A 56,765-nucleotide genomic window follows, 5' to 3' on the forward strand; every position below is an offset into this window, starting at 1 on the left:
GCATCATTTTGGCGTGGTCCAACAACAGGGCGGGTGTTTCCAAATCAAACGGCATGATGTGATCTTTCTGGGGATACAAAACGGGATCTAAAGGCCAGTGCGCAACTGATAGCCCGGCGTGAACAGCAATCTTACCTTGGTGACCGACGCGGGGCCATCCCACGTCAGACGGTCCATTGCAAACAAGGCACTGGCCTTGGCCACGTCCATCATGTCAGCATGCTCTGCCGATGCTTGCACCGCTGAAAACGCGATTTCCCCGTGGGTGTAGGGCGCGTGTTGCATCAGCCATTCATTTGCGCTGACCGTCTCGAAGGTTTCATCCGTCGCGGTGGGGACCTGGTCAATGTTGATCCAGCGGTCCTCGATCGCATAGGCGTGGTCATCGGCCAGATGCAGCGCGCAAACATGCAGCAGCTTCGCGTCTGCCGCAGTCTTCATGGCCGCACTGATATGGAGCGCGGGTTTCTCAATCCCGCGCGATATCAGGTGATAGCCATATTTTGCGCCGCTGTCCTCGACCTCGTGCCGCAGCACGGCGATGTCGAGCGTGGCCTTGGCCACCGGTTGCGCGGCCACCCGTGTGCCCGCCTTGCGCTTGCGGTCCAACAGCCCGCTTTCGGCCAGCGACCGCAAGGCGCGGTTCACGGTTGACCGGGCGCAGCCGAATTCGATGGCCAGGTCCGCCTCATTGGGGATCAGATCGCCGGGGGCCCATTCGCGGGCGTGGATGCGGCGCAGAACCTCGTCCTGCACGCTTTGCCAATTGCGAAAGGTGGGGGAGTTCACAGGGCGTCTCTCAATGCGTCAATCGTTTGTTTGTAGGCGGCGACAATGCGGCCCCTTTGTACGTGTTGCCCGTTCTGTACCATATGCCGCCCAGCCGACCAAACATCTGTCACCAGGCGGTCATCGCCCGCAAAGATCCACGCATCAAGGGCGGTGTCCCCCACCCTGCCCCACATGTGTTCCGAGGTGGTGTCGAGGGCCATGACATCGGCCCAGGCCCCCATCTCGATACGGCCAGTGGTCCGGCCCGAGGCCTGCGCGCCGCCTGCAACGATACTGTCGAACAAACGCCGCCCGGTTGATTTTTCCGGCGAGGCCAGTGCTGCGCGTGTGCCGTCTCGCAACCGTTGCGAATACTCCAACGTGCGCAGCTCTTCGCTAAGCGCGATGCGGATGTTGCTGTCGGACCCGATGGCAATCGCCCCGTCGTGATCCAGCCAACGCAGGGCGTCGAAAATACCGTCGCCCAGGCTGCTTTCCGTGATGGGGCACAGGCCTGCGACTGCACCGGACTGCGCAAGTGCGATGGTTTCCTGCGGTGTCATCTGCGTGCAGTGGATCAGGCACCAACGGTGATCCAACGCCATGTTGCCCAAGGCCCATGCCCGTCTCGCCCGCCGCGGCCACAACGCGTTCAGAGGTTTCCGCAAGGGCATCATAGGGCACGCCACCGGGCTGGTGATGCAGATAGTGGAACTCGACCGACGCGCCATAGCCTGCCTCTAGCATTTCCATCTGCACAAAGGCGGTGATGGCCTCAATGTGATCGGGTGTCAGACGGTCCAGAAACCGGAACATCAATTGGCGCCATGTCCAAAAGCAGTCGCTTGGATCGGGGCAGCGCCGTTCGGTCAGGCCCGCCATGGCGCGTTGAAACGCGTGGCTGTGCACATTCACAGGCGCAGGCAAGAGCATCGGCACTTCGGTTCCCGCAGCGGGCGCGTCTGCGTGCGCCTGTGTGATGCGCCCATCGGCACCAATGTGCACACGCACATCTGAGGCCCACCCCGAAGGCAGCAACGCTGTTCTGGCCCAAAGTGTTTGCATCAGGTCACTCCGCTTGACCTTACTTTATGTGCATACATAAAACTAAAAAGCACGTTATTTAGCAAGCGTGTCGCCCCATGCTTTTGACCAACACCCGCGTCGTCACCCTGCGCGATAGCCAAGATTACGGTTTGATCGAGGACGGTGCGATTGCGCTGGAGGGGGATCGGATCGCGTGGGTTGGTCCCATGGCGGACATTCCACAGGGCTACCGCGACCACCCGGCGCAGGATCTGGGCGGGCGGCTTGTGACACCTGCGTTGATTGATTGCCACACCCATGTGGTGTTTGGCGGCAACCGCGCGGCGGAATTCGAGCTGCGCCTGAACGGGGCCAGCTATGAGGAGGTCGCGCGGACGGGGGTGGGATCGTGTCCACCGTCAGTGCCACGCGCACCGCCTCTGACGCGGCGCTATAGGCAGACGCGCTGACCCGTGTGGATGCCATGATCGCCGAAGGTGTCACCCTGATCGAGGTGAAATCCGGCTATGGCCTCGACACCGAAACCGAGCTGAAAATGCTGCGCGTCGCGCGGCAGATTGCCAAGGCCCGGCCCATTGACGTGCGCACCAGTTTTCTGGGCGCCCATGCGGTGCCGCCTGAATACAAGGGCAGGCCTGATACCTATATTGACGAGGTTTGCATCCCGACCCTGCGCGCCGCCCATGCCGAAGGGTTGGTCGATGTTGTGGACGGGTTCTGCGAAGGCATCGCCTTTGATACCGCCCAGATCACACGGGTTTTCGATGTTGCCGTCGAATTGGGCCTGCCGGTCAAACTGCATGCCGAGCAGTTGTCGAACATCGGCGGCACACAACTGGCGGCAAAATACGGCGCGCTGAGTGCCGATCATGTGGAATACGCCACGGATGCCGATGCGCAGGCCTTGGCCCAATCGGGCACGGTCGCGGTTGTTTTGCCCGGCGCGTTCTACACCCTGCGCGAAACCCAAAGCCCGCCGTTCTCCGCGTTTCGCGCCCATGGCGTGCCCATGGCGTTGGCCACGGATTGCAACCCAGGCTCGTCGCCCATGGCCTCGCCCCTGTTGACGATGAACATGGCCCGCACCCTGTTTCGGATGACCCCGCTAGAGGCGCTGTTGGGTCTGACGGTGCACGCGGCTCAGGCGCTTGGAGCAGCGGACCGGGGGCGCATCGCGCCGGGCGCGCGCGCTGATCTGTGCGTCTGGAACATCGCCCATCCGGCGGAACTGGCTTACCGCATCGGGTTCAACCCGCTGCACACACGTATTTTCGGGGGATCCTTATGACCGTTACACTGACACCCGGTGCGGCCACCTTGGCACAGCTGCATGACATCTGGGCCAACAACCACGCCGTCACATTGGACCCAGCATTCCATGACGGGATCAAGGCCGCCCATGGGATGGTGGCCAAGGCGGCAGGCGATGCGGCGGTCTATGGCGTGAACACCGGGTTCGGCAAACTGGCCAGCGTCAAGATCGCGGCGGGAGACGTGGCCACATTGCAGCGCAACCTGATCCTGTCCCATTGCTGCGGCGTGGGAGAGGCGCTGGACGCGTCCACCACACGGCTGATGATGGTGCTGAAACTGCTGTCGCTGGGGCGCGGGGCGTCACACCCGTGATCCCCGCGCAAGGATCTGTCGGAGCCTCAGGTGATCTGGCCCCCTTGGCCCATATGGCCGCCGCCATGATCGGCGCGGGCGAGGCCGTGTTTGAAGGCACCCGCATGCCCGCCGACGCGGCCCTGCGCAAGGCGGGCATCACACCGATTGTGCTGGGCCCGAAAGAGGGGATGGCCCTGATCAACGGCACGCAATTTTCCACGGCCTGCGCGCTGGTGGGTCTGTGGGGTGCGTGGCGCAACGCGGCCACCAGTGTTCTGACCTGTGCGCTGTCTACGGATGCGATCATGGGCTCCACCGCGCCCCTGCAAGACGCGATCCACACCCTGCGCGGCCATGCCGGTCAAATCGCAGTGGCGCGGGCGCAAAGGGCCTTGATGGAAGGATCCGAGATCCGCGAAAGCCATGTGGACGGCGACACCCGCGTCCAAGACCCCTACTGCATCCGCTGTCAGCCGCAGGTGACCGGCGCCGCCATGGACCTGTTGCACTTTGCCGCCCGCACCCTTGAGATCGAGGCGAATGCTGTCACCGACAACCCCTTGGTACTGGTCGAGGATGATCTGATCGTGTCGGGCGGGAATTTCCATGCCGAACCGGTGGGCTTTGCCGCCGACCAGATCGCCGTGGCGATTTCCGAGATCGGGGCCATCGCGCAACGCCGCGTCGCCTTGATGGTGGACCCGACCCTGTCGTTCGACCTGCCCCCGTTCCTGACACCGGACCCGGGTTTGAACTCGGGCCTGATGATTGCAGAGGTCACAACGGCCGCACTGATGAGCGAGAACAAGCATCTGGCCAATACCTGCACCACCGACAGCACGCCGACCTCTGCCATCCAAGAGGACCACGTCTCCATGGCCGCCCACGCCGCGCGGCGTCTTTTGCGGATGAACAAGAACCTGAATGTGATCTTGGGGGTCGAGGCGATGTGCGGCGCGCAAGGGATCGAATTCCGCGCGCCCCTGCGCACCAGCGCTGCGTTGGAGCACGCCATGGCAACCCTGCGCGCGAACGTCCCGACCCTGGCAGAAGATCGCTATCTGACCCCGTGCATCGAGGCGGCCAGCAGTTTGGTGGCAAGCGGTGCCTTGGCTGCATCCGTGACCTTGCCCGCGTTTGTCAAAGGTCAGGCCGAGTGACCCCCGTTTCCGTATCCCAAGGTGACAGTCCCATTGTGCTGGGCCTGCCGCATACGGGGACGTTTGTGCCCGATGACGTGGCCGCAACGCTGAACGACACCGGGCGCGCCAACTTCCACCGCTACGTGATCGACGCCAACCGCGACCCCGAAGGCCGCAGCCTGTATCCCGGTCAGAACACCACTTTGGTGCCTTTGACCGATTTCGATGGGTTGGACATCTGGGACACACCGCCCACCGCCGCCGAGATCGAGGCGCGGCGTATGGCCTTTCACGCGCCCTACCATGCCGCTTTGCACGCGGAGCTGGAGCGTGTCCGCGCCCTGCACGGCGTTGCGATCCTTTACGACTGCCACTCGATCCGGTCGCGCATTCCGTTCCTGTTCGACGGCATCCTGCCCGATTTCAACACCGGCACGAACCTTGGCACCACCTGCGATCCGCGCGTCGAGGCCGCGACCACCGCGATCTGCGCAGCGTCCCCGTATACCGATACGGTCAACGGGCGGTTCAAGGGCGGCTGGACCACGCGCCATTATGGGCGACCCACGCTAGATATCCACGCCATCCAGATGGAGCTGGCCCCATCGACATATCTTCGCACCGAAACCGCGCCCTGGACCTATGACGAGACCAAAGCGGCAAAGCTGCGCCCGCACCTTAGGGACATCCTGACAACACTGGCCGCACTGGCCCCGACCCTTGGAGGCACACCATGACTGACCCCCGCCACAACCAACGCGACATCTTCCCCCCACGGGCACCGAGATCACCGCCAAAAGCTAGCTGACCGAAGCGCCCATGCGCATGCTGATGAACAACTTGCACCCCGACGTGGCCGAAAACCCCCATGAGCTGGTGGTATACGGCGGCATCGGGCGTGCGGCGCGCACATGGGATGATTTCGACGCGATTGTCGCCGCGCTCAAGGCGTTGGAGGACACGAAAACCCTGTTGGTGCAATCGGGCAAGCCCGTGGGCGTGTTCAAAACCCACAAGGACGCGCCGCGCGTGTTGATCGCCAATTCCAACCTCGTGCCCCATTGGGCGACGTGGGACCATTTCAACGAGTTGGATAAAAAGGGGCTGGCGATGTATGGCCAGATGACCGCCGGGTCGTGGATCTACATCGGCACCCAAGGCATCGTTCAAGGCACCTACGAGACCTTCATGGAGGCCGGGCGCCAGCACTACGACGGCAACCTCAAGGGCCGCTGGATCCTGACCGGTGGCCTTGGCGGCATGGGCGGCGCGCAACCCTTGGCCGCTGTGATGGCCGGGGCCTGCTGTCTGGCTGTGGAATGCGACGAGACCCGCGCCGACTTCCGCCTGCACACCCGCTACGTAGACGAAAAAACCCACGATCTGGACGAAGCCTTGGCGATGATCGACCGCTGGACCAAGGCCGGCGAGGCGAAGTCCGTGGCCCTGATCGGCAATGCTGCGGATGTTTTTCCCGAACTGGTCAAACGCGGTGTGAAACCTGACATGGTCACGGACCAGACCTCGGCCCATGATCCGATCCATGGCTATCTGCCCCAAGGTTGGACCGTGGCCGAATGGCGCGCCAAGCAGGAGAGCGACCCCAAAGCGGTCGAGGCTGCGGCCCGCGCCTCGATGAAGACCCAAGTCGCCGCCATGGTGGATTTTTGGAACCAAGGCGTGCCCACATTGGATTACGGCAACAACATCCGGCAAGTCGCACAGGAAGAAGGGCTGGAGAACGCCTTTGATTTCCCTGGCTTTGTGCCCGCCTACATCCGGCCACTGTTCTGCTGAGGCATCGGCCCCTTCCGGTGGTGCGCCCTGTCCGGTGACCCGGAGGATATCTACAAGACCGACGCCAAGGTGAAGGAGTTGATCGACGACCCGCACCTGCACAACTGGCTGGACATGGCGAAGGAACGGATTGAATTCCAGGGCCTGCCCGCGCGGATTTGCTGGGTCGGCCTTGGCTTGCGCGACAAGCTGGGGCTGGCCTTCAACGAAATGGTGCGCAACGGCGATGCAGGGTACGACGACGCGCTGGACTGCGCCCGCGAAAATGGCTTGAACTTGCCCGGTATTCTGGGCCGCCGAACAAAGGAGCACGCAGATGTTTTTGAAGAACGCATGGTATGTCGCGGCGTGGGATCATGAAATCACACGCGATCTGCAACAGATTATGGTGCTTGGCGAAAAGGTGTGCGTATTCCGGTCCCAGGCCGGGGATCTGGTCGCCCTGGAAGACGCCTGCCCGCACCGCAAACTGCCCCTGTCCAAGGGCCGGATCAAGGGCGATACGGTCCAGTGTGGTTATCACGGGCTGACGTTCAATTGCGCGGGCACCTGTGTCTGGGCCCCCGGTTCGGGCGGGATCCCGTCGAACGCCAAGGTCCATGCCTACCCCTTCCACGAAAAATACGGGTTGGTCTGGATCTGGATGGGCAACCCGGCCCTTGCCGACCCCGCCGACATTTTCGAGATCGAGAATTACGACAACCCCGATTGGGGCATCAACCGCGGTGCCGCGATGGAGCTTGATTGCAACTACCTGCTGATGTGCGACAACCTGCTGGACCCGACCCATGTGGCCTGGGTCCACCAAAGCAGCTTTGCGGCCGATGCCACCAAGGACACGCCCCTGCGGATCAAGAAAACCGATAGCGGTGTGATTGTGCACCGCTGGATGATGGATCACGAACCGGCCCCGTTCTACAAAAAGGTGGTGGAGTTCGAGGGCAACTGCGACCGCCTGCAACACTATGAGGTGCGCTATCCGTCCCACGCCTTGATCAAGGCGGTGTTCACCCCGGCAGGCACCGGCGGGCCCGATGGCCCCTTGCACGAAAACACCTTCATCATGGACAGCTACAACTTTATGACCCCCACCGACGAGGGCCGCACGCGGTATCATTGGTTCCAGCTGCGCAACATCCGCCCGGATGATGAAGCCCTGTCCAAGATGATGTCCGAAGATGTCCAACACGCCTTTGAAGAGGATCGCGCCGTCCTGAACGAAGTGCAAAAGGGCATGACCAACACGACATCTCCGCATATTGATCTGCCGATTGACGGGGGCCAACTGCGGTTCCGCCGTCAGCTTCAGGCGATGATAAATGAAGAACAACAAGTCGACCGCCAGATGGCCGAATAGGCCGCGCGCACAAAGGAAGATCCCATGACCCATCCCCTGTTGACCCAAGATCACATCGATGCCTACGCCCGCGACGGCGTCGTGCTGGTGAAAGGCCTGTTCAAGGATCAGGTCGAACAGCTGCGCGAAGGCGTGGCCCGCAACATGGCAGACCCCGGTCCCTACGCCGCCGAGAACCTGAAGGAAGGCGAAGGCGGACGGTTCTTTGACGACTATTGCAACTGGACCCGGATTCCCGAACTCGAGGCGGCAATCCATGCCTCCCCGGCGGCGGCCGTCGCGGCGGAGTTGATGGGGTCCAAGTCGGTTCAGATGTTCCATGACCACGTGCTGGTCAAGGAACCCGGCACCTCCAAACCGACGCCGTGGCACCAGGACGCCCCCTATTACTTCGTCGAGGGTCAGCAAACCGTCAGCTTCTGGTCACCCCTTGATCCAGTAAAGACAGCATCGCTGCGCTGTGTTGCGGGATCGCATTTGTGGGAAAAACCTGTGCTGCCGACGCGCTGGCTGGCAGAGACCAGCTTTTACCCCAATGACGATGATTACATGCCCGTTCCGGACCCGGACGCGATGGGCATGGACATCCGCGAATACGAGATGGAGCCGGGCGACGCAGTCGCGTTCAACTACAAGACCCTGCACGGCGCGCGCGGCAACGAGGCGGGCACCCGGCGCCGGGCGTTTTCCCTGCGGCTGCTTGGGGATGATGCACGGTATGTGGAACGCCCCGGCCCGACCTCGCCCCCTTCCCCGGTCACGGAATGACCGAGGGACAGCGCCTGCGCACGGATTGGTTCCCGATGCTGCTGGACGCGGGCTGACCCAGAAACACGAAGGGCGGCTGGAACACCCAAGCTGCCCTTTTTTCTGCTTTAGAGTTTGACCCAACCCTCTGGCGGTTCCTTGCCCGGGTGGATCGCCTTGCAATTGGGGCAGGTCCGATCCTCTTCGGAGGCGTAGAACTTGTTGTAGACGGGCGGCAGGTCCTCGACGATCGAGGTCAGCTGCATTTCGGCGCGGTGCACAAGGGTGCCGCACTCGAAACAATACCACTCCAACGCGTCCAGCTCTCCAATCTGGCGCTTGGGTTCGACCACCAGTCCGATTGACCCTTCTTCGGGACGTTGCGGAGAATGGCGCACGTGGGGCGGCAACAGGAAGATCTCGCACTCACGGATCGGCACGTCGTAGAATTCTTCCCCGTCATTAGATCTTCAGGACCATGTTGCCCTCAAGCTGGTAGAAAAACTCCTCCACCGGATCGTCGTGGTAATCGGTACGCTTGTTCGGACCGCGCACTACGGTCACCATCAGGTCCGCGTCTTCCCACACCTGTTGATTGCCGACGGGCGGTTTCAAAAGATGGCGATGCTCGTCAATCCAGTTTTTGAAATTGAACGCTTTCAGCTTTCCCAAGGGGGTCTCGCTTTCCTCAAATTCCCTGCGATCCCAGCCTACAGTTTCAGGCCGCAGCCTCCAAAGGCGCGGCGAACCTCTGCCTTTTCGGCCTCGGTCAAGTCCAGCATGGGCTTGCGCACGGGTCCGCCGACCTGACCCAACAATTCCTGCCAGTATTTGCCAAAGGCCGTAGGCTTATCTGCGGGCCTGGACGCCTTGATCGCTTCGCGCACGGGGTTCAGGCTGTCACGCACACGGCGGGCCTCTTCGAACTTGCCGTCAAAGGCCAGCTGGGTGTATTCGTGCATCCGCAGGTCGTTCTTGGTCTGCAACTGATAAGGCGGCGAGGAACACAGATACAGCCGCCGTCCCAACTCTTCGATGTTGTCCAGCCAATCATCCTCTTGTGAGGTCGAGACCTGGATCTTGTCGCCAATCATGTGGTGCAGTTTGACATACATCTCGCGCGGGACCGAGTATTTGATCGCCACGATGTTGGGCAACTCGGCGATGCGCGCTCATTCCTCGGGCTGCATCAGATAGCCACTGTCGGGATGGCTCCACATGGCAATGCCGATGTCCAGCTGATCACAGAAGGTCTTGTAGTACTGATACAGAACCTCGCCGCGATCATGCACAAAGCTAAGCACCGGCGCGTGCACCACGATGTAATCGGCCACGCTCATGGAAAAGAACTCGCCCTGTTTGCCCGCCACGAACAGGCCCTGAATTTTCAGATCATCAATCCAGTGGCGGATGTTGGCACGCAGGCCCGCCTCGTTCAGGGTCAGATCATCGTTGAACGGGTTCAAGGCCGCGGCCCAGATGCCGGTCATGTGCTCTTTGGCATAGGCTTTGGCATCATGTTTCGTATATTTCATGGGTCGGACCCCTGCGTTTAGACAGCTTTGCTTTCGACGCCCCCAAGGCCGCAACCCGCCTTGCTTGCCAAGATTTAAGGCGAAAATTCGATATCAAAAAAAGTATATCAGTAGGTCGTCAATTTCGATAATCTTGCGGCGAACACAAAGGAGAGCTTATGCAAATCGCGTTGATCGGAACAGGTGCCATCGCAAGTTATGTAGAGCGTGCGTTGAAAGACCGCCCGCACAATCTGTGCGCTGTATTGGTCCGCCCGGCACGCCTGTCCCAGAACCCCGACCTTTTCGTCAGCACCGTTGACGCCCTGCCCGACGAGGTGGATCTGGTGATTGATTGCGCGGGGCATACGGCGCTGGCGGGTTATGGCCCGGCCATTCTGGCGCGCGGCATGGATCTTCTGACCGTCTCTTTGGGGGCCTTGGCGGATCACGATACCTACACCGCGCTGGACACCGCCGCCCAAACCGGCGGGGCAAAGCTGCATCTGGCCAGTGGGGCAATCGGCGCGTTGGACTGCCTACAGGCGGCCCATGTCGGCCGATTGGATCGTGTGACTTACGTGGGGCGTAAGCCGCCCGGCGGCTGGCGCGGCTCTCCGGCGGAAGACAAGATCGACCTGGGCGCCCTGACGACAGGCGCGCAGACCCACTTTGAGGGGACCGCGCGCGAGGCCGCCCTCGCCTACCCAAAGAATGCCAATGTCGCCGCCGCTGTGGCTCTGGCCGGCGTGGGCTTTGATAAAACCACCGTACGCCTGATCGCCGATGCAGACGTCAGCGCAAATATCCACGAGATCGAGGCCGAGGGTGATTTCGGAACCTTCACCTTTCAGATCAGCGGACAATCCCTGCCCGACAGCCCGCGCAGCTCTGCGCTTGCCGCCATGAGCGTCATTGCCAAGTTGGACAGCCTCAGCCGCGCGATTTCCCTATGATCGCCAAACATTCCCGCATCGTGGAACGCGCGCTGACGCGCCTGAAACTGCGGCAGTTGCGGTTGCTGGTGGCTGTGGGCAGTCATGGCAACATCCAGAATGCTGCGCGCGAGTTGGGCATTTCCCAGCCCGCCGCCACCAAGATGATCCAGGACCTGGAGATCGATTTCGAGGTCACGCTGTTCACCCGCACCAATCGCGGCGTCGTGCCAACTGTGTTTGGCGAAACCCTGATCCGGCACGGCAAACTGATCTTTGCGCAGGTCTCGAACGCCGCACAGGAGTTGGATGACCTGAACGAAGGCAACAGTGGGCGCGTGGTCGTGGGCACGCTGCTGGCGGCCTCAGCCAGACTGCTGCCTGCTGCGATTGCGACTGTCCTGCGCGAAAGACCCAAGGTCGCAATCAAGATCATCGAAGGCACCAACGAGATTTTGATGCCCGCCTTGTTGTCGGGCGAGATTGATCTGGTCGTGGGCCGCCTGCCCTCGCACCGCCACCGCGATAAGTTGAAACAGGAAAAGCTGTTTGACGATCGCGTCACGGCAGTGGTCGGCAACGAACATCCATTGGCGCGGGTCAACGCGGTGGATTTTGAACAGATAAAGCCCTTTGGCTGGATTTTGCCCCCCGCTGAAACCACCATGCGGCGCCAGATCGACCAGTTCTTTATCGCGCAAGGGCAATATGCCCCGCCGTTCGCGATTGAATCCGTGTCCTATCTTGCCAACCGGGCGCTGTTGCAGGCGAATGACTGGGTCGGGCTGCTGCCCGCTGCGGTGGTTCAACAGGACGTGGACAATGGATACCTGACGGCGCTGGATTGGCACGTGCCCTTCGGGCAAAGCCCTGTCGGGCTGACGTTTCGCAGTGACAACAGCCTGTCGCCGGCGGGCCATGCCTTCAAGGACGCCCTGCACTTCGTCGCGCGGGATTGCGCGCTTTAGATATTCTGCAATCTTATATCTGTATCAAATCAATTCACTTGAATTGAACCCCACCATCTAATGTGTTGGGCACAAATCCAAGGCGTGCGAGATCATGTATCCTGAGTTAAAACTGTTCATTGCCGGCGAATGGCGCACGACACGCCGCGATATGGCCGTGATCAACCCAGCGACCGAACAAGAAATCGGACGGTTGCCTTGTGCGGATATCTCTGACCTTGACGACGCCTTGGCCGCTGCCGAGGAGGGGTTTCGCATTTGGCGCGCAACCTCGCCCCGCGAACGCGGCGACACCATACTGCGCGCGGCTGCATTGATGCGCGAACGCCAGGAAGAGATCGCCCAAGCGATCACGCTGGAACACGGAAAACCGCTGGCCCAGGCCCGCCTTGAGGTCATTCGCGGGGCCGAGTTTTTCGAGTGGGACGCGGGTGAGGCGATGCGCACCTATGGCCGGGTGATCCCCGCCGCAAAGGGGCACAAGTTCACCGTGCACCACCAACCCATCGGCGTCGTCGCGGCGTTCTCGCCGTGGAACTTCCCCATGAGCCAACCGGCCCGCAAGATCGCAGGCGCGCTGGCGTCGGGCTGTTCGATCATTCTGAAGGCCGCCGAGGAAACGCCAGCGGGTGCCGTCCACATCGCCCGCGCGTTCCAGGATGCGGGCCTGCCTGCGGGAGTGCTGAACCTCGTGTTCGGGGACCCGGCGGAAATCTCTGGCCATCTGATCCCCCAAGACCCCGTGCGCCTTGTGGCCTTCACCGGCTCCACCCCCGTGGGCCGTCACCTGACCACGCTGGCCTCCGAAAACATGACATCCGTGTTGATGGAACTGGGCGGACACGCCCCCGTCATTGTCTGCGAAGATACCGATGTGCAGGCCGCCGCCACCTCTGGCGCGATCCGCAAGATGCGCAACGCCGGGCAGGTCTGCACCTCTCCCACGCGGTTCTTTGTGCACGAAAGCATCTTTGAGGACTTCACCGACGCCTTCGTGGCCCGTGCCCGCAAAACCGTGGTGGGGGACGGTACGGAAGCTGGCACCGAAATGGGCCCGCTGGCCAACGACCGCCGCGTGCCCGCCCTGACCGCGTTGGTCGAAGATGCCCGCGCCAAGGGGGCCACCGTTGCCACAGGCGGCGCGCGCCACGGCGACACCGGGTATTTCTTTGAACCGACGGTGCTGGTCAACGTCCCGGACGATGCCCGCATCATGCAGGAAGAACCCTTTGGCCCCGTAGCGGTCATCAACCCGGTCACATCACTGGATGATGCCATCGCCCGCGCCAATTCGGTGCCCTACGGGCTGGCGGGCTATGCCTTTACCAATCGCGCGGACTACATTGACCGCTTGATTGATGAGGTCGAGGTGGGCAACCTGTCCATCAACACCCTCGAGGCGTCCATGCCCGAGACACCCTTTGGCGGGGTCAAATCCAGCGGCTATGGCCGCGAAGGCGGCTCCGAAGGGTTGGACAATTACATGACCGTCAAGAACGTCTGGCATTCGTCCAAAATCGTCTGACGCACCGCACAACACCGAACAACAGGACACATCCCATGATAGCCACCCCCATCACCCGCGAAGACACGATCAAGATGGACGCCGCCGACCCCATCGCCCACCTGCGCGACCGCTTCGCCCTGCCCGAGGGCGACATCTATCTGGACGGCAATTCGCTGGGCGCCCTGCCCCACGGCGTGATGGACCGGCTGGAGGTCGCGGTAAAGGAGGAATGGGGCAACGGGTTGATCCGCAGCTGGAACGACGCCGATTGGTATCCCGCCCCGCAGCGCGCAGGCACCGCCATCGCCCGTATTCTGGGTGCCGATGACGACGAGGTGATCGTGTGTGACTCCATCTCTGTCAACCTGTTCAAGCTGCTGGTGGGGGCATTGCGCATGCGGCCGGACCGCAAGATCATCGTGTCGGAGATCGGGAACTTCCCAACCGATGTCTACATCAACCAAGAGGTCGCCAACATCATGGGCTGCGAGCTGCGCTGCGTCATGCCCGAAGAGGTCGAGGCCGCCATCGCAGAGGCAGGCACTGACCTCGCCCTCGTGCAACTGACCCATGTGCACTACAAGACCGGCCGCATCTACGACATGCCCGGCATCACCAAGCAGGCGCAGGATCTGGGCGCGCTGGTGATCTGGGATCTGGCCCATTCGGCGGGCTGCCTGCCGGTGCAATTGAACGCCTGCAACGCGGATTTCGCCGTGGGCTGTGGGTACAAATACCTCAACGGCGGCCCCGGCGCGCCTGCCTTCGTCTTTGTCGCGCGCCGCCACTTCGAGGCGATGAACCAACCCCTGCGCGGCTGGCACGGGCACGCGGCCCCCTTTGCCTTTACCCAAGACTACCAACCGCACCCGACCATCGACCAAATGCTGACCGGCACGGCCTCGCAACTGGCGACACTGGCGCTGGAAAAGGCGATGGAGGTGTTCGCGGACGTAGACATGAACGTGCTGCGTCAAAAGAACATGGCTTTGGGGGGTCTGTTCATCGCACTGGCGGAACAGGAACTGGGCGGCATGGGGTTTGAGCTGGCCAGCCCGCGCGACGCCGAACAGCGCGGATCCCAAGCCTCCCTCACCCACGCTGAAGGCTACGCAATCATGCAGGCCGTGATTGCGCGCGGCGTCGTGGGTGACTTCCGCGCGCCCGATATCCTGCGGTTCGGCTTTGCCGCACCTTACGTGCGCTACGTCGATATCTGGGATGCCGTGGCTCATATCCGCGAGGTCATGGAAACCGGCGAATGGGACCAGCCCAAGTTCAAGGAACGCCGCGCCGTCACCTAATCAGGGTCGTTTTCGGCGCGCCATCTGGCCAGCTCCGCCTCGTCCCAAAAGCCTAGATAGACCCCCTCGACGGCATCATCGTGACACATCTGCGTGTCGATCTTTTCATCCGACAGGGTGACGCGATTGTGCTGTCGGCGGGACCAATCGAACATCGCCGCCGACAGGCGCGCGATTTCCGGGGCATAGGTGTCGTCCGCCCCCAGATCGTGGAACTCATCGGGGTCGGTGGCCTGATCAAACAGCATCGGGCGGTGCCCCTCGACCCAGATCATCTTCCACCGTCCGTCGAACACCATGGTCAGCAGGCAGGACTTGGCATTGGGGCTGAGGTGGCGCAGGTGGATGCGCGTGGAATAATCGTATTCCGAAATGGCATAGGCGCGGGGCGTAGTTTCGCGCCCATGAATCACAGGCAGCAGCGACCGCCCCTCTAGGATATGGTCGGGCACCGTCCCGCCGAAATATTCGACAAAGGTGGGGGCCAGATCAATCGCCTCGGTCAGGTCGGTGTTCACCTGTCCGCGCGTGGCGTCGGCGTCTGCACTTGGGTCGACAATAATCAACGGAATACGGGCAGAGGGATCGTGAAACAGGTCCTTTTCCCCCATCCAGTGATCGCCCAGATAATCCCCATGGTCCGAGGTGAACACGATCAACGTATCCTCCATCTGCCCGCTGTCCTCCAGATAGGTCATCAGGCGCCCGATCTGGTCGTCAATCTGACTGATCAGACCCATGTAAGCCGGGATCACCGCGCGGCGCACCTCGTCCCGGCTGAAGGCCTGAGAATAGCGGTAGCCGTAGTAGGCCTCCATCAGGGGGTGCGGGTCGTCCAGTTCCACCTTGGACCGTTTGACGGGCAGAATGTCATCCGCGCTGTACATGTCGTGGTAGGGCGCGGGCACGATGTAGGGCCAATGGGGTTTGATAAAGCTCAGATGCAGGCACCAATTGTCATCCTTGGCCTGCTCCATAAACTCGATGGCCCGGGTTGTGGTGTAAGGAGTCTCGGAATCCTCCTCCTCGATGGCGGCGGGTTCCGTGCTGTGTTTCAGCAACCAGCCCGACAGGATTTCCCCGTCATCCCCTTTGCCGGAGTTGGCGGCCGTGTGCCACGGATTGTGACCCCCGTATCCCTTGGCCTTGAGGTGATCTTTGTATTTCGAGGGCCGGTTGGCCGCGCCTTCTGGCACAATCCCATCGCTGCGGTCCCAGACCTCGAACCCGCATTCCGCGACCAGCGCGCCGATCTCGCTGTCCATATCGATACCAAGGCGTTCCATCCCCTCCAGGTCCGCGCGCATGTGGGTCTTGCCGCACAGCACCGTGCGCACGCCCAGCGGTTTCAAATGATCGCCCAGCGTCATCTCACCCACCCGCAGCGGATACCCGTTCCAGGTCGAGCCGTGGCTGCGCACATAGCGGCCCGTGTAAAAACTCATCCGGCTTGGCCCGCAAATCGGTGACTGCACATAGGTCCGGTCAAACCGCACACCCCGCGCGGCCAAGGCATCAATGTGGGGTGTCTTGATCGTGGGATGCCCGGTGCACCCCAGGTAATCAAACCGCAATTGGTCACACATGATGAACAGAATTTTCTTGGGCATGACTGCTCCTGAATTTGTAACCCTTGGGATTTACGCTGACGTTGTCTTGGTGCGCTTCTTGAAACCCAGCCAATAGATCGAGAACGCGGACATCGCCAAAAGGATGATCGCCACCGGATGATTGGTCAGGTTCAGCACATCCCCGCGCAGGATAGTTGCGGTTTGTCCAAGGGACAACTCGAACCGGGGGCCAAGGATTCGGGTGCGGTGATCAGTTTGCTCCACAGGCGCAAGCCAAACAGCCCGCACACCAGATTGCACAGGTTGGCGGCCGACGCACTGCCCGGCAGGCCCAGGGTCAGCAGCGGGATGAAATCCGCCCCCGCGACCGAACTGTTGGCCGATTCCGCCGCCGCGATGCCGCGAATGTCGCTTTTGCCAAATGTTGACGGATCCTTGGCCGATTGTTTGGCCGACGCATAGCTCATGAAGGCCGCCGCCGTTGACCCCATGCCCGGCACCGCACCAATGAATGTGCCAATCGCGGACCCGCGCAAAAGGATGAATCGACAGGCCCAGAACTCTGCAAAGCTGACGGATTTCTGGTCTTTGGTCTGGTTTTTCGGGATCGAAACGGCGGGGCGGATGATCCCGTGCATCCGTGCAATGCGCAGCGTGATTTCAGACACGGCAAGGGACCCGATGGCAACCGAGGCTATGGGAAAACCGTCATACAGCTGGAACATCCCAAACAGAAACCGTGGGGTCGAATGTTCAGGATCAAGGCCCACCGTCGCCACCAATAGGCCAAAGGCCGTGGCGATGATGCCCCGCGTGATGGAAGATCCGATCAAGCCCGCAATCAACGAGAACGCAAAGATCATAAGGGCAAAGATCTCGACAGGGCCCAGTTGCAGCGCAAGGATCGCAAGGGGGGCGGCCAGGGTGATCAACACGATGTCGCTGAAGGTGTCACCGGTCACAGAGGAATAGAGCGCCATCTTCATTGCCCTGAGCGGCTTGCCCTTTTTCGTCAGCGGATATCCATCCAGTGCGGTCGCCGCCGCATCGGGCGTGCCGGGGGTGTTCAGCAGGATCGCCGGGATTGCCCCACCGATCAGCCCGCCCTTGTTCACGCCCACCAGAAAGCCAATGGCAGGCAGCGGGCTAAGCACAAAAGTAAAGGGGATCGCGATGGCCATGACCATAACCGGCCCAATGCCCGGCATGGCCCCCACGAACTGTCCTATGAAAACACCAGCCAAAACAAACAAGAGATTGGTCAGCGTCATGGCGTCGGCCAATCCGGCAAAGATGGTTGCTATATCCATTGGTTGTCCCTCTCAAGCCCCCTAGGGCAAGACGCGGTTCAGGACGTTTTCGACCAAAAACCATATGCTCAAAGGTACGGCGAGGGCCGCAAACAGCATCCAGTACCAGCGACGCTCCCCCATAAGCAGCATGATGGAAATCGCGAAAACCGGCGCGAACAGCTCATAGCCGAAACGCTCGATCAGCCAAACGCCCGCAATGCAGATCACAAGGAAACCAATCGCGCGCAGGCTGGACCGTAAATGAAACGTGATGCGTTCCTGACTGGTGAAGAATTGCACAACACCTGCCGCGATGATCACCCAAAGCGCGATGGATGGAACCGTAGATGGCACGACCCGTCCGAAATCGACCGCCTCTACCTGCGCTGGCAGGATGAAATACAAAAAGCCGAGACAGCCCAGAACAAGGCTTGCGGTGAAAATGCGCTCTGCGGTCATTCCTCGCCTCCCGGATGAAATGCCGGGCCCGAAGGCCCAGGCAGTGTGTGTCGCAATTATTTTGCGGCTTCGATCAGGGCAAAGGCATCATCCAGACCGCTTGCCAGCTTGGCATGTGTGCCGTCCGGGCCAAGATTGCTGGCCTTTGTTTGCATGACGTTTTCAATCAACTGATCCAGCGTTTCAGAAGAAATCGCATCGGCAATCGCTTTGGCAAGGGCCGCCTTCGCCTCGGGCTCCAGACCGGCCGGGGCGGCCAAGTAGAAATAGGGCTCGACCGAGAATGGGGAGCCTTGTTCCACCAAGGTCTCTGTCTCGGGGGAATAGGAATGGCGCGCTTGTGTGGCTACGCCCAACATCTTCAGATCACCGGAGTCCAAGTATTGGATATGCTCGCCTGCGCTGAACCCGGCATCCAGCTGACCACCCAAAAGGCCCTTGATGATTTCAGCGCCACTTTGGTTGGAAACAAGCTTTACCTGGCTGCCGACAGTGTTGTTGATCGACTGCATGATCAGGCGCTGAGGCCCACCATCAAACCCCACCAGGGAACCACCCCATGCCTTGCTGTAAGCGATGAATTCGTCAAACGTGTCATAGGGTGCGTCCGCGCGCGCAACGATGGACACGGGGGCCAGAACCACCGTGGCCAGATGGTCAAAGCTGCCGATGGTAAAGGGCAGTTTGTCGCCGCGCATCGCAAGGTTCATGATCGTCGCCACAGTGACGCCCATGCCGATCTTGCGGCCATCCGGCTCTGCGTTCATCAGTGTCGACAGCATGGCAACGCCGCCGCCACCGGGCTTGTTCTCGACCACAACGTCCCAACCGGTGCTTTCCTCGACGGCCGCTGCAATCGCCCGACCCAGGGTATCGGTGGACCCGCCTGCACCAAAGCCGATTTGCAACGTGATAGGAACGTCAGGCGCCGAGTCTGCCACGGCAACGCCGGGAACGGCAAGTGTAATCGCGGTTGCGGCCACTTTCATAAGTGCGGTGAATTTCATTTTGCATCCTCCCCTTGTTTGGTCAGGTGCCCTCATCGGGTGACGCAGCCATCCGGCGTGCATCGCAAAGGATGACGGGCACCACATCGCAAAAAGCGCACGTCAAAGGTGACGCTTTGACCAAAGCTTCGTCGAAACGGATACAAAAACCCAGTATATCGCAACGAAGTGGTTATTCAAAAATGCTATAGCAAAACACGATGGCCATGGCAGGCAGGCACCGGAAAAACAGGTGCAAAAAAATGCGCCCGCCCCGGGGACAGGGCAGGCGCGCATCATGTCAGGCCGCTAGATCAAAGAACAGGATTTCTGCGTCTTGGCCGTGGTCAAACGTCAACGGTCCACCGCCTTCAATCGCCAGACCGTCCCCTTTGGACAGGGCAACGCCGTTCACATGCAACGCCCCGTCTGCCACTTGGACCCAGCCTTTGCGGCCTTGGGCAAGGGTGGCCTCGATCACCTGATCCCCGCGCAAGGTCGCGGCATAAACGCTGGCGTCCGCCTGGGTTTGCATGGACCCGTCACGCCCGTCGCGGGACAGGAACAGTTTCAACGTGCCGTCCTTGTCAGCGGGGGTCAGGTCGATGGTGTCGTAGGCGGGCTTCGTATTTTGCACCTCTGGCAACAGCCAGACCTGCAAGAACCGCATCGCCTCGGTCTGGGACGGGTTGAACTCCGAATGGGTGACGCCGGACCCGGCGCTCATGTATTGCACGCCCCCTGCCCCGACCACGGACCCGTTGCTCATGCTGTCGCGGTGTTCCAGCGCGCCGTCCAGAACGTAAGAGAAGATCTCGGCGTTCTGGTGGGGATGCTGACCAAACCCGCGCCCGCCTTCGACCAGATCGTCGTTGATCACGCGCAGGTTGCCAAAGCCCATGTGGGCAGGGTCGTAGTATTGCCCAAAGCTGAAGCTGTGCGCGGATTTGAGCCATCCAAAGTCGGCCTTACCGCGGTCCGCCGCAGGGCGAAGGGTCATGCGCAAGTTGTCTTGCGTGTTGATGTCTTGATACAAAGTCATGGTGTGTCTCCAACTCGGCGACCCCCGGTGCGGGGGCCGCGTGCAGTGTTTGGGATACCTCTAGGCTTTCAGGCCCTCGGGGATGAAAGTGTCGATGACGGGCAGCTTGCGCAGGGCAAAGGCTCCGCCGCCCTGGATCGTTACGGCCACGGCCAAGGCGACCAACAGCACGGGGAATTCCCAACCGCCGTTTGGTGCGCTGAACAGCCAGCCGTTGGCTGCGTGGGCCCAGACGGATCCGATCAGGATCGGCAGCGACAGGGCCGCCACTAGGCGCGCATACAGCCCAAGGATCAGGGCCGTGCCGCCCAGCAGTTCACCGTAGATCACCAGATAGGCGGTGAAGGCTGGCAGGCCGAGGCTTTCGAAATAGCCGATGGTGCCGGGAATGGTGAAGACGAACAGTTTCAGCCACGCGTGGGCCAACAGGATCACCCCAAGGGATACGCGGACAATGAAAGCGCCGTAGTTCAGTTCGTTATGGTTGGTCATGGTGTGTCTCCAGATGTGTGAGTTTGTGTCTGGGACTGATATTGCATGACAGATTTGCGTTGATAATATACAGCTTTGGAAGATCACTCATTCCATTTGGTTGGCAATTCCCATGGATCACATCTCGCGCGTGGGCGTGTTCATCGCAGTTGTGAAGGCGGGCAGTTTTGCAGGCGCCGCCCAGACCCTTGGCATCACCAGTTCTGCGGTGTCCAAACAGATCCAGAACCTTGAACAGGCGCTCCAGGTCAAACTGCTGAACCGGACCACCCGGAACCTGTCCCCCACAGAGGAAGGCGCGTTGTATTTCGACCGGGCGACGCGCGCCCTCGAAGACCTCAAGGAAGCCGAGGATCAGATCAACGAACTGAAATCACGGCCCCGGGGCCCCTTGCGGGTCAGCCTGCCGCAAAGTCTTGGCATCAAATACTACGGCAGTGCGATCGCGGCCTTTGCCGCCCAATATCCGCAGGTGGAACTGGATGTCAGTCTGGATGACCGTCTGGTGGATATCGCCAACGATGGATTTGACGTGGTGGTGCGCATTGGCGCGCTGAAGGATACATCACTGATTGCGCGGCGCTTGGCGCCCTGCCCCATGGTCCTGTGTGCCAGCCCGGAGTATCTGGCCGTACAGGGCACCCCACAGGTCCCCGCTGACCTGACCGATCACAACGTGCTGGCCTTCACCGGCAACAGCGGCCCCCACGAATGGCGCTATATGGACGCCGGGGGCGCAACCGGGCAGGTGTCCCTGCGCGGCAGTTTTCGCGCGGATTCGGGCGATATCCTGTGCCGTGCCGCCGCCCAAGGCATTGGCATCGTGCTCTTGCCGATCTTCTACGTGTCAGAGCATCTTGAAACCGGCACCCTGCGTCCTGTCTTGCCCGCATACGCGACCGCCCCCGCCCGCGAGATCTATGCCATCTTTCCGCCGAACCGGTTTCAATCCACCCGCCTGCGTCTGTTCGTCGATCAGATGGTCGCGGCGTCCAAACAGCTGCCTTGGACCCAATGATCACCGAGGCGGATGGCCGGCCTTGGTCGCGCATTCGATAAAGCAGCGGATCGTACAGGTGCTGCACACATTGTCGGAGGCTTGGGCAACCGCAGGCCCAAGCCTCCGATTTATGGGCATGGACGTTTTCGGGGCCAAGGACATCCAGACAGTGCAGCCGTTCAAGCACCTTCAAAACACTGGGGTTGGCCGCGATCAGGTGCAGATCCACCCCGGCCGCCCGGGCGCGCCGCGCCTCGGACAGGATGAAATCCGCCCCCGCCAGATCAATCTTGCCCACCCCTTTCAGGTTGAGGATGTTGGTCTTGATCCCATCCTTGGCATCCATCTTCCGAAACGCCTGCTCCACATGCTCGATCGAGGCGAAAAACAGCGGCCCTTCGATGCGGATGAACCGGATTTGCGGACATTGCGGCAGACCGTGCATATCGGCGTGCATGAAGACCCGGCGGCCATTCACTTCGGTCGGTGCCCCCACAGCAACCACCGGATGCGCGCTTTTGTTCAAAAACACCGCCAGCGAGGTGACAACGCCCACCAGAATGGCAAAGTCCAACCCCGACAGGATGCCCGTGACAAAGGTGGCCGCAAGGATGACCGTTTCCGATCCGCTGGTGGAGAAGATGTGCCGGATTTCCTCAAAGTTCACCAACCGCCACGCCACATAAAGGATGATCGCCGCCATGGCGGGCACGGGCACGTATCGCACATAGGGGGCCAGAACGATCAGCAACACCGCCAGAAACCCCGCAGCCATGATCGCCGACATCGGAGAGGTTGCACCGCTTTCAGCGTTCAGGCCCGACCGTGTGAAGGACCCCGATCCCGCGTAACATTGGAAAAAGCTGCCGGTGATGTTCGACAGCCCCTGCCCCACCATTTCCTGGTTGGAATCGTAGGGCTCGCCCCGGCGAATGGCAAAGGACTTCCCGATGGAGATCGCCTCCAACAGGCCGATACAGGCCACGGCAGCCGCCGCAGGCAACAGCGCGCCAATGGTGGCCAGGTCCACGGCAGGCACGCTCAGGCTTGGCATGACAGCATCCAGGGGCGCGAACATGGCGACGCCAGCGGCCTCGGCATCAAGGGCGATGGCCGTGGCGGCGCCCGCGGCAAGGGCAATGATGTAGCCGGGCAATCGGCGGCTGATCCAATTGCAGGCAATCAGGACAGCCAGCGTCACGCCCGCAATGACAACGGCCTTGGGGCTGACGGCACCCAGATCGGACCCCATGTGCAACAGGCGCGCCAGAACGCCCCCTCCCCGCCCGCAAGACCAAGGGCAGGCCCCAGTTACGACACGGCGATCAGAACGGCGGCGGCGGCGGTGAAGCCAACGATCACGGAATGAGAGATAAAGGCGATCAACCCGCCCAGTCCCGCAAGCCCCGCGGCCAGTTGTAGAACCCCCACCATCAACGCAAGTACAAGGGCCAGGGCGACATAGGCCTCGCTGCCCGGCACCGCCATCGTTGACAGGGATGCGAACACCACCGCTGAAATCGCCGTTGTCGGCCCCGACACCATGACCCGCGACGACCCCCACAATGCGGCCACCACTGTCACGATCATGGCCGTGAACAACCCGTATTCCGGCGGCAGACCCGCAATGATGGCAAAGGCCACCCCCTGGGGCAGAACGATCGTGGCGTTGGTCAGACCCGCCATCGTATCGGCCCGCAGGGACGCGATGTTTTGGTCGCGGAACCAGGGTCGCACCGGCGACAGCCGACCCAGGCTCTCCCGCACAGGGGTCATGTGATCAGGATGCCTTATCGGTCTTTATCGCGGCCCGCGCGCCGGGGGGCACGGTATCAGGCAGAACGGCGCGCAGCTCTTCCTCGTTGCGGTAACCGATCAGGATCCCTGCCTTCGCCTCGCCCAGCACGGTGTCGCGCGCGGCGATCGAGGCATCGGACCGGGTGGTGCGTTGTGCAGTACGGCGCGTCCAGTCGAACATCAGCCGCTCCATGCGCTTGGCCTCATCTGCATAGACAGGGTCCGCGCCAAGGTCGGTCAGTTCGTTCGGGTCGGTCTGCAAGTCAAACAGCATCGGCCCGAACCCTTCGGCAAAGACATATTTCCAGCGCCCGTCAAACAGCATCGTCAGTTTGGCATCCGCGACCTCGACCCCCAGACGGCAGCGCACATCGCGCATGGAATAATCGTATTCTGACACCGCCACCTCGCGCACCGCATCCACCACGCCATGCAGGATTGGCTGCAAGCGGCGGCCTTCGATGATGTGGGGCACCTCTGCACCGCCGAAATAATCAAGGATCGTGGGCACCACGTCGATCGCCTCGACCAGCGCGTCGGACTTGGTGCCGCGCGTGGCGTCCGCCGCTGGCGACGGGTCAACAACGATCAGCGGGATGCGAGAGGAGGCATCGTGGAACAGCTCTTTCTCGCCCATCCAGTGATCGCCCAAATAATCCCCGTGATCCGAGGTGAAGACGATCATCGTCTCTTCCGTCAGGCCCCGTGCGTCCAGAAACGCCATCAAGCGGCCCATCTGGTCGTCGATCTGTTTGATCAACCCCATGTAGGCGGTCAGCACGCGGGTGCGCGTACCATCGTCGCAAAAGGCGCGGCTGACCCGTTCCTCCATGAAGGCGCCGTAGACGGGGTGCGGGTTGTCCCGCTCCGCCTCGTCACGGATCGGGTCCAGATGCGTCTCGGGGCCATACATGTCGTGATAGGGCGCGGGCACGATATAGGGCCAGTGGGGCTTCATATGGGCGTCATAGGCGTCATTGCGGGCATAGCGGGGACCATCGGGGTGCAGCCCATCGTCCCGTTCGTAGGGTTCAAACCCTCATTCGGACACCAGCGCGCCGATGTTGCTGTCCGGTGACAGGCCAAGGCGTTTTATGCCCTCGACGTCTGCGGTCATATGGGTCTTGCCGCACAGGGCGGTGCGCACGCCCAGGGGGCGCAGGTGGTCGCCCAGGGTCATCTCACCCACCTTCAGAGGGATATTGTTCCAAGTCGATCCATGAGAGCTGACGTAGCGGCCCGTATAGAACGACATGCGCGAGGGCCCGCAGATCGGCGATTGCACATAGGCACGGTCAGACAACACGCCCCGCGCGGCAAGCTTGTCGATGTTGGGCGTGTGCAAATGAGGGTGCCCGGTGCACGACAGGTAGTCCCACCGCAACTGATCGCACATGATGAAAAGGACGTTCTTGGTCATGGTCGGCACCCCTGTGGCAAAGCAGGCCGGGGCACGGATGCCCCGACCCTTGGTCGATTACATGCGGGCGACGTCTGGGATCGTGACGCCCATTTCCTCCAGCGCGCGCAGGGCACCGGGATGCAGCGGCATGTTCAGATCCTTGACCGCTGCGTCTGGTGTGATCGCGGCCAGCCAAGGCGCGCTGTCCCCCATGTCGGCCACACCAGCATAGAACGCCTTCAGGCCGGTCACAGCCTCGAACAGACGCGACATGGTGTTGTAGGCGGCACCGCCGGGGGAGCCCAAGAAAACGCGTTTGCCCGCCACATCATTCAGGGATGTGATCCCGGAATCCTCGTAGACCGCGATGTGATAGACACCCATGGGGAAGTTCAGCACCGTGCGCAGCTTTTTGGCCAGCTCGGGCGCCTGATCCATCTTGGAGTACATGGCCCGCTGGTTCGACATCAGCGCCTGCAACGCAGGCGAGGACATGCGCAGCAGGTCCTTGGCGAATGCAGCGCGGGGCAGCAATCCAAGGGTGGTGGCCGCAGCGGTGCCGGCCAGCAAGGCGCGGCGGTTCAAGATCGTTTTCATGACAAGTCTCTCACTTTTATGATCATGAAATTGGGTCTTTGACGGCAAGGTCCAGGCGGTCGATATACATCACCGCCACCGCGGCGATGGCCGCGATCCAGGAAACGGTTGGACTTAAGAAAATCAGCGCGACAGCCAGCGACAGGCCAACTGGCACCATATAGGCCTTGCCCTTGGGCGGATAACAGGCGCGCGCGATCAGGACGGTGGCCAGCAGAACAAACAGGATCGACTGATCGTCCGCCAACCCCGACAAAAGGGATGCAAACCGCAGGCCCACGCCGGTCAGGTTCAGCACGCCGATCACGATGCCAACGGCACCCACGATCACCACCAACTGGGCCGAGATCAGCCCGGCGGACCGGATGAATTTCAACCACCCTTCCCCATTGTGCAGCAGGTCCGGACGCACCGCAAAACCGCACACGGCTGCAAGGCTGACCCCGATGAACCCGGCATAGGCCGGGGACGCACCGCCCACCATCATCACAACAATCCCCGCCAGCGACAGAACGAAAATGCCCATCTGCGTCAGCTGGCGCCAGTTGAAGGACACAGAGGGACGCGGCTCGTCCTTCAGGTCCATGTTGCGCGCAGCGCTGGAGATTGCGACGAACAGGCCGCCATAATACAGGATCGCAGGCACGGCAGCGGCGGCACAGACCGTCAGATACGGCAGCCCCGTCACATCGGCCATGATAAAGGCCACGGCCCCCATGATCGGCGGCGTGATCTGCCCCCCGCTGGAGGCCGCGGATTCCACCGCCGCCGCGAACCGGGCCGAAAAGCCCCGCTTTTTGATCAAGGGGATGGTGATCACACCGGTGCCCACCACATTGGCCACCGCACTGCCAGAAATGGTCCCGAAAAGGCCGCTGGCCACGGTGGCGGCGGCGGCGGGCCCGGATTTCATCCGACCCGTGGCCGCCATGGCAAGGCGCACCAGCACCCGGTCAATCGCCAGCAGTCCCACCGACCGGCGGGTCAGTTCCACCACCGCGATCAGCCCCAAAAGACCCATTCAGATGTCTGTCTAGGACAGGAAATAAAGACCCGTCTCGATCTCTTCGGCGGCGCGAAAGTACTGATACACGCTCAGGCCCAGGGCCACGGCAACGCCCACAAGGATCGCGCGGTCCCACAACGTGGGCGACCGCCCGAGGCTGGACAGAATGATCAACAGCCCCCCTGCCAGCAACATGCCCACGCGCAGGTATGAATCCGAGAACACGCCAAAAACGGAAACGTAGAACACGACCCCGATCACCAACAGTGACAGGCCAAGGACAGCGGCATTCAGAAAGGTATTCCACTCAAGCTTTGTCACGGTTCTCTCCCTCGCGTGGCAAATATGGTGCCCCCGAACCTCCTCACCCGGCGGCGTCATTGTCAGATAAATTTATTGAAAGCTGCGCATCTAGTCGATTTAGTGTTTCACTAGGTGGAACCAGCGTAATGACCAAACTCAACCGATCCATAGAACGCGGCCTAATGGTGTTGGAAACGGTGCACGAATCCGGGGCCAGTTCGCTGTCCCATCTGGCCGCGCGCACCGGATTGTCGAAACCCACCTTGTTGCGCATCTGTGCCACGTTGGAAAACAAGCGCTGGCTGATCCGACGCAGCAGCGATGGATGCTATCAATTGGGGTCTGCCTTTCCGCGGGCGGGCGGGCAGCCCGATCTGGTGGATAGGCTGGTGTCCGTCGCCAAGGAGGAAATCGTGGCCCTGTCCACCCAGACCGGTCTGGCGGTTGATCTGGCCGCCGCCATTGGCGGGGGCCGGACCGAGATTGTGGATACCACCCGCATTTTCAAGAAACACCAGATCTACCCCGATGCGGTTGGCTTTCGCCCCTCGCCGATCCTATCTGCCCTTGGGGCCGCCTATCTGTCGGGCCTCGGGCCGGCTGACTTGACCCAAGCCGTGCATGATCTGTCCGACCGGCTGTCGCGCGAAGATGCAAGCGCCCTGCCGCAGCTGTCAAAGCTGTTGGCCCAGGTGCGGGAACGCGGCTATGCCACCCGGGCTGCGGATCACTGGGGCCGCGCGGTGGATTATGGCGGATTGCCTGCGGCCATCGCCATGCCCATCGGCGTGCCGGGCGCAGCCGTGGGCGCGATCAATCTGGTCTGGAACGCACAGCAGCACAGCGTGGAACACGTCGTCCGGGATCATCTGCCCCGCCTCCGGCAATCGGCGAAGCGGATTGCGCAGGACTACGCGGCCTTGGGTTGACCCAAGGCACGCCGCACGCACCTTGGGCCGAGGTCGTCAGCCTGCCTTGGCGGGCAGGATCGTGCCGACGCAGGGGCCAAAGCCGATGCGGTAGCCGTTGCCCTGCGCGTGACCATGCAGGGCCAGGGTGTCACCGTCCTCGATAAAGGTGCGGGTCTCGCCGCCCTCCAGGGTGATCGGGTCGCGCCCGGCCCATGTCATTTCCAGCAAGGATCCGAACATGCCCTTTTCCGGGCCGGAAATCGTGCCAGAACCCAACAGATCCCCCGTCCGCATCGCACACCCCGAAGAGGCGTGGTGCGCCAGTTGTTGCGCGGCCGAGTAATACATCGTGTTGTAGTTGGTGCGGCAAATCTCGGTCGGTTGCCCGCCCTCGGGCGCCATCGTCACCGACAGGTCGATGTCATACAGCATCGGCCCGGTGTCTTTGATGTGGGGCAACAGCTCCACGTCGCGGGGGGCGTGTCGCAGCGGAACGGCTCCAACGCGGCCTTGGTGATGACCCAGGGGCTGATGGTGGTGGCAAAGGCCTTGGCCTGGAACGGGCCAAGGGGTTGATATTCCCACGCCTGAATGTCCCGCGCCGACCAGTCGTTCAGCAGGACATAGCCAAAGATCATGTCGTCCGCCTGATCCACGGTGATGGTGTCACCCATGGCCGATGGGGTGCCGACGACCGCGCCCATCTCCAGCTCGATATCCAGCCGTTTGCAGGGGCCATAATGGGGCATGTCATCCTGTGGGCCCTTCATCTGGCCCATGGGACGGTAAAAATCTGTCCCCGTGGGGACAACCGTGGACGCGCGCCCGTTGTAGCCGATCGGAATGTGCAGCCAGTTGGGCGGCAGCGCGTTGGCCGGGTCGCGAAACAGAGAGCCTACGTTGAACGCGTGTTGGCGGCCCGCGTAGAAATCCGTGTATTCGGACACGGTAAAGGGCAGGTGCATGGTCACAGCCCCCATATCGTGCAGGGCGGCGCGGACCGTGTCATCCTCGGCCCCTGCGCGCAGCAGGTCCGTCAGCGTGGCACGCACGCCATCCCAGGCGGCCTTGCCCTTGCCCATGAAGGTGTTCAGCGCAGGTTCGTCGAACCCGTGATCGGGCAACAGGCCCGCCGCCTGCAACGCAGCCAGATCCAGCACCTTGTCCCCGATGGCCGTGGCGCAGCGCGCGGCACCCCCATCCGAGAATACGCCAAAGGGCAGGTTGTTGAGGGGAAAGGGGCTGTCCGCGTCATTGGCGGAAGCGACCCAGGATTCAATCAGGTCAGTCATGTGCAAATCCTCTTCAGGCTGCGTCAGGTTGCGTTTCAGGGCGCGCCCGGTCAAAGGCCGGCAGGTCCAGACAGCGCCGCTCGATCTCGGTCAGGCGGGCAAAGGGGGTCAGGTCACAGCCCCAGCGGTGGGCATTGTACAGTTGCGGCACAAGGCACAGGTCCGCCAGCCCGGGTGTGTCGCCAAAACAAAACGGTGTGTCCGGGCGGATCAGGCGGTTGAACGCGGTGAACCCGCGCGCCATCCAGTCGTTCATCCACTCCACCGCCGCGTCTTCGGTGTGGCCCATGGATTTAAGCTTGCCCACCACCCGCAGGTTGTTCACCGGGTGCACATCCGCCGCGATGGTCTGGGCGGCGGCGCGCACCTGCGCACGGTCGGTGGCCCCTTGGGGCAACAGGGCGGGGGTGGGATGGATTTCTTCCAGCCAGTCGAGGATCGCCATGGATTGGGTCAGGACGGTGCCATCGTCCAACACAAGGGTCGGCACCCCCTGCCCGGGGTTCAGCGCGACATACTCCGGGGCGCGCTGTGCGCCCGCCACCAGATCGACCGGGACCGCCGTGTAGGCGACCCCCTTCAGGTTCAGCGCGATCCGCACACGATAGGACGTGGTGGACCGCCAATAGGTATAGAGCGTCATTTCTTGCCCGGCGTGCCATCGAATTTCTTTTCGATGTCCGTCCAGCAGTCGATGTAATTGTCCTGCAACGGCGCTTCCTTACCGGCAAACGGCGTCAGGTGCTGGGGGAAGCGGGTCTCGAACATGAAGGACATGGTGTTGTCCAGCTTGTCGGGGCCAAGGTTGGCGTTCGACGCCTTCTCGAACGCCTCGCGGTCGGGACCATGGGGCAGCATCATGTTGTGCAGGGACACGCCACCGGGGACAAAGCCCTGAGGCTTCGCATCATACTGGCCGTAAATGTTGCCCATCATCTCGGACATGATGTTCTTGTGATACCATGGCGGGCGGAAGGTATCCTCCATCACCATCCAGCGTTCGCGGAACAGCACAAAGTCGATGTTGGCCACGCCCGGCTGACCCGAGGGCGCGGTCAGCACCGTAAAGATCGACGGATCGGGGTGGTCGAACAGGATCGCGCCCACGGGGCAATAGGTGCGCAAGTCGTATTTGTAGGGCGCGTAATTGCCGTGCCATGCGACCACGTCCAGCGGGCTTTGGCCGATCTTGGTTTCATGGAACTGGCCACACCATTTGATTGTCAGGGTCGAGGGCACCTCGCGGTCCTCATAGGCCGCAACGGGCGCTTTGAAATCCCGGGGGTTGGCCATGCAGTTGGCCCCGATGGGACCACGGCCGGGCAGCTCGAACTTCTGGCCGTAGTTTTCACAGACGAACCCGCGGGCAGGGCCGTCCAACACTTCGACCCGGTAGACCAGACCGCGCGGGATGATGGCGATCTCCTTGGGTTCAATGTCGATGATCCCCAACTCGGTCGCGAACCGCAAGCGGCCCTCCTGAGGCACCACCAGCAATTCGGAATCGGCGGAATAGAAATAGGCGTCCTTCATGGATTCGGTCACCAGATAGACATGGCTGGCCATGCCCACCTGGGTGTTCACATCCCCCGCCGTGGTCATGGTGCGCATGCCCGTCAACCATGTCAGGGGCTGATCGGTGTGCGGCACCGGGTCCCAACGGTACTGGCCCAGGCTGGTCACATCGGGGTGGATATCCGGGGCAGACCGCCAATAGGGCAGGTCGATTTTCTCATAACGGTGCGAATGTTTGACCGACGGGCGGATGCGATAGCACCACGTCCGCTCGGGCCGCACATCGGTAAAGGCGGTGCCGGACAGCTGTTCGCCATAAAGACCGTAGTTGACCTTTTGCGGGCTGTTCATCCCCTGCGGCAAGGCCCCGGGCAGGGCCTCGGTCTCGAAGTCATTGCCAAAGCCCGGCATGTATCCGGGGCTGGTGGTGGCGCCATCGGCTTGGATCATTGGTGCAGTATCGTGCGCGTTCATAACATCCCTCCAGTCTGTCAGTCGCCGCGATCATTAGGCGACCCGTTGTGGGCTGCAATACTTGCTGTAGGCCGTCGCGTCGATATTGAGTTTCACTGAGTGAAATAATAACGCGATTTCGGGCTGTGAAAGAGGCATAGGATTGCGCGGAACCGAGGTGGCAAGCGCCTTGGCCCGCAGATTGCCGCCCATTTCGCAAAGCGTCCCGCCATCGCGCGCGGATCGGGCGCAGATCGGGCGCGGTCGGGCGCACCCCTTCCCTCGTGTCTATCCACAGGTTTAGACACGATATGTGGAAAACTCTTGCGCGAATCCCAGCTCTTGGGCAATAGTCACGAAAAAGCGGCAAAAAACGCCCCAAACCGTGAACACGATCTGTAGCTAACATACAGACGCCCCAAGCGGAAGCAGAGCAGATGGACGACCAAAACACAGCCCACGCCCTTAATGCGGTCATTCGGGACCACTCCGAACGGTTGGCGGCGCAGTTGCACACCCAGCGGGAAAACCTCTTTCCCCCGATGCGTCGAAACAGATGCGCAAGTTCACCTCTGGCGAGGCGGCGGCCCTGCTGGGCGTGGGCGACAGCTATCTGCGCCGGCTGCATCTGGACGGCAAGGGCCCCTCGCCCGAGGTGACGCCGGGCAATCGCCGCCTTTATTCCGCCCATGACATCGCCGCCCTGCGCCACCTGCTGGAAAAGACCGCACGCAAACCCGGGGACTACCTGCCCGGGCGGCGGGACGGGGACGCGATGCAGGTGATCGGGGTGATGAACTTCAAGGGCGGGTCGGGCAAGACCACGACCTCTGCCCATCTGGCGCAACGGCTGGCCCTGCTGGGCTACCGGGTGCTGGGCATCGACCTTGACCCCCAGGCCAGTTTCACCGCCCTGCACGGGGTCCAGCCCGAGATTGACCTGATGGACGGCGGCACCCTGTACGACGCCATCCGCTATGACGACCCGGTGCCCTTGGCCCAGGTGATCCGCCCGACCTACATCCCGGGGCTGGACCTGATCCCCGGCAACCTGGAGCTGATGGAGTTCGAACACGACACCCCCCGCGCCTTGGCCCAAGGCAATGCGGGGCTGTTCTTTTTCCGGGTGCGCGAGGCCCTGAAACAGGTCGATGCGGACTACGACGTGGTGGTCATGGACTGCCCCCCGCAACTGGGCTTTCTGACCATGTCCGCCCTGTCGGCGGCCACCGGGGTGCTGGTCACCATCCACCCCGAAATGCTGGACGTGATGTCCATGTCGCAATTCCTGCGCATGACCGCCGACCTGATGGATGTGATCGCCGACAGCGGGGCGGATATGTCCCATGAATGGATGCGCTATGTCCTGACCCGGTATGAACCCCAGGACGCGCCGCAAAACCGGATCGTGGCCTTTCTGCGCACCATGTACGGCGAGGCGGTGCTGAACAGCACCATGCTGAAATCTACCGCCATTTCCGACGCGGGCCTGACGAAACAGACCCTTTATGAGGTGGAGCGCAGCGCCTTCACCCGGTCCACCTATGACCGCGCCATCGAAAGCCTGAACGCCGTCAACGACGAAATCGCCGACCTGATCCAAGCCACATGGGGCCGCACATGACCGACAGCCGCAAGAAACGCCTGTCCATGCTGGACAACATGGCCGCAGCCCAGGGCAGCCCCCTGCCCCGGCGCCGTCCTCCATGACCAACAACCGCGCCCTGCGCTCTGCCCGCGATGCGGTGGACAGCACCCGGGTGTTTGATCTGGACCCTGCGGCCATCATCGACGACCGCCCCGCCGACCGGCTGGACCCCGAGGATGTGGCGGACCTGCGCGACGCGATCGAGGCGAACGGCCAGACCGTGCCCATCCTTGTGCGCCGCCATCCCACCCAGGCCGACCGCTATCTGCTGGTCTACGGGCGCAGACGGCTAGAGGCGATTGCCGCCTCGGACAGTGTCAAAACCGTGCGCGCCCTAGTGGCCACCATGGACGACGACAGCGCCATACAGGCGCAGGTGTCCGAAAACATGGCCCGACGCGATCTGTCCTACATCGAAAAGGCGCTGTTTGCCGATGATCTGGTGGAAAACGGTTTTGGCACGCAATCCCGCGTGGCCGAGGTGTTGACAGTCACGAAATCCGCCATCTCCATGGCGCGGGCGGTGGTGGATGCGGTCAGCCGGGATCTGATCGTCGCCATCGGGGCCGCCCATGGGATCGGCCGACCCCGGTGGGAGGGGTTGAGCCGCGCCATCTCGGACAGCGGCATGGACCGCGCCGAACTGGTGCGCATTGCCGAAGAGGCGCACGATCAAGCCGTGCACCAGATCCTGAACGGTGTCGCGGACCTCGACCCCTCGCTGGCGGCGTTCGAGGCCGTATCGCGCGCGGTGCAGCCCGTGGCCGCTGCCCCCGCCCCCAAGGCCGCGCGATCCGAACGCCGGACCGTGACCGTTGCGGGCCAGCGCACGGTGATCAAACAGACCGACACCAAGCTTTCGCTGGACGTGGACGCGGGGCCCTTTGCCGACTGGCTGGCCCGCAATGCCGATGACGTCCTGACCGATCTTCACGCCCGCTGGCGCGCTGGCGGCGATGAATAACTGACCGAAACCTGAACCAAAGGAGGCACGACCCCGACGAAAAGAAAAGGTCCCGCAAGGCGACCGCCCTACGAGACCCTGACTTGGTTCTAGCACCTCTCAAGTTAGTGGCCCCGCGACCAACCCGCAAGTCTTTAGTGATTCGCGGGGGCAGGTTCTTTTTGTCTTTTTCGTGAAATAGCCCATGACTTACGTTCCCCTCACGCCGTTTCGGCGCGCGGCCGATAGTGTTGTGCTGTCGCCCCGGACCACGGCCCCCTTGCCATCGACAAATGGGCGATCCTGCGCGAATTGTCCGCCGCCCGGGTGGCCTTTGGTCTGTCCGACCGGGCCATGGCGGTGCTGCAAGCCCTGCTGAGTTTCCACCCCGCCAAGACCATCGGCGGCGCCGAGGCGGTGGTGTTTCCGTCCAACAAGGCGATCTGCGAACGGTTGGCGGGCATGCCCTGTTCCACCATGCGCCGGCACTTGGCGCGTCTGGTCGAGGCCGGGTTCCTGACCCGCCGCGACAGCCCCAACGGCAAGCGCTATTGCCGCCGGTTTGCGGGGGAACGGGTGGCCTATGGGTTCGACCTGACCCCCTCGCCGCCCGCCATGCAGAGGTGTGCCAAGTTGCCGACGACCTGCGCGCCGAGGCCGAGCGTGTGGCCCACCTGCGCCAGACCGTCAGCCTGATGCGCCGGGACCTTGAGGGCTTGGTCCAGATGGGCCGCGCCACAGCCCCCGGCCTGCCCCTGTGGGACCAATGCGAAGACCTCGCCCGCCTGACCGCCCGCGCCCTGCGCCGCAAACTGACGCTGGACGACCTACAGCGGATCGAGGCGCAACTGGGCGATCCCCTGACCCAGGCCCGAGACCATCTGGACACCACGGCAGACAATCTGAGCAGCAATGACGCCCAAATTGAGCAGCACATTCAGACTTCAAAGAAAGAACAATTAGATATGAACAAGGGCCGTGAAGATGAGCCCAGTGGCAAGGACCGGTCTGTTGAACCCGTGACGCTCGATCTGGTGTTGGCCACCTGCAAAGAGTTTCAGGCCTACACGAACAGCCCCGTCCGACATTGGCCAGACCTGCTGCGCAGCGCAGAGACCTTGCGGCCCATGCTGGGGATCAGTGGGGATGTGTGGGACAAGGCCAAGAATGCCATGGGCCTTGAACACGCCAGTGTGACCCTTGTGGCAATGCTGGAACGGTTTGCGGAAATTAAATCCCCCGGGGCCTACCTGCGCGCCTTGACCCGCAAGGCTTTGGCGGGTGAATTCACCTGCGCACCCATGCTCCTCGCCCTTTCACGCCGTGGAATGGCCTAGGGGCAGACTGGCAAAGTTCTCAGCTGTGAACACTGAACAACGGACGGGTCAAGGACAATGACGATCGAGACTGCCTTTTGGCAAACCGCATTGAAAGATCATTGGGGGATCCATGCCTCCCTGACCAAGCTGGCCGGGGAATATGATCTGAACTTCGCGGTAGAGGGACCCGATACAGCCGGGTTTATCCTGAAGGTCATGCGGCCCGGATGCGCCGCCGATCTGGTGGCCATGCAGATCGCGGCCTTGGATCATCTTGCCACGACCGCGCCGAACGTGCCCTGCCCCAAGGTTGTTCCGGCGTTGAACACGGCCACAATGGTCGAGGTGCCGGATGCGGACGGGACCCTCGGCTGGCATGGCTTCTGACCCGGTTGCCGGGCCGGTGCTATGCGCAGACGCGGCCCAAAACGCCACGCCTGATCCATGAGGTTGGGGAAACCCTCGGGGCCTCGGCCAAGGCGCTGGCGACGTTCGATCACCCTGCCCTGACCCGGGATTTCAAGTGGAACCTGACCCGCGCGGACTGGATTGCGGACCACGTTGATTGCATCACGGACCCCGCCCGACAGACCCTGATCCAGGACATCCACGCGGGGTTCGCCGCGATCAAGCCGGCCCTCGCCGCCCTGCCCCATCAGGCGATCCACAACGACGCGAACGATTACAACATTCTGGTCGATGGCGGGCTGGAGGATGTGCCCCATGTCTCGGGGTTGATCGACCTGGGCGATATGTGCGCCGCCCCGCGCATCTGCGATCTGGCGATTGCCGGGGCCTACATCGTGCTGGATCACCCCGCGCCAGAGGCAGCACTCGCCGCACTTGTGGCGGGCTATCACGGGGCCTATCCCCTGACCGCCGCCGAGGTGGACCTGATCTGGCCCCTGCTGCGCGCGCGTCTGGCCGTCAGCGTGGTCAATTCCACCCTAGAGGCCGCCCGGAACGACGACCCATACGTCACCATCAGTCAGGCCCCCGCATGGCGGTTTCTGGAGCGCACGGAGCTTCACACCGGTCTGCTGACTGCTCGCCTGCGCGCGGCCTGTGGCCTGCCCGTGGTCGAGGGGGCGGACCGGGTCATGGCGTGGCTGGACCAAAGCCGGGGCAGCTTTGCCCCGCTCATGGGACGGGATCTGTCGGATGTCCCCATGGGGACACTGGCGGTGGAACATTCGGCAGAGCCTCAGAACCCCTTTGACCTGCCCATCGCAGAGGCCGCCCGGATCGGCGCGCACCACGGCACCGGCGACGACTGGTGGCTGGGCTACTACCACGAGCCGCGCCTGATCTACACCGCCCCCGCCTTTCGCAAAGGCCCCTACAAGGCCAGCGACCGGCGCACGGTCCATTTGGCGGTGGATGTCTTTGCCCCCGCGGGCACCCCGATCCACGCCCCGCTGGAGGGGACGGTTTTCATAGCCGAATACAGGGCAGGGCATCTGGACTACGGGGGCACGATCATCCTGCGCCACGAGACCCCACAGGGGGATCCGTTTTATACTCTATACGGCCATTTAGACCCTGAATTCAGCGACCGCCTGACCCCCGGGGATACCATCGCCAAGGGGCAGGCGTTCTGCCGTTTGGGCGACCCGACCCAGAACGGCGGATGGGCGCCCCATGTCCACTTTCAACTGGCCCTGACCACCGAAGGGATCGAGGCCGATTGGCCCGGTGTGGGCGACCCGGACGAGATGTACCTGTGGCGTGCGGTTTGCCCGAATCCGGCGGCTCTGATGAACCTCGATGACGTTAAGGTTTTGTTCACACCTGTGAACAAGGCGGCTGTGACCCAGGGCCGAAAGGATCATTTCGGCGGCAACCTGTCCCTGACCTACCGTGATCCGGTGATGCTGTTGCGCGGGTGGCGGCACCACCTGTTTGACGAATGGGGGCGGCCCTATCTGGACGCCTACAACAACGTGCCCCACGTGGGCCACGCGCACCCCCGGATCCACGCAGTCGCGGCGGATCAGTTGCGGCGCATGAACTCCAACACCCGCTATCTGCACCCGGCCCAGACCGCCTTTGCCGAGGAAATCCTGCGCCATATGCCCGACCACCTGACGGTCTGCTACTTTGTCAATTCCGGGTCCGAGGCGAACGAGCTGGCCCTGCGACTGGCCCGCGCCCATACGGGGGCCAAGGGGATGGTGACGCCCGATCACGGGTATCACGGGAACACCACGGGGGCGGTCGATATCTCGGCCTATAAATTCGCCAAACCCGGCGGGGTGGGGCAGGCGGACTGGGTCGCGCTGGTGGATATCCCCGACGATTATCGCGGGGCGTTCAGGCGCGATGACCCGGACCGGGGCGCCAAGTTCGCAGCCCAGGTGGACGGGGCGATTGCGTCCCTCGGGGCGCAGGGTGTGGCCGGGTTCATCGCGGAAACCTTCCCCTCTGTGGGCGGGCAGATCATCCCGCCGCCGGGCTATCTGGCCGGGGTCTATGACCGTATCCGCAGGGCAGGGGGTGTCTGCATTGCCGACGAGGTGCAGACCGGGCTGGGCCGTCTGGGGGATCACTACTTCGGCTTTGAACACCAAGGGGTCGCCCCGGATATGGTCGTGCTGGGCAAGCCCATTGGCAACGGCCACCCCTTGGGCGTTGTCGTGACCACCCGGGCCATTGCGGAGAGTTTCGACAACGGGATCGAGTTCTTTTCCACCTTCGGCGGGTCCACCCTGTCGTGTCGCATCGGCACAGAGGTGCTGCGGATTGTCGAAGACGAAGGCCTGCAAGACAACGCCCGCACCGTGGGCAACCACCTGCTGGCGGGCTTGCGCGACCTACAGACCCGGCACGGCTGTATCGGGGATGTGCGGGGCATGGGGCTGTTCATCGGGGTCGAGATGATCGCGCCGGACGGGTCCGAGGGCACGGCGATCTGCGCCTATGTCAAGAACCGGATGCGCGACCACCGGATCCTGATCGGCAGCGAGGGGCCCAAGGACAACGTCCTGAAAATCCGCCCGCCCCTGACCATCGACCAGCAGGACGCGGATATGATCCTGCATGTGATGGAGGACATCTGCGGCGAGATAGGTGCGCTTTGACAGGGCCTAGTTTGCGCGGACCTCGCGCACCCATGTGACGATGGCGCGGCGCGCCTCGTCGTCCATTTGGACGGCGTTGGGGGGTGGCATGGCGTGGCTGACGCCCGATTGCAGGTAGATGGCGCTGGCGTGGCGGGCGACGTCGCTGGGGGTTTCAAGGTGCACGCCCTTGGGGGCCCATTGCATGTTGCCCCAGACAGGTTCGCGCGCATGGCACATGGAACAATTGCCCAGCACCGCGTCGTAGGCGGCGTCGAAGCCTTCGGCACTGGCGTAGCGCGCCTCATAGGGGGTGAGGGGGCGGGCGTCCGCCTCTTCCCAGGTGTCGTGGCCGGGGTTGGTGGACAGCCACGCGATGGCCAGCATCAGGATGACCGTCGCGCCCCAAGTCCACGAGGGCCCGGACCCGGTGCGGTGCATGGTGTTGAAATAGTGCCGGATCGTGACCCCGGTCAGAAAGATCAGCGATGCGATGATCCAGGCGTATTCCGTGCCAAAGGCCAGGGGGTAGTGGTTGGACAGCATCAGAAAGACCACGGGCAACGTAAGGTAGTTGTTGTGGGTGGACCGCACCTTGGCGATCTTGCCGTACTTGGGGTCAGGTTTGCGCCCGGCCTTCAGGTCGGCCACGACGATGCGCTGGTTCGGCATGATCTGAAAGAACACGTTTGCGGTCATGATCGTGGCGGTGAAGGCCCCAAGGTGCAGCAGCGCCGCGCGGCCCGTGAAGATCTGGTTGTATCCCCAGGACATCGCCACCAGAATGACGAACAGCAGCAGCATCAGAGCCGTGGGTGTGTCCGCCAGTCGGGATTTGCACATGGCATCATAAAGCAGCCAGCCGATGGTCAGGGACCCCGCCGAGATGGCGATGCCCTGCCACAGGCTCAGGTCGGCCTTGGTGGGGTCCAGCAGGTACAACTCTCCGCCGACCCAATAGATGATGGCCAGCAGGGCCGCGCCGGACAGCCATGTGCTGTAACTTTGCCATTTGTGCCAGGTCAGGTGTTCGGGCATCCGCGCGGGGGCGACCATGTATTTCACTGTGTGGTAGAAGCCGCCGCCGTGGACCTCCCACTCCTCGCCGCTGGCCCCTTCGGGCAGGGCGTCGTTGGGTTTCAGCATCAGGTCAAGGGCGATGAAATAGAAGGACGCGCCGATCCACGCCATTGCGGTGATGACATGCAGCCAGCGCACGGAAAACGCGATCCAATCCCAGAAAATGGCCAAATCGTACATGGGGTCCCTCCGAATACCTGTGGTTGAGGTCACCCTATGCGGGTGCCGATTGTTCTGCTATGGCACAGGTAGACCAAGCAGCATCAAAAAATCCGAATAATGTCCTATCTCGATAATATCCGCACCTTTGTCCGTGTCTACGAGTTGGGCAGCATGTCTGCTGCCGGGCGCGACTTGCGGATTTCGCCTGCGGTGACGTCTTCGCGGATCTCCCAGCTGGAGGAACATCTGGGCGTCCGGTTGTTCCAGCGCACCACCCGCAGCCTTGCGCCCACGGATCAGGGCAAGACCTTCTTTGGGGCTGCGTGCGAGGTGTTGGAGGCCGTGGAGAACGCCGAGGCGCAGGTCAGCAATATGACCGACAATCCCAAAGGATCTTTGTATGTGGCGGCGCCCTTGGGGGTCGGGCGGCGTCTGATTGCGCCCCAGGTGCCGGGGTTTCTGGCCCTCTACCCCGAGGTGGCGGTGCGCCTGCGCTTGACTGACCGCAAGGTGGACCTGACGACCGAAGGGCTGGATCTGGCGTTCTTTCTGGGCAAGCCCGAGGACAGCAACCTGAGGATCCGCAAGATTGCCGATGTGCGCCGGGTCCTGTGCGCGGCCCCGGCCTATATCGCGCGGCGGGGCAACCCGGCGGATGGTGCGGCGCTGGTGGCGGACAATCATGAGTGTCTGAACCTGCGTTTTCCCGGGGCGACCGAGTTCCAGTGGCGTCTGGTCACGGGCGAGGGGCCCAAGCGGTTTCGCGTGCAGGGGCGCTACGAATCCGATGACGGGGGCGTTTTGACGGATTGGGCGCTGGCGGGGCAGGGGATCGCCATGAAGCCTGTCTTTGAAGTGGCAGAGCATTTGCGCAACGGCACCCTGGTCGAGGTCTGCGCCGCCACCCCGCCCGAACCGATCCAGATGGCCTGTCTGTTCACCCACAGAAAAAGGCAGGACCCAAAGACCCGCCTTTTCATGGAATATGTGATCGAAAAGATCGCGGATGTGATCCGCGCGGACTAGCTGCCGCGATAGGTGGAATAGCCGAAGGGCGACAGCAACAGGGGCACGTGGTAGTGCGACGCCTCGGACATGCCGAACCGCAGGGGCACGATATCCAGAAAGCGGGGGTCCTCGGCCGGGGTGCCGGTGGCGGTCAGGTAGTCGCCTGCGTGAAACACCAGCTCGTAGGTGCCGGTCTGAAACTCGGACGCGGGCAGGATCTGTGCGTCCGTCCGCCCGTCGTCATTGGTGGTCAGGGTCTTGAGGTGGGTGCGGGTGTCGCCCTCGATCCGGAACAGCTCGATCTTCAGGCCTTGGGCCGGGCAGCCGCGCGCCGTGTCTAGGACGTGTGTTGTTAGAAAACCGCTCATGAAATCCTCCGTTTCGCTGGGGGCTGTGTGCCAGACGGGCGCAGGGTCGGCAAATCACGATCCACAAGAGGCTGTGTTCTGGTTTTTTTGAAAAACAAATGGATTGTATTGATCTATGCAGAGATACGATGTGAAAGGATGCCCCCGTGACCCGTTACCCCCGCGACTTGACCGGATATGGACCCACACCCCCCGCAGTGACTTGGCCCGGTGGGGCAAAGATCGCCGTACAGATCGTGTTGAACTACGAAGAGGGGGGCGAGAACAACATCCTGCACGGGGACCCCGCGTCCGAGGCGTTTTTGTCCGAAATCACCGGGGCCGCCCCATGGCCGGGGCAGCGGCACTGGAACATGGAATCAATCTATGAATACGGCGCGCGGGCCGGGTTCTGGCGCGTGCACCGGATGCTGTCTGACCTGCCGGTGACGGTCTACGGCGTGGCCACGGCGCTGGCGCGGTCGCCGGAACAGGTGGCGGCGATGAAGGCGGCGGGCTGGGAAATCGCGTCCCACGGCCTGAAATGGATCGAACACAAGGATATGTCGGCGGAGGAGGAGCGCGCCCAGATCCGCGCCGCCATCGCCCTGCACACCGAAGTCACAGGCACCCCGCCGCGCGGCTGGTACACAGGCCGCTGTTCCATGAACACCGTGGATCTGGCGGCGGCCGAGGGTGAATTTGCCTATATCGCCGACAGCTATGCTGATGATCTGCCCTATTGGACCCGCGCCGGGGGCAAGGATCAGTTGATCGTGCCCTACACCATGGATTGCAACGACATGCGGTTTGCGATTCAGGCGGGCTATACCAATGGGGACCAGTTCGAAAGCTACCTGAAGGACAGCTTTGACATGCTCTATGCCGAAGGGCAGGGGGGCCGCCCGTCGATCCTGTCCATCGGTCTGCACTGCCGCCTGATTGGCCGCCCCGGTCGCGCCATGGCGTTGCAGCGCGCTTTGGCGCATTTTCAGGCCCACGAGGGGGTCTGGTTCGCCACCCGGGAACAGATCGCCGATCACTGGGCCGCACACCATCCGCCCGTGGCGCGGCTGCGTCCGTCCGAAATGGACAAGGCGACCTTTGTGGCGGAATTCGGCGGCATCTTCGAACATTCGCCCTGGATTGCCGAGGCCGCCCATGGGTTGGAGCTTGGCCCCGCCCACGACAGTGCTGCCGGGGTGCACAATGCGCTGGCCCGGGTGTTCCGCAGCGGCACCGAGGAACAGCGTCTGGGCGTGTTGACCGCGCACCCGGATCTGGCGGGCAAGCTGGCCGCCGCAGGGCAGCTGACGGCAGAGAGCACGGCGGAGCAGGCGGGCGCGGGGCTGGACCTGTTGACCGACGCCGAGCGCGCCACCTTCCAGGGCCTGAACGCGGAGTATGTGGCGCGTCACGGCTTTCCCTTCATCATCGCCGTCAAGGACAACGACAAGGCCAGCATCCTGGCCGCCTTTCACCGCCGGATCGGCAACGACCGCGCCACCGAGTTTGCCGAGGCCTGCCGTCAGGTCGAACGCATCGCAGAGCTGCGCCTGATCGAGAAGCTGGGCCAATGAGCGGCGTTCTGAAAGCCGTCCCCATCACGGCGGGTGCCATCGCCGGTCTGGCCGAATTGATCGAGGCGGCGGGCCCCCCGGACAAGATGATCAATCAGGGCCAATGCGGCCGGTTCCACGACCGCGCAACCCTGGACATCGAAGGGGCCGCGGGCATCAGCGTGTTTCAATCCGCCTCCTTCGCCCTGCCGTTCCGCATGGAGATGATGGAACGGCACCCCCTTGGCAGCCAAGCCTTTCTGCCCCTGCAGCAGGGCGAATATCTGGTGGTGTTGGCCGAGGACAAGGACAACGCCCCCCATGCCCCGCGCGCCTTCATCGCCGGGGCAGGGCAGGGGGTCAACATCGGGCGCAACGTCTGGCACGGGGTCCTGTGCCCCCTGTCGGACCCGGGCCTGTTCATGGTCGTGGACCGGGTCAGTGACGGCCCGAACCTAGAGGAACATTGGTTCGACCGGCCAATCCTTATCGAAAGATAAACGCCCCTTGGGAGGGGGGCGCATCACAAAAAGGGAGGCATACATATGTCAGATTCAACCATCGGGACGCCAGAACAGCTGCGCGATCCCAACTATACCCCACCCTTGGCCAAGGCGGTGCCCTTGGGCATTCAGCACGTCCTGGCGATGTTCGTGTCCAATGTGACACCGGCCATCATCATTTGCGGGGCCGCCGGTTTCGGCTTTGGCTCCAACAGCCCGGACTTTCCGCAGATGATCTACATGATCCAGATGTGCATGTTCTTTGCGGGCGTTGGCACGTTGTTGCAGACGGTCACGCTGGGCCCGATCGGTGCCAGTCTGCCCATCGTGCAGGGCACGTCCTTTGCGTTTATCCCGATCATGATCCCGCTGGTGGCGGGCAAGGGCGTGGACGCCATTGCGGTCGTCATGGGCGGGGTCATCGTGGGCGGCCTGTTCCATGCGGTTCTGGGCCTGTTCATCGGCAAGATCCGCTTTGCCTTGCCGCCGCTGGTCACGGGCCTTGTGGTCACGATGATCGGTCTGGCGCTGGTCAAGGTTGGCATCCAATACGCCGCGGGCGGCGTGCCTGCCATCGGGACAGAGGCCTATGGGTCGCTGATCAACTGGTCCATGGCCCTGATCGTGATCGTGGTCACACTGGGGCTGAAGTTCTTTGCCCGGGGCATGCTGTCGGTGTCGGCGGTGCTGATTGGCCTGTTGGTCGGTTACGCCTATGCCTTCATGATCGGTGAAGTCAGCCTGGCCAACGTGGGCCGCGCGGCCGCCTTTGCCCTGCCCAACCCGTTCCACTTTGGCGTGGAATTCACCGCTGCTGCCATCATCGGGTTCTGCCTGATGTCCTTCATCTCGGCCATCGAGACTGTGGGCGACGTATCGGGCATCACCAAGGGCGGCGCGGGCCGCGAGGCGACCGACAAGGAGATCCAGGGCGCGACCTATGCGGACGGTGTCGGATCTGCCATTTCGGGGATGTTCGGGGCCCTGCCCAACACGTCCTTCAGCCAGAACGTGGGCCTGATTGCCATGACAGGTGTCATGAGCCGCCATGTCGTGACCATCGGTGCGATTTTCCTGATCCTCGCCGGGCTGGTGCCCAAGGTGGGTGCCGTCGTATCCTCGGTCCCGATCGAGGTGCTGGGCGGTGGTGTGATCGTCATGTTCGGCATGGTGGTCGCCGCCGGTATCTCGATGCTGTCTGACGTGGAATGGAACCGCCGCAACATGGTGATCTTTGCGATCTCTTTGTCTGTGGGTCTGGGCCTGCAACAAGAACCCGGCGCACTGCAGCATATTGAAGGCACGATCAAGATCCTGCTGACCTCGGGCCTGTTGCCCGCGGCCCTGCTGGCCATCGTGTTGAACCTGATCCTACCACAAGAGCTGTCGGACGAAGCGACCGAGGAAGTGTCCGGCGGCATGTCCGGTCACGGGTCAGGATCCCTGCCGGGGGAATAATCCCGGCCCGATCCGCAAAATGAAAGGCCCGGTCGCTGTGACCGGGCCTTTTTCGTGGTGTCAGTGTCGCGCTAGCGGTGGGACAGGCGCAGACCCATGTGGCGGTTGACGTCCTTGTACAGCAGATAGCGGAACCGCCCCGGGCCGCCTGCGTAACAGGCCTGCGGGCAGAAGGCGCGCAGCCACATGTAATCGCCCGCCTCGACCTCGACCCAGTCGTTGTTCAGGTTGTAGACCGCCTTGCCCTCCAGCACGTACAGCCCGTGCTCCATCACGTGGGTTTCCAGAAACGGGATCACGCCGCCCGGCTCGAACGTGACGATGGTGACATGCATGTCGTGGCGCAGGTCGCTGGGGTCCACAAAGCGGGTCGTGGCCCATTTGCCGTCAGTGTCCGGCATGACCGTGGGGGCGATGTCCTGTTCGTTCAGGACCAGCGGGTCAGGGGCGGGCAGGCCCGGCACAGCCTCGTAGGCTTTGCGCACCCAGTGGAACCGCAGCATCTCGTCCGTGCGGTTGTGCAGGGACCAGTTGGCCCCGGGGGGGATGTAGGCATAGCCCCCCTCGGTCATCCGGTGGTCCGTGCCTTCGAGGGTCAGGGTGGCCTGCCCCTCGACCACGAACAGCACGCCTTGCGCCTCTGGGTCCAGTTCGGGGCGATCCGATCCACCGCCGGGCGACACCTCCATGATGTATTGCGAGAAGGTCTCGGCAAACCCGCTCAGGGGCCGCGCGATCACCCACAGGCGGGTGTTGTCCCAGAACGGCAGAAAGCTGGTCACGATATCGCGCATCGTCCCCTTGGGGATCACGGCATAGGCGTCGGTGAAGATGGCGCGGTCCGTCAGCAGTTGGCGCTGGTCCGGGTGGCCGCCGTGGGGGGCAAAGTACTTTGCAGACATGGGATCTCCGTCAGGTGAGGGTCGGCCGAGTATGGCGCGCCGGGTGCAGCTGCACCAACCGGGAAAGGCCAACAGCACTGTTAGGCGTTTTTTGAAAATGCTGTCGTTTGTCAACACAACCGCGCGGGGGACTTTGCCCGGTGGGGTGCATTTGCTAGAGCATCGGTAACGACGTGGAGGGGCTATGAAAATCGACATGACCACCGGACAGCCGGTCATTGATGCCGCAGACCTCGGCCCCCTGCTGGGTCTGGATCCCGCCGAGGTGCAGGCCCAGATGCGCGCGGGCGGGATCACCAGCGTCCACGAGATGGGCCAGGATGACCACGCGGGCCGCTTTCGCCTGACCTTCAGCCATGGGGGCAGGCGGGTGCAACTGACCTGTCTGCTGGACGGCACGGTGATCAGCACGGTCAAGACGGATGCAAAGCCGAGCTGACCCGGCCTGTGTTTATCATTGCCGCCCCCCATCCCGGGCACTAGCCTGTCCTCAACACGTGCCAACCTTTGGGAGGAGGGAGAGACCATGACACAGGATCGCAACGGGGCCGTTATCGTCGGCTGGGCACACAGCCCCTTCGGCAAGCTGGAGGCCCCGGATATCGAGGCGCTGTTTGCCAGTGTCGGCACAGCGGCGCTGGACCATGCTGGCATCGACGCGCAAGACGTGGATCTGGTGACGGTGGGGGTCCTGAACTCTGGCTTCTCAAAGCAGGGGTTCGAGGCGGGTCTGGTCTCGCTGGCCGTCCCGGGGCTGGAGCATGTGCCCGCCCTGCGCACGGAAAACGCCTGCGCCACAGGCTCGGCGGCGCTGTACACCGCCATTGATGCCATCGAGGCGGGCCGCGCCCGGGTGGCCCTGGTCATGGGGGCCGAAAAGATGAGCGCGACCCCCACGGCAGAGGTGGGCGACATCCTGCTGTCCGCGTCCTACCGACCAGAGGAGGCCGGGCTGCCCGCAGGCTTTGCCGGGATTTTCGGGCAGATCGCGGACCGCTATTTCCAAAAGTACGGCGACAAATCCGAAGAGCTGGCCATGATCGCCGCCAAGAACCACGCCAACGGCATGGGCAACCCCTACGCCCAAATGCGCAAGGATTTCGGCGTGGCTTTCTGCAACACCGTGTCCGACAAGAACCCCAAGGTGGCCGGCCCCCTGCGCCGCACCGATTGCAGCCTTGTGTCCGACGGGGCGGCGGCGCTGATCGTCACCGACCGCGCCACCGCCGAAGGGTTGGCCCGCGCCATCGCCTTTCGCGCCCGGTCCCACCAGAACGACATTTTCCCCCTGTCGCGCCGGGACGTGACCGCCTTTGACGGGGCGCGGCGGGCGTGGGACGCGGCCAAGGCCAGCGCCGGGGTGACACTGGACGACCTGTCATTGGTGGAAACCCACGACTGCTTCACCATGGCCGAGATGATCGAGTACGAGGCCATGGGGCTGGCAAAACCCGGCGAGGGGTGGAAGGTCATCCGCGAAGGGATCAGCACCAAGGACGGCGCGCTGCCCGTGAACCCCTCGGGCGGACTGAAATCCAAGGGGCACCCCATCGGGGCCACGGGCGTGTCCATGCACGTCATGGCCGCGATGCAACTGATGGGCGAGGCGGGCGACATGCAGATCGCAGACGCCAATCTGGCGGGCGTGTTCAACATGGGCGGCGCGGCTGTCACCAACTACGTCTCGATCATGGAGCGTGTGAAATGATCATGGCCCCGGTCTCGACCCGGACGATGAACCTTGGCCATTTGGTGGAACAACAGGCCCGGCGACTGGCGGATCACCCGGCCTTTATCTGGGGCGACCAGACTTGGACATGGGCGGAGTTGAACACCCGGGTGGGGGCCATGGCCGCCGTGTTTGCCGATCACGGGGTGGGCAAGGGCGACCGCGTGCTGGTCCAGTCCCGCAACAACAACCAGATGTTCGAAAGCATGTTTGCCTGTTTCCGTCTGGGGGCGGTCTGGGTGCCTGCGAATTTCCGCGGCGCGCCCGATGATCTGGCCTGGATGGCGGAACTGTCGGGGGCCAAGCTGCTGTTGTGCGACGCGGCCTTTCCCGATCATGCGCGCGTGCCGGGGCCGGGGGCGGTTCTGGCCATCGGGGTCGCAGACTTCGCCCCTGATGTCGATCGCCTGATGGGGCAGGCGGGTGATCCGCCGCCCTTGGCCGTGGTGGACCGGGACGATCCGTGTTGGTTCTTTTTCACCTCCGGCACCTCCGGGCGGCCCAAGGCGTCGGTGCTGACCCATGGCCAGTTGGGCTTTGTGATCACCAACCACCTGTGCGATCTGGTCCCCGGCAGCACGCAGGCGGATGCGTCGCTGGTGGTGGCCCCCCTGTCCCACGGGGCTGGGATGCACCAGTTGATGATGGCCGCGCGCGGGGCGCCCACGATCCTGCCCACGGCGGCGCGGTTCGACACCGCCGAGATCTGGGATCTGGTGCAACGCTACCGCGTGACCAACATGTTCACCGTGCCCACGATCCTGAAACTGCTGGTCGAGGCGCCCGAGGTCGCGGCGGTCGATCATTCGTCCCTGCGCTACATCATCTATGCGGGCGCGCCCATGTACCGGACCGACCAGATCAAGGCGTTGCAAACGCTGGGCCCGGTGCTGGTGCAATACTTCGGGTTGGGCGAGGTCACGGGCAATATCACCGTTCTGCCCCCTGTGGCCCATTCCGTCACCGACACGGGCCGCGAAGGCACCTGCGGCTATGCCCGCACCGGCATGCAGGTGGAGATTCAGGCCGAGGATGGCACTCCTCTCGCCCCGGGCGAGACAGGCGAAATCTGCGTCACCGGGCCTGCGGTCTTTGCGGGCTATTGGCAGAACCCCAAGGCCAACGCCGAAAGTTTCCGCAACGGCATGTTCCGCACGGGCGATCTGGGGCACATGGACGCCGAGGGCTATGTCTACATCACCGGGCGGCAGTCGGACATGTACATCTCGGGCGGGTCCAACATCTATCCGCGCGAGATCGAGGAAAAGATCCTGCTGCACCCCGATGTGTCCGAGGTGGCGGTCTTTGGCATGCCCGACCCCAAGTGGGGCGAGATCGGCGTGGCCGTGGTGTCCCTGCACGGCGGCGGCACCTTGGCCCCCGAGGACCTGAAGGCGTTTCTGCAAGACAAGATCGCGGGCTACAAAATGCCCAAGGCCTTCCACGTCTGGGACGAAATCCCGAAATCGGGCTACGGCAAGATGGCCAAACGCCTTGTCCGGGCAGAGTTGGAGCGGCGCGCGGCGGAGGCCCCCTGATGCGCACCGTCGTGCACCCCGGCCCGGTGCGGCCCGCGCGCATGGACCTTGTGGCATGCGCCGGGCAACCGGTGGAGGTGACATTGCCCCCCGGCGTGCCCCTGGAACAGGCCGTGGCCGAGGCTTTGGCCCCCCATGATCTGGACAGCGCCTATCTGGAAATCACCGCCGCCCCGGTCGAGACCCTGCGCTACGTGATCCCGGCCCATGCCCCCGACGACACCCACGTCGCGTGGTATTCCGACACGCGCGGGTTCGAGGCGGGGCGCATGGATCGCCTTGGCATGATCGTGGGGCGGCACGGGGGCGCGTCGTTCCTGCACGGCCACGGCAGTTGGACACCCCAAGGGGGCGCGCAGGCCATGGGGCATATCCTCGCCCCCTTGACCGTTCTGTCCGCCCCCGTCACCGCCCGGGGGATCGGCCTGCGCGGGGCGCGGTTTGACCGTCGCACCGATGGGGAAACGAACTTTGATCTGTTCCACGTGGACCCGGTGGACCGGGTGGGCGCGGGGCAGGGGGGTACGCCGCCCTGCGCCTGTTGCCGAACCAGGATCTGGCGGGCGGGTTGGACACCGCCTGCGCGGCGCTCGGCTGGTCCTCGGCCCGGGCGTTTGGCGTAGGCAGCGTGAACACCGCCACCTTTGACGATGGCCGCCGCCTGACCAGCATGCCGACCGAGCTGTTGTTGACCGACGCCGTGACCGGGCAGGCGCCCGAGGTGCTGATCGTGGGCACCGATGGTACGGATATCCGCGCGGGGCGCTTGGCCCGGGGTGAAAACGCTGTGCTGGTCACAGCCGAGGTCGTGCTGCAACGGCTTTCGTGATCGCGCCGCCTGTGTTATACGCCCAGATCATACGTATGAAGCGGAGGGACAGATGGCCCGCGTCAAAGTCAACCTGACCTTGGATACCGAAGTGGCAGAGGCCGCCCGATCCGTGGGCCTGAACATGTCCCGCGTGGCCGAGGCCGCCATCGCAGAGGCCGCCAAGATCGAACGCAACCGCCAATGGCGCGCCGCCAACAGCGCCCAGATCGACGCCTACGCCGCAGAGGTCGCACGCGACGGGCTGCCCCTGTCCCGCTACCGGTCTTTTTGATCCATGGCGCAATTCGACGTCTATCGGCTGGACGGCGGGCAATTGGTGGTGGATCTGCAAACCGACCTGATCGGCATCGACGCCTCGCGCGTTGTGGCCCCTTTGCGCGACGGCAGCCGGTATGCGGCCTTTCCGGGCCTGACCCCGTCCGTCCTGTTCGAGGGTGCGCCGTGGATCGTGCGCGTGCAGGAGTTGGCCGCGGTGCCCGGCGCGGTGCTTGGCCCGCCCGTGGGGTCGCTGGCCCCGGATCGGGACGCCCTCAAACGCGCGCTGGATATCCTGATCGACGGGATCTAGGGGCGATCAACCTGTGCGGGGTCGCTGAACTGCGACGCTGAGATCCTCTGACGGGCGGCCTGTTGCCCGATTTCATGTATCATCCATCCGTGGAACATCGCGGCAGATGCCTTTCATCCGGCAAAGCAGCACTGGGTCATAAGGAAGGTTATGTGAAATAAATTGACTCACCCCTTCATAAAAGTTACGAGTTTGGCGTTTTTGCGAGAATACGTAACATTATCCTTGATCAAACCCGTTCGGAGGCATACACCGACCATACGGTCGACTAATCTTTGGGAGGATTCGCGATGGACGCATTGATATGTGACGGGGTGCGGACCCCGATTGGTCGCTACGGCGGTGCGTTGTCCTCGGTGCGCGCGGATGATCTGGCGGCCTTGCCCATTTCCGCCCTGATGGACCGCAATCCCAGTGTCGATTGGCAGGCCGTGGACGAAGTGATCTATGGTGCCGCCAATCAGGCCGGCGAAGACAATCGCAACGTCGCACGTATGGCCGCCCTGTTGGCGGGCCTGCCGCAGGATGTGCCAGGCACCACCATCAACCGCCTGTGTGCCAGTGGCATGGACGCCGTGGGCTTTGCCGCGCGGGGGATCAAGGCCGGTGACTACGACCTGACCATCGCGGGCGGCGTCGAAAGCATGAGCCGCGCACCCTTTGTCATGCCCAAGGCCACCAGTGCCTTTACGCGCGCCAACGCGGTCTATGACACGACCATTGGATGGCGGTTCGTGAACCCCAGGATGCAGGACCTTTATGGCACGGATTCCATGCCGCAAACGGCCGACAATGTTGCCGCCGACTACGATGTCAGTCGCGCGGATCAGGATGCCTTTGCCGCCCGGTCCCAGGCGCGTTGGGCGGCGGCCCATGACGCCGGGCTTTTCGCGGATGAGATCGTCCGCGTGTCCGTGCCGCAGCGCAGGGGCGACCCGATTGTTTTTGACACCGATGAACACCCCCGCCCCGGCACCGATGCCGCCAAGCTGTCCAAGCTGAAGGGCGTGAATGGTGCTGATCTGACCGTGACGGCGGGCAATGCCAGCGGTGTGAACGACGGTGCGGCGGCCTTGCTGATCGCGTCCGACGCGGCGGCCTCGGCCCACGGATTGACGCCCATGGCCCGCGTGGTCGCCATGTCGTCCGCCGGTGTCGCGCCCCGGATCATGGGGATCGGCCCCGCCCCCGCCAGCGAAAAGGTGCTGCGCCGGGCCGGTCTGACCATCGACCAGATGGACGTGATCGAGTTGAACGAAGCCTTTGCCAGTCAGGGCCTTGCGACCTTGCGTCAGCTTGGTGTGGCGGATGACGACCCTAGGGTAAACCCACAGGGCGGCGCGATTGCCATGGGGCATCCGCTGGGCATGTCCGGCGCGCGCCTTGTGCTGACGGCCGCGCATCAACTGAAACGGACAGCTGGCCGCTATGCCCTTTGCACGATGTGCGTCGGCGTGGGCCAGGGCACTGCACTTATTATCGAGCGCGTCTGAACCGGGAGGACAAAGACATGTATGCACAGATGGTGAAATCCGAAGCGACACAGGAAGATCCCGCCAAGCTGGCCGCCTTTCAGGCGCGCATCGACGCGGGCGAAAAGATTGAACCCAAGGACTGGATGCCCGCGGGCTATCGCAAGACGCTGATCCGCCAGATCGGGCAGCACGCGCATTCCGAAATCGTCGGCCAATTGCCCGAGGGCAACTGGATCACCCGCGCCCCGACGCTGGAACGCAAGGCGATCCTGCTGGCCAAGGTGCAGGACGAGGCGGGCCACGGGCTGTACCTGTATTGCGCCGCCGAAACGCTGGGCGTCAGCCGCGACGAGATGACGGAAATGCTGCTGGATGGGCGGATGAAGTATTCGTCTATCTTCAACTATCCCACCCTGACATGGGCCGACATGGGCGCCGTGGGCTGGTTGGTCGATGGGGCCGCGATCATGAACCAGGTGCCGTTGCAGCGCACATCCTATGGGCCCTATTCCCGGGCGATGATCCGCGTGTGCAAGGAGGAATCCTTTCACCAGCGGCAGGGCTATGCGGTGATGATGAAAATGGCCAACGGCACGCCCGCGCAAAAGAAGATGGCGCAGGATGCGTTGAACCGTCTGTGGTTCCCCTCGCTGATGATGTTCGGCCCCTCGGATGCGGACAGCACCCATTCCGAGCAGTCGATGAAATGGAAGATCAAGATGAACACCAATGACGAGCTGCGTCAGAAGTTCGTCGACCAGACCGTGCCACAGGCCGAATACCTTGGCCTGACGATCCCTGACCCGACCCTGAAATGGAACGAGGAAAAGGGCGGTTATGACTTTGCCGAACCCGATTGGGACGAGTTCTTCGAAGTGATCAAGGGCAACGGCCCGTGCAACACCGAACGCCTCGCCGCGCGCAATAAGGCGTGGGACGAGGGCAAATGGGTGCGCGAGGCGATGTTGGCCCACGCCCAGAAACGCAAGGCAGTAAAGGTGGCAGCAGAATGAGCTCTCCCGGTAACCTGTACCCCGACACACCCAAGGCAAACGACACCCCGAAGCGTCAGGAATGGCCCCTGTGGGAGGTGTTCATCCGTGGCCAGCACGGGTTGAACCACCGCCACGTCGGCAGCTTGCATGCGCCGGACGAGGAAATGGCGATCAAGAACGCCCGCGATGTCTATACCCGCCGCAACGAGGGCGTCAGCATCTGGGTGGTCGAGGCGCGGCACATCGCGGCCTCCAGCCCCTCGGACAAGGGCCCGTTGTATGAGCCGTCCGAAAGCAAGGTGTACCGTCACCCGACCTTCTTTGACATTCCCGAAGACGTGGGGGCGATGTGATGGCCCAGATGGCTCAAGTGGATCAAGCGCAGCTTTTTGAATTCCTGTGCCGCATGGGGGACAACACCCTCGTGCTGGGGCACCGGGTCAGCGAATGGTGTGGCCACGCCCCGGTGCTGGAGGAAGACATCGCGCTGGCCAACACCGCGCTGGACCTGATCGGCCAGACGCAGATGTGGCTGGGCCTTGCCGCCGAGGTCGAGGACAAGGGCCGCACGGCGGATGATCTGGCGATGCTGCGCGACGTCTGGGATTTCCGCAACGTGCTGTTGGTGGAACAACCCAACGGCGACTTTGGCCAGACGATCCTGCGGCAGTTCCTGTTTGACAGCTGGCATCTGGCGATGCTGACCGCTCTGACCAAATCGTCCCACGACCAGATCGCGGCGATTGCGGCCAAATCCATCAAGGAAGTGCAGTACCACGTCGAACGCTCTGGCGACACGGTCATCGCCCTTGGGGATGGCACCGCTGAAAGCCACGGGCGCATGCAAAAGGCCCTGACCCTTCTGTGGCCTTACGTGGGCGAAATGTTCGTGCCCGATGCCGTGGATACGGCCATGGCGCAGGCGGGCATTGCCCCGGATCTGACCCAGTTGCGCGACACCTATGACGCCCGCGTGGCGGCGGTTCTGGACGAGGCGACCCTTGTCGCGCCCAAGGGCGGCTTTGCCCACAAGGGCGGCAAGACCGGGTTTCAGCACAGCGAACACCTGGGCCATATGCTGACCCAGATGCAGTGGTTGCAGCGTGCCTACCCCGGGGCCCAGTGGTAACATGAAACCATCCGAGGCATTGGTGTGGGATTGGCTGGACGATGTGCCGGACCCCGAAATCCCGGTGATTTCGGTGGTTGATCTGGGCATCGTGCGCGGCGTGGCATGGGACGGCGACACCCTGGAGGTGGCGGTGACGCCGACCTATTCGGGGTGCCCGGCGACCGGCGTGATCTCGATGGATATCGAAACGGCGCTGCATGATCGTGGCATCCGTGACGTGCGGATCAAGACACAGATCAGCCCGCCATGGACCACCGACTGGCTGTCGGCCAAGGGTCGGGCCAAGCTGGAAGAATACGGCATCGCACCGCCCCGTGCCGCCGGCGGGCCGGAGTGTTGCCCCCGCTGCAAATCCCAAAACGTCGCACGGATCAGTCAGTTCGGATCCACCCCCTGCAAGGCGCAGTGGCGGTGCAACGACTGTCTGGAACCCTTCGACTATTTCAAGTGTATCTAAGGAGCGCATGTGATGGCCCGCTTTCATCCCCTGTCCGTGATCGACGTGACCAAGACCATCCGCGATGCGGTTGTTGTGACGCTGAAACCTGAAAACGGCGGCGACTTCGATTTCACACAAGGTCAGTATCTGACCTTTCGGCAGGATTTCGACGGCACCGAGGTGCGCCGGTCCTATTCGATCTGCGCGGGCAAGGATGACGGCGTGTTGCAGGTCGGCATCAAAAAGGTCGAGGGCGGCGCCTTTTCCACATGGGCCAACGAAAACCTGGCCCCCGGCATGACCCTGGAGGCGATGGAACCCATGGGCAGTTTCCACACCCCCATCGACCCCTCGGCGGCCCGGAACTACCTTGGGTTTGCGGGCGGGTCCGGGATCACGCCGGTTCTGTCGATCATGAAAACCGTTCTGGCCCGCGAACCGCACAGCACCTTTACGCTGGTCTATGCCAACCGTGGCGTGAACACGATCATGTTCCGCGAAGAGTTGGAGGACCTCAAGAATTCCAACATGGGGCGGCTGACCGTGATCCATGTGCTGGAAAGTGACGCGCAGGACATCGACCTGTTCACGGGTCGGGTCGATGCGGACAAATGCAAGGCCTTGTTCAGCCATTGGATTGATATCGAAAGCATTGATACCGCCTTTATCTGCGGGCCGGAGCCGATGATGCTGGGCATTGCCGCGGCGCTGCGCGATCACGGTCTGACCGATGATCAGATCAAGTTCGAGCTGTTCGCCAGCGCCCAGCCCGGTCGATTGAAACGCAAGGCCGTCAGTGCCACGGGCGGGGCCGCCGCCAAGGCGACCGAGGCGACGATCACCATGGATGGATCGGCGCGGACCTTCACCATGGACAAGGATCAGTCGATCCTGGACGCGGCCCTGGAAAACGCGCTGGACGCGCCCTATGCCTGCAAGGCGGGGGTCTGTTCCACCTGTAAGTGCAAGGTGCTGGAGGGCGAGGTCGAGATGGTCGCCAACCACGCGCTGGAAGACTACGAGGTCGCGCGCGGCTATGTCCTGTCGTGCCAGTCCTTCCCCGTCACCGACCGTGTGGTCGTGGACTACGACCAATAGGACGGGGCGGGCCATGACCGATCAGATGGATATTGCAGATTATCTTGCCCAAGGCGGCCGCCTGACAAATCCGGCCAATGTGCCCACGCGCTATCGCGCGGAGCTGATGAAGATCATGGCCACCTTTGTGGACAGCGAACTGGCCGGGGCCGCAGGCTTTGCCGATGTGATCAACGCAGGGCCCGGCATCAAGGAACGCATCGCCGCCGCGCGCATCGTTCTGGAAAAGACCGACAACGCGGACCAGGTGCTGCGCCTGATGGGGCAATTCGGGGCCAACACCGACCGCTACGCCAGCCACCATCCCTGGACGGACCGCCTGCCCCGCGACACCCCGCCCGGTGCCACCCGCAACGCCCATGACATGCGCCTGTCGGTGCTGAACTATCCGCTGGACGGGTGGGTGGATGCGGTGGTGATGAACATGCTGATGGGGACGGCCGTGGGCGTGCAGCTGTCGGAATTCCTGACCTCCTCTTACCAACCGTTTGCCGAGGCGATCCGCGACATCATCCCGACCGAACAGCGCCACACGGAACTGGCGATCGAGGGTTTGCAAAAGCTGATGGCGGAGGGGCAGCAAGACGCCATCGCCCAAAGCGTCGCCTACTGGTGGCCCCGGGTCAGCGACAGTTTCGCGGTGGGGGCCTCTGGGCGGACCGAAAGCCTGCAAGCCATGGGTCTGCGCCGCGACTCGAACGCAAACCTGCACGAGTCGTGGGCGACTCGTGCAGGTTCTGTGTTGAATGACCTTGGCCTTGACCGGCCCTGAGCGCACCCCTTTCGCGGGTCACAACCCCCGCGCGCCGTTCAACGTCAGCTGCGTGACAAGCTGTGCATATTCCTCGCGGGCGGTCTGGTCGGCGGGGCCGTTCCACATGTAAAACCAGTTCAGCATCCCGAACACTGACATCACCGTCGCGCGCAGTTTGCGCCGGTCCCCGTCAAACGCCGCAGGGTTGATGGCGTTCACGACGCCGCTTAGCTGTTCGACTAGATCCCTTTGATATGATTTAAGAATATGCTGCTGCTCCGCAGGCAAAAGCGGGATGCCTTCGGTCTGGATTTTATGTTCGTGGTCCATGCCTTCATAGGCGCGCAGGGTTTCCACGACGATCCGGCCCAACTGCGCGGCGGGGTCCAGACCGTCCAGATCAAGCCCAAGCAGACGGTCCCGCAGTTCCGACAGATAGGTGTCGAGGATGTCAAACAGCAAGGCGTCCTTGCTGCTGTAATAATGGTAGATATTGGCCTTGGAGATGCCGCAATCCTTGGCCACCTGAGACATCGACGCCCGTGCAAAACCTTGTTCGGCAAAGACACGCGCGGCGACGGTCAGGATGTGCCCACGCTTTGCATCGTGGTCTTTTGCGATGGGGCGCGACACGGATTATGCCTTGTCGCGGATGTCTATGACACGCACCGCCTTGCCCTGACTGCGCGCGACGGTGCCCGGATCGCCCACCTGCACTTCGGTCGAAATCCCCACCATGTCTTTGATTCGCTTGGTTAACATCCGGGCGGCGGCCGTCTTCGACAGCTCATCCGCCGCATCGGTGCTGGCCTCGACCAGAACACGCAGGGCGTCCATCCGGCCGGATTTGTACAACTCGATCTGGAAATAGGGCGCAAGGCCGCCGGTCGCCATCACCTGTTCTTCGATCTGGGTCGGGAACACGTTGACGCCGCGCAGGATGATCATGTCGTCGGACCGTCCGGTGATCTTTTCCATCCGCCGCATAGTCCGCGCCGTGCCGGGCAAAAGCCGGGTCAGGTCGCGGGTGCGGTAGCGGATCATCGGCATCCCTTCCTTGGTCAGCGTGGTAAAGACCAGCTCCCCTTCCTCGCCATCCTCGACCACTTCGCCCGTGGTGGGGTTGATGATCTCGGGGTAGTAGTGATCTTCCCAGACGTGCAGGCCGTCCTTGGTTTCCACACATTCGTTTGCCACACCGGGGCCCATGATTTCCGACAGGCCGTAGATATCGACGGCGTGCATGTCAAAGGCCTCCTCGACCTCTTTGCGCATCGCGTTTGTCCAGGGCTCGGCCCCAAAGACACCGACCTGCAGAGAGGATGAGCGCGGATCAATCCCCGCCTTGTGGAACCCTTCAAGGATATTGAGCATGTAGGACGGCGTGACCATAATGCCCGTC

46 protein-coding genes and 13 pseudogenes (1 of these 59 running past the window's edge) are annotated in these 56,765 nt (G+C 62.8%); 34 read left to right on the forward strand and 25 right to left on the reverse strand.

The features are described from left to right. Positions 1-87: 87 nt before the first annotated feature. The 3 genes and pseudogenes from ACZ1G0_RS15400 to ACZ1G0_RS15410 all read right to left on the reverse strand — a co-directional run. Complete coding sequence (locus tag ACZ1G0_RS15400; RefSeq protein ID WP_472737838.1) at positions 88-789, reverse strand: GntR family transcriptional regulator; 702 nt, start codon at positions 787-789, stop codon at positions 88-90. After that, positions 786-1,334 (reverse strand): amidohydrolase family protein, encoded by a 549-nt coding sequence (locus ACZ1G0_RS15405; RefSeq protein WP_472737839.1) that lies wholly within the window; start codon positions 1,332-1,334, stop codon positions 786-788. The genes ACZ1G0_RS15400 and ACZ1G0_RS15405 overlap by 4 nt, the downstream gene beginning before the upstream one ends. 433 nt (positions 1,335-1,767) lie before the next feature. After that, positions 1,768-1,836: pseudogene (locus ACZ1G0_RS15410) on the reverse strand (hypothetical protein); the annotation flags it as partial. A 77-nt stretch (positions 1,837-1,913) separates the two neighbouring features. On the opposite strand from ACZ1G0_RS15410, the pseudogene hutI reads away from it, so the two are divergent. From hutI to ACZ1G0_RS15440, 6 genes and pseudogenes are all read left to right on the forward strand, one after another. Then, positions 1,914-3,106: pseudogene (gene hutI / locus ACZ1G0_RS15415) on the forward strand (imidazolonepropionase). Next, positions 3,103-4,586, forward strand: a pseudogene (gene hutH / locus ACZ1G0_RS15420) (histidine ammonia-lyase). Before hutI ends, hutH begins: the two co-directional pseudogenes overlap by 4 nt. Next, entirely contained in the window at positions 4,583-5,305 is a 723-nt protein-coding gene (locus ACZ1G0_RS15425) for an N-formylglutamate amidohydrolase (RefSeq protein ID WP_472737840.1), read from the forward strand. Before hutH ends, ACZ1G0_RS15425 begins: the two are co-directional and overlap by 4 nt. Further along, positions 5,302-6,593, forward strand: a pseudogene (gene hutU, locus ACZ1G0_RS15430) (urocanate hydratase); the annotation flags it as partial. The gene ACZ1G0_RS15425 and the pseudogene hutU, both read left to right, overlap by 4 nt. An 88-nt stretch (positions 6,594-6,681) precedes the next feature. Next, the gene (locus tag ACZ1G0_RS15435) at positions 6,682-7,722 is read left to right on the forward strand and encodes an aromatic ring-hydroxylating dioxygenase subunit alpha (RefSeq protein ID WP_472737841.1); all 1,041 of its coding nucleotides are present in this window, start codon (positions 6,682-6,684) and stop codon (positions 7,720-7,722) included. A gap of 24 nt (positions 7,723-7,746) precedes the next feature. After that, positions 7,747-8,546: pseudogene (locus tag ACZ1G0_RS15440) on the forward strand (phytanoyl-CoA dioxygenase family protein). A 51-nt stretch (positions 8,547-8,597) separates the two neighbouring features. Here the strand turns inward: ACZ1G0_RS15440 and ACZ1G0_RS15445 are convergent. Both ACZ1G0_RS15445 and ACZ1G0_RS15450 read right to left on the reverse strand, forming a co-directional pair. After that, positions 8,598-9,141 (reverse strand): annotated as a pseudogene (locus tag ACZ1G0_RS15445) (3-hydroxyanthranilate 3,4-dioxygenase). A gap of 38 nt (positions 9,142-9,179) precedes the next feature. After that, positions 9,180-10,004 (reverse strand): annotated as a pseudogene (locus ACZ1G0_RS15450) (dihydrodipicolinate synthase family protein). 158 nt (positions 10,005-10,162) lie between these two features. Between ACZ1G0_RS15450 and ACZ1G0_RS15455 the strand changes: the two are divergent. The 4 genes from ACZ1G0_RS15455 to kynU all read left to right on the forward strand — a co-directional run bounded on the left by ACZ1G0_RS15455 (position 10,163) and on the right by kynU (position 14,697). Continuing rightward, positions 10,163-10,939: an aspartate dehydrogenase gene (locus tag ACZ1G0_RS15455; protein WP_472737842.1), complete on the forward strand. Its 777-nt coding sequence runs from the start codon at positions 10,163-10,165 to the stop codon at positions 10,937-10,939. Continuing rightward, positions 10,936-11,886 carry a LysR substrate-binding domain-containing protein gene (locus ACZ1G0_RS15460; RefSeq protein WP_472737843.1) on the forward strand — a complete coding sequence of 317 codons (951 nt, stop codon included), beginning with the start codon at positions 10,936-10,938 and terminating at the stop codon, positions 11,884-11,886. The genes ACZ1G0_RS15455 and ACZ1G0_RS15460 overlap by 4 nt, the downstream gene beginning before the upstream one ends. A 94-nt stretch (positions 11,887-11,980) precedes the next feature. Next, on the forward strand, positions 11,981-13,411 hold the full coding sequence (locus ACZ1G0_RS15465; RefSeq protein WP_472737844.1) for an NAD-dependent succinate-semialdehyde dehydrogenase: 1,431 nt from the start codon (positions 11,981-11,983) through the stop codon (positions 13,409-13,411). 35 nt (positions 13,412-13,446) lie between these two features. After that, a complete protein-coding gene (gene kynU / locus ACZ1G0_RS15470) occupies positions 13,447-14,697 on the forward strand; it encodes a kynureninase (RefSeq protein WP_472737845.1) in 1,251 nt (416 codons plus the stop codon). Here kynU and ACZ1G0_RS15475 read toward each other — a convergent pair. The 6 genes from ACZ1G0_RS15475 to ACZ1G0_RS15500 form a co-directional block, all read right to left on the reverse strand. Beyond that, positions 14,694-16,307 (reverse strand): alkaline phosphatase family protein, encoded by a 1,614-nt coding sequence (locus ACZ1G0_RS15475; RefSeq protein ID WP_472737846.1) that lies wholly within the window; start codon positions 16,305-16,307, stop codon positions 14,694-14,696. The genes kynU and ACZ1G0_RS15475 overlap by 4 nt on opposite strands. Before the next feature lie 131 nt (positions 16,308-16,438). Continuing rightward, on the reverse strand, positions 16,439-17,578 hold the full coding sequence (locus ACZ1G0_RS15480) for a tripartite tricarboxylate transporter permease (protein WP_472737847.1): 1,140 nt from the start codon (positions 17,576-17,578) through the stop codon (positions 16,439-16,441). Positions 17,579-17,599: 21 nt separating this feature from the next. Next, the gene (locus ACZ1G0_RS15485) at positions 17,600-18,019 is read right to left on the reverse strand and encodes a tripartite tricarboxylate transporter TctB family protein (protein WP_472737848.1); all 420 of its coding nucleotides are present in this window, start codon (positions 18,017-18,019) and stop codon (positions 17,600-17,602) included. Positions 18,020-18,075: 56 nt separating this feature from the next. Continuing rightward, positions 18,076-19,026 carry a tripartite tricarboxylate transporter substrate binding protein gene (locus tag ACZ1G0_RS15490; protein ID WP_472737849.1) on the reverse strand — a complete coding sequence of 317 codons (951 nt, stop codon included), beginning with the start codon at positions 19,024-19,026 and terminating at the stop codon, positions 18,076-18,078. Positions 19,027-19,306: 280 nt separating this feature from the next. Continuing rightward, a complete protein-coding gene (locus tag ACZ1G0_RS15495; RefSeq protein WP_472737850.1) occupies positions 19,307-20,047 on the reverse strand; it encodes a pirin family protein in 741 nt (246 codons plus the stop codon). Between the two features lie 60 nt (positions 20,048-20,107). After that, positions 20,108-20,539: a DoxX family protein gene (locus ACZ1G0_RS15500; RefSeq protein ID WP_472737851.1), complete on the reverse strand. Its 432-nt coding sequence runs from the start codon at positions 20,537-20,539 to the stop codon at positions 20,108-20,110. 112 nt (positions 20,540-20,651) lie between these two features. Between ACZ1G0_RS15500 and ACZ1G0_RS15505 the strand changes: the two genes are divergently transcribed. Next, on the forward strand, positions 20,652-21,557 hold the full coding sequence (locus tag ACZ1G0_RS15505) for a LysR family transcriptional regulator (RefSeq protein WP_472737852.1): 906 nt from the start codon (positions 20,652-20,654) through the stop codon (positions 21,555-21,557). A gap of 172 nt (positions 21,558-21,729) precedes the next feature. On the opposite strand, the pseudogene ACZ1G0_RS15510 reads toward ACZ1G0_RS15505, so the two are convergent. The 6 genes and pseudogenes from ACZ1G0_RS15510 to ACZ1G0_RS15535 form a co-directional block, all read right to left on the reverse strand. Further along, positions 21,730-22,791: pseudogene (locus ACZ1G0_RS15510) on the reverse strand (SulP family inorganic anion transporter); the annotation flags it as partial. A 59-nt stretch (positions 22,792-22,850) separates the two neighbouring features. Beyond that, positions 22,851-23,315: a SulP family inorganic anion transporter gene (locus ACZ1G0_RS15515; protein WP_472737853.1), complete on the reverse strand. Its 465-nt coding sequence runs from the start codon at positions 23,313-23,315 to the stop codon at positions 22,851-22,853. Between the two features lie 4 nt (positions 23,316-23,319). Next, a pseudogene (locus ACZ1G0_RS15520) lies at positions 23,320-24,756 on the reverse strand (sulfatase-like hydrolase/transferase). 57 nt (positions 24,757-24,813) lie between these two features. Further along, the gene (locus tag ACZ1G0_RS15525) at positions 24,814-25,335 is read right to left on the reverse strand and encodes a TAXI family TRAP transporter solute-binding subunit (protein ID WP_472737854.1); all 522 of its coding nucleotides are present in this window, start codon (positions 25,333-25,335) and stop codon (positions 24,814-24,816) included. Positions 25,336-25,357: 22 nt separating this feature from the next. Further along, positions 25,358-26,356: a TRAP transporter large permease subunit gene (locus ACZ1G0_RS15530; protein WP_472737855.1), complete on the reverse strand. Its 999-nt coding sequence runs from the start codon at positions 26,354-26,356 to the stop codon at positions 25,358-25,360. Between the two features lie 12 nt (positions 26,357-26,368). Then, on the reverse strand, positions 26,369-26,662 hold the full coding sequence (locus tag ACZ1G0_RS15535; protein WP_472737856.1) for a hypothetical protein: 294 nt from the start codon (positions 26,660-26,662) through the stop codon (positions 26,369-26,371). A gap of 128 nt (positions 26,663-26,790) precedes the next feature. Between ACZ1G0_RS15535 and ACZ1G0_RS15540 the strand changes: the two genes are divergently transcribed. After that, positions 26,791-27,573, forward strand: coding sequence for an IclR family transcriptional regulator (locus tag ACZ1G0_RS15540; RefSeq protein ID WP_472737857.1), 783 nt, complete (start codon positions 26,791-26,793; stop codon positions 27,571-27,573). 36 nt (positions 27,574-27,609) lie between these two features. Here the strand turns inward: ACZ1G0_RS15540 and fahA are convergent. The 3 genes and pseudogenes from fahA to hmgA all read right to left on the reverse strand — a co-directional run bounded on the left by fahA (position 27,610) and on the right by hmgA (position 30,836). After that, positions 27,610-28,847: pseudogene (fahA, locus tag ACZ1G0_RS15545) on the reverse strand (fumarylacetoacetase). Positions 28,848-28,860: 13 nt separating this feature from the next. Beyond that, on the reverse strand, positions 28,861-29,490 hold the full coding sequence (maiA, locus tag ACZ1G0_RS15550) for a maleylacetoacetate isomerase (RefSeq protein WP_472737858.1): 630 nt from the start codon (positions 29,488-29,490) through the stop codon (positions 28,861-28,863). Then, the gene (gene hmgA / locus ACZ1G0_RS15555; protein ID WP_472737859.1) at positions 29,487-30,836 is read right to left on the reverse strand and encodes a homogentisate 1,2-dioxygenase; all 1,350 of its coding nucleotides are present in this window, start codon (positions 30,834-30,836) and stop codon (positions 29,487-29,489) included. The genes maiA and hmgA overlap by 4 nt, the downstream gene beginning before the upstream one ends. Before the next feature lie 416 nt (positions 30,837-31,252). Here hmgA and repA point away from each other — a divergent pair. From repA to ACZ1G0_RS15575, 4 genes and pseudogenes are all read left to right on the forward strand, one after another. Further along, positions 31,253-32,439: pseudogene (gene repA, locus ACZ1G0_RS15560) on the forward strand (plasmid partitioning protein RepA). Positions 32,440-32,521: 82 nt separating this feature from the next. Beyond that, a complete protein-coding gene (gene repB / locus ACZ1G0_RS15565; RefSeq protein WP_472737860.1) occupies positions 32,522-33,427 on the forward strand; it encodes a plasmid partitioning protein RepB in 906 nt (301 codons plus the stop codon). A gap of 306 nt (positions 33,428-33,733) precedes the next feature. Continuing rightward, a pseudogene (gene repC / locus ACZ1G0_RS15570) lies at positions 33,734-34,743 on the forward strand (plasmid replication protein RepC). Between the two features lie 57 nt (positions 34,744-34,800). After that, a pseudogene (locus ACZ1G0_RS15575) lies at positions 34,801-37,805 on the forward strand (aminotransferase class III-fold pyridoxal phosphate-dependent enzyme). Between the two features lie 6 nt (positions 37,806-37,811). Here the strand turns inward: ACZ1G0_RS15575 and ACZ1G0_RS15580 are convergent. Next, on the reverse strand, positions 37,812-39,044 hold the full coding sequence (locus tag ACZ1G0_RS15580; RefSeq protein WP_472737861.1) for a urate hydroxylase PuuD: 1,233 nt from the start codon (positions 39,042-39,044) through the stop codon (positions 37,812-37,814). A gap of 99 nt (positions 39,045-39,143) precedes the next feature. Between ACZ1G0_RS15580 and ACZ1G0_RS15585 the strand changes: the two genes are divergently transcribed. Further along, positions 39,144-40,052 carry a LysR family transcriptional regulator gene (locus ACZ1G0_RS15585; RefSeq protein ID WP_472737862.1) on the forward strand — a complete coding sequence of 303 codons (909 nt, stop codon included), beginning with the start codon at positions 39,144-39,146 and terminating at the stop codon, positions 40,050-40,052. Here ACZ1G0_RS15585 and uraH read toward each other — a convergent pair. Next, a complete protein-coding gene (uraH, locus tag ACZ1G0_RS15590) occupies positions 40,049-40,402 on the reverse strand; it encodes a hydroxyisourate hydrolase (protein ID WP_472737863.1) in 354 nt (117 codons plus the stop codon). The two genes, ACZ1G0_RS15585 and uraH, sit on opposite strands and share 4 nt — an antisense overlap. Before the next feature lie 146 nt (positions 40,403-40,548). Between uraH and puuE the strand changes: the two genes are divergently transcribed. Genes puuE through ACZ1G0_RS15605 form a run of 3 tightly spaced genes read left to right on the forward strand, consistent with a single transcriptional unit; the run spans position 40,549 to position 43,901 of the window. Continuing rightward, entirely contained in the window at positions 40,549-41,961 is a 1,413-nt protein-coding gene (gene puuE, locus ACZ1G0_RS15595) for an allantoinase PuuE (RefSeq protein WP_472737864.1), read from the forward strand. Further along, positions 41,958-42,440 carry an ureidoglycolate lyase gene (locus ACZ1G0_RS15600; protein WP_472737865.1) on the forward strand — a complete coding sequence of 161 codons (483 nt, stop codon included), beginning with the start codon at positions 41,958-41,960 and terminating at the stop codon, positions 42,438-42,440. Before puuE ends, ACZ1G0_RS15600 begins: the two co-directional genes overlap by 4 nt. Before the next feature lie 45 nt (positions 42,441-42,485). Next, positions 42,486-43,901, forward strand: a complete 1,416-nt coding sequence (locus tag ACZ1G0_RS15605; RefSeq protein WP_472737866.1) for a uracil-xanthine permease family protein — start codon at positions 42,486-42,488, stop codon at positions 43,899-43,901. 71 nt (positions 43,902-43,972) lie between these two features. Here ACZ1G0_RS15605 and ACZ1G0_RS15610 read toward each other — a convergent pair whose 3' ends face one another. Beyond that, complete coding sequence (locus ACZ1G0_RS15610; protein ID WP_472737867.1) at positions 43,973-44,803, reverse strand: bifunctional allantoicase/(S)-ureidoglycine aminohydrolase; 831 nt, start codon at positions 44,801-44,803, stop codon at positions 43,973-43,975. A 184-nt stretch (positions 44,804-44,987) separates the two neighbouring features. On the opposite strand from ACZ1G0_RS15610, the gene ACZ1G0_RS15615 reads away from it, so the two are divergent. The 14 genes from ACZ1G0_RS15615 to ACZ1G0_RS15680 all read left to right on the forward strand — a co-directional run bounded on the left by ACZ1G0_RS15615 (position 44,988) and on the right by ACZ1G0_RS15680 (position 55,381). Further along, positions 44,988-45,242 (forward strand): DUF6522 family protein, encoded by a 255-nt coding sequence (locus ACZ1G0_RS15615; protein ID WP_472737868.1) that lies wholly within the window; start codon positions 44,988-44,990, stop codon positions 45,240-45,242. Between the two features lie 87 nt (positions 45,243-45,329). Continuing rightward, on the forward strand, positions 45,330-46,511 hold the full coding sequence (locus ACZ1G0_RS15620; RefSeq protein WP_472737869.1) for an acetyl-CoA acetyltransferase: 1,182 nt from the start codon (positions 45,330-45,332) through the stop codon (positions 46,509-46,511). Beyond that, positions 46,508-48,070, forward strand: a complete 1,563-nt coding sequence (locus ACZ1G0_RS15625) for an acyl-CoA synthetase (protein ID WP_472737870.1) — start codon at positions 46,508-46,510, stop codon at positions 48,068-48,070. Before ACZ1G0_RS15620 ends, ACZ1G0_RS15625 begins: the two co-directional genes overlap by 4 nt. Next, entirely contained in the window at positions 48,070-48,693 is a 624-nt protein-coding gene (locus ACZ1G0_RS15630; protein ID WP_472737871.1) for a hypothetical protein, read from the forward strand. Before ACZ1G0_RS15625 ends, ACZ1G0_RS15630 begins: the two co-directional genes overlap by 1 nt. A gap of 5 nt (positions 48,694-48,698) precedes the next feature. Next, entirely contained in the window at positions 48,699-48,899 is a 201-nt protein-coding gene (locus ACZ1G0_RS15635; RefSeq protein ID WP_472737872.1) for a hypothetical protein, read from the forward strand. 52 nt (positions 48,900-48,951) lie between these two features. Continuing rightward, positions 48,952-49,173 carry a type II toxin-antitoxin system CcdA family antitoxin gene (locus ACZ1G0_RS15640; RefSeq protein WP_472737873.1) on the forward strand — a complete coding sequence of 74 codons (222 nt, stop codon included), beginning with the start codon at positions 48,952-48,954 and terminating at the stop codon, positions 49,171-49,173. 3 nt (positions 49,174-49,176) lie between these two features. Then, positions 49,177-49,470, forward strand: coding sequence for a CcdB family protein (locus tag ACZ1G0_RS15645; RefSeq protein ID WP_472737874.1), 294 nt, complete (start codon positions 49,177-49,179; stop codon positions 49,468-49,470). 290 nt (positions 49,471-49,760) lie between these two features. Further along, the gene (gene pcaF / locus ACZ1G0_RS15650; protein ID WP_472737875.1) at positions 49,761-50,963 is read left to right on the forward strand and encodes a 3-oxoadipyl-CoA thiolase; all 1,203 of its coding nucleotides are present in this window, start codon (positions 49,761-49,763) and stop codon (positions 50,961-50,963) included. 17 nt (positions 50,964-50,980) lie between these two features. Next, positions 50,981-51,958 (forward strand): 1,2-phenylacetyl-CoA epoxidase subunit PaaA, encoded by a 978-nt coding sequence (gene paaA, locus ACZ1G0_RS15655; RefSeq protein ID WP_472737876.1) that lies wholly within the window; start codon positions 50,981-50,983, stop codon positions 51,956-51,958. Next, positions 51,955-52,293, forward strand: a complete 339-nt coding sequence (paaB, locus tag ACZ1G0_RS15660; RefSeq protein ID WP_472737877.1) for a 1,2-phenylacetyl-CoA epoxidase subunit PaaB — start codon at positions 51,955-51,957, stop codon at positions 52,291-52,293. Before paaA ends, paaB begins: the two co-directional genes overlap by 4 nt. Further along, complete coding sequence (gene paaC / locus ACZ1G0_RS15665; RefSeq protein ID WP_472737878.1) at positions 52,293-53,069, forward strand: 1,2-phenylacetyl-CoA epoxidase subunit PaaC; 777 nt, start codon at positions 52,293-52,295, stop codon at positions 53,067-53,069. The genes paaB and paaC overlap by 1 nt, the downstream gene beginning before the upstream one ends. Position 53,070: 1 nt before the next feature. Beyond that, entirely contained in the window at positions 53,071-53,529 is a 459-nt protein-coding gene (gene paaD / locus ACZ1G0_RS15670; RefSeq protein WP_472737879.1) for a 1,2-phenylacetyl-CoA epoxidase subunit PaaD, read from the forward strand. Between the two features lie 12 nt (positions 53,530-53,541). Then, a complete protein-coding gene (locus tag ACZ1G0_RS15675; RefSeq protein WP_472737880.1) occupies positions 53,542-54,609 on the forward strand; it encodes a 2Fe-2S iron-sulfur cluster-binding protein in 1,068 nt (355 codons plus the stop codon). A gap of 13 nt (positions 54,610-54,622) precedes the next feature. Then, entirely contained in the window at positions 54,623-55,381 is a 759-nt protein-coding gene (locus ACZ1G0_RS15680) for a Phenylacetic acid catabolic protein (RefSeq protein WP_472737881.1), read from the forward strand. Positions 55,382-55,399: 18 nt separating this feature from the next. On the opposite strand, the gene ACZ1G0_RS15685 is transcribed toward ACZ1G0_RS15680, so the two are convergent. Both ACZ1G0_RS15685 and paaK read right to left on the reverse strand, forming a co-directional pair. Beyond that, complete coding sequence (locus ACZ1G0_RS15685; RefSeq protein ID WP_472737882.1) at positions 55,400-55,996, reverse strand: TetR/AcrR family transcriptional regulator; 597 nt, start codon at positions 55,994-55,996, stop codon at positions 55,400-55,402. A gap of 3 nt (positions 55,997-55,999) precedes the next feature. Beyond that, on the reverse strand, positions 56,000-56,765 hold the 3' portion of the coding sequence (gene paaK / locus ACZ1G0_RS15690; protein ID WP_472737883.1) for a phenylacetate--CoA ligase PaaK. The gene runs 545 nt beyond the window's last position; 766 of the gene's 1,311 nt are visible here — the last part of the coding sequence; the start codon falls outside the window, past its right edge — the gene reads right to left on this strand; it ends in the stop codon at positions 56,000-56,002.

The sequence above is a fragment of the Thalassobacter sp. HA4-2 genome, assembly GCF_055693705.1.

Excerpts from the sequence above, each read along its gene's own strand:
- ACZ1G0_RS15405 (WP_472737839.1), bottom strand. The coding sequence starts at position 1,334 with ATGACACCGCAGGAAACCATCGCACTTGCGCAGTCCGGTGCAGTCGCA.
- ACZ1G0_RS15435 (WP_472737841.1), top strand. The coding sequence starts at position 6,682 with ATGTTTTTGAAGAACGCATGGTATGTCGCGGCGTGGGATCATGAAATC.
- ACZ1G0_RS15455 (WP_472737842.1), top strand. The coding sequence starts at position 10,163 with ATGCAAATCGCGTTGATCGGAACAGGTGCCATCGCAAGTTATGTAGAG.
- ACZ1G0_RS15460 (WP_472737843.1), top strand. The coding sequence starts at position 10,936 with ATGATCGCCAAACATTCCCGCATCGTGGAACGCGCGCTGACGCGCCTG.
- ACZ1G0_RS15465 (WP_472737844.1), top strand. The coding sequence starts at position 11,981 with ATGTATCCTGAGTTAAAACTGTTCATTGCCGGCGAATGGCGCACGACA.
- kynU (WP_472737845.1), top strand. The coding sequence starts at position 13,447 with ATGATAGCCACCCCCATCACCCGCGAAGACACGATCAAGATGGACGCC.
- ACZ1G0_RS15475 (WP_472737846.1), bottom strand. The coding sequence starts at position 16,307 with ATGCCCAAGAAAATTCTGTTCATCATGTGTGACCAATTGCGGTTTGAT.
- ACZ1G0_RS15480 (WP_472737847.1), bottom strand. The coding sequence starts at position 17,578 with ATGGATATAGCAACCATCTTTGCCGGATTGGCCGACGCCATGACGCTG.
- ACZ1G0_RS15485 (WP_472737848.1), bottom strand. The coding sequence starts at position 18,019 with ATGACCGCAGAGCGCATTTTCACCGCAAGCCTTGTTCTGGGCTGTCTC.
- ACZ1G0_RS15490 (WP_472737849.1), bottom strand. The coding sequence starts at position 19,026 with ATGAAATTCACCGCACTTATGAAAGTGGCCGCAACCGCGATTACACTT.
- ACZ1G0_RS15495 (WP_472737850.1), bottom strand. The coding sequence starts at position 20,047 with ATGACTTTGTATCAAGACATCAACACGCAAGACAACTTGCGCATGACC.
- ACZ1G0_RS15500 (WP_472737851.1), bottom strand. The coding sequence starts at position 20,539 with ATGACCAACCATAACGAACTGAACTACGGCGCTTTCATTGTCCGCGTA.
- ACZ1G0_RS15505 (WP_472737852.1), top strand. The coding sequence starts at position 20,652 with ATGGATCACATCTCGCGCGTGGGCGTGTTCATCGCAGTTGTGAAGGCG.
- ACZ1G0_RS15515 (WP_472737853.1), bottom strand. The coding sequence starts at position 23,315 with ATGACCCCTGTGCGGGAGAGCCTGGGTCGGCTGTCGCCGGTGCGACCC.
- ACZ1G0_RS15525 (WP_472737854.1), bottom strand. The coding sequence starts at position 25,335 with ATGAAAACGATCTTGAACCGCCGCGCCTTGCTGGCCGGCACCGCTGCG.
- ACZ1G0_RS15530 (WP_472737855.1), bottom strand. The coding sequence starts at position 26,356 with ATGGGTCTTTTGGGGCTGATCGCGGTGGTGGAACTGACCCGCCGGTCG.
- ACZ1G0_RS15540 (WP_472737857.1), top strand. The coding sequence starts at position 26,791 with ATGACCAAACTCAACCGATCCATAGAACGCGGCCTAATGGTGTTGGAA.
- maiA (WP_472737858.1), bottom strand. The coding sequence starts at position 29,490 with ATGACGCTCTATACCTATTGGCGGTCCACCACGTCCTATCGTGTGCGG.
- hmgA (WP_472737859.1), bottom strand. The coding sequence starts at position 30,836 with ATGAACGCGCACGATACTGCACCAATGATCCAAGCCGATGGCGCCACC.
- repB (WP_472737860.1), top strand. The coding sequence starts at position 32,522 with ATGACCAACAACCGCGCCCTGCGCTCTGCCCGCGATGCGGTGGACAGC.
- ACZ1G0_RS15580 (WP_472737861.1), bottom strand. The coding sequence starts at position 39,044 with ATGTACGATTTGGCCATTTTCTGGGATTGGATCGCGTTTTCCGTGCGC.
- ACZ1G0_RS15585 (WP_472737862.1), top strand. The coding sequence starts at position 39,144 with ATGTCCTATCTCGATAATATCCGCACCTTTGTCCGTGTCTACGAGTTG.
- uraH (WP_472737863.1), bottom strand. The coding sequence starts at position 40,402 with ATGAGCGGTTTTCTAACAACACACGTCCTAGACACGGCGCGCGGCTGC.
- ACZ1G0_RS15600 (WP_472737865.1), top strand. The coding sequence starts at position 41,958 with ATGAGCGGCGTTCTGAAAGCCGTCCCCATCACGGCGGGTGCCATCGCC.
- ACZ1G0_RS15605 (WP_472737866.1), top strand. The coding sequence starts at position 42,486 with ATGTCAGATTCAACCATCGGGACGCCAGAACAGCTGCGCGATCCCAAC.
- ACZ1G0_RS15610 (WP_472737867.1), bottom strand. The coding sequence starts at position 44,803 with ATGTCTGCAAAGTACTTTGCCCCCCACGGCGGCCACCCGGACCAGCGC.
- ACZ1G0_RS15615 (WP_472737868.1), top strand. The coding sequence starts at position 44,988 with ATGAAAATCGACATGACCACCGGACAGCCGGTCATTGATGCCGCAGAC.
- ACZ1G0_RS15620 (WP_472737869.1), top strand. The coding sequence starts at position 45,330 with ATGACACAGGATCGCAACGGGGCCGTTATCGTCGGCTGGGCACACAGC.
- ACZ1G0_RS15625 (WP_472737870.1), top strand. The coding sequence starts at position 46,508 with ATGATCATGGCCCCGGTCTCGACCCGGACGATGAACCTTGGCCATTTG.
- ACZ1G0_RS15630 (WP_472737871.1), top strand. The coding sequence starts at position 48,070 with ATGCGCACCGTCGTGCACCCCGGCCCGGTGCGGCCCGCGCGCATGGAC.
- ACZ1G0_RS15640 (WP_472737873.1), top strand. The coding sequence starts at position 48,952 with ATGGCCCGCGTCAAAGTCAACCTGACCTTGGATACCGAAGTGGCAGAG.
- ACZ1G0_RS15645 (WP_472737874.1), top strand. The coding sequence starts at position 49,177 with ATGGCGCAATTCGACGTCTATCGGCTGGACGGCGGGCAATTGGTGGTG.
- pcaF (WP_472737875.1), top strand. The coding sequence starts at position 49,761 with ATGGACGCATTGATATGTGACGGGGTGCGGACCCCGATTGGTCGCTAC.
- paaA (WP_472737876.1), top strand. The coding sequence starts at position 50,981 with ATGTATGCACAGATGGTGAAATCCGAAGCGACACAGGAAGATCCCGCC.
- paaB (WP_472737877.1), top strand. The coding sequence starts at position 51,955 with ATGAGCTCTCCCGGTAACCTGTACCCCGACACACCCAAGGCAAACGAC.
- paaC (WP_472737878.1), top strand. The coding sequence starts at position 52,293 with ATGGCCCAGATGGCTCAAGTGGATCAAGCGCAGCTTTTTGAATTCCTG.
- paaD (WP_472737879.1), top strand. The coding sequence starts at position 53,071 with ATGAAACCATCCGAGGCATTGGTGTGGGATTGGCTGGACGATGTGCCG.
- ACZ1G0_RS15675 (WP_472737880.1), top strand. The coding sequence starts at position 53,542 with ATGGCCCGCTTTCATCCCCTGTCCGTGATCGACGTGACCAAGACCATC.
- ACZ1G0_RS15680 (WP_472737881.1), top strand. The coding sequence starts at position 54,623 with ATGACCGATCAGATGGATATTGCAGATTATCTTGCCCAAGGCGGCCGC.